The following is a 56,849-nucleotide window of genomic DNA, read 5'->3' as shown; positions in this document are numbered from 1 at the left end:
GACGCCTCCGCTGCGGGCGCGCCGAGCCCGGATGCCCTGCTGCCGACGCTCAGTGAGCGAGACCTGAAGGTCCTGCGCCACGTCGGACGCGAGTGGGGTCAGGTGCTGGAGGGTCCCGAAGTGTGGCGGTCCGCGCTGCCGGTGGATCCCAACCTCGGCGGCTACCCGGACGCCGTGCGCCCGAAGCGTTTCGGTCGCTTCGTACCCCTCACCGGCCTGCCCGCCGTCGAGGCAGAAGAGGATGCCGAGGCCCCGCCGTCGCCGCTCGGACGCGTCGGCCACCACGTCCGGCGGGTGCTGCTGGGCCCTCCGCTCGCGGGCACCGCGATCGCCGTCGAGCGGATGCGCAAACTGGTGGCCCTGCCGGTGCTGTCGGCGGACGCCCTCTCCTCGGTCGCCTACGGCCCCGAGGCAATGCTGGCAGTGCTGGTACTCGGCGGCGCCGCCGGACTGCGCTACTTGCTGCCGGTCGCCGCGGTCATCGCCTTCATGATGCTCGCCGTCGGCGTCTCCTACCGCCAGACGATCCGCGCTTATCCGCACGGCGGCGGCTCGTACATCGTGGCCGGCGACAATCTGGGACGGGTGCCAGGTGTGATCGCCGCCGCCGGCCTGATGATCGACTACATCATGACCGTCGCCGTCTCGATCGCCTCGGGGGCCGAGGCGATCACCTCGGCCCTGCCCGCACTCGCCCCGAGCACGGTGGTGATCGGTGTGGCGGTGATCGTCGTCCTGCTGGTGGCGAACCTGCGTGGAGTACGCGAGGCGGGTGCCGTCTTCGCGGCACCCACGTACGCGTTCATCATCGCGGTCTTCACGCTTGTGGCCGTGGGGCTGGCCGACGCGGCCGGCCGCGGATTCCAGTCCATGCCGACGCCCCGGCTTCCGGTCACGGAAGGAGTCACCCTGCTGCTGGTCCTGCGGGCCTTCACCTCGGGATCCACGGCCATGACCGGTATCGAGGCGATCTCCAACGCCGTACCGGCATTCCGCCCGCCGGAGTGGCGCAATGCCCGTACGACGCTGACCTGGATGGTCACCCTGCTGATCATCCTGTTCGTCGGCACGGTCGCACTGGTCCACCTCGACGGGGTGGTGCCGCACGGCAACGAGACCGTCCTCTCCCAACTCGCTCGCCGTACCTTCGGCCCCGGAGTCATGTACGGCTATGTACAGGCGGCGACGGCCGCCATCCTGCTGCTGGCCGCCAACACCGCCTTCAACGACTTTCCCCGCGTGCTGTTCCTGCTGGCACGCAGCGGCCACGCGCCGCGCCTGTTCCTGCGCGTCGGCGACCGGCTCGCCTTCAGCAACGGAATCCTGGCCCTGGCACTGGCCGCGATCGCCATCTTCGTCGGGTTCGCCGGCAACACGCAGTCCCTGATCCCGCTGTACGCCGTCGGGGTGTTCCTCGCGTTCACCCTGTCGCAGGCCGGCATGGTGGTGCACTGGCTGCGCCACCGCGATCAGGCCCACTGGCGCAAGAGCCTGGTCTTCAACGCCATCGGCGGCCTGCTGTCCGCCATCGTCTTCGTCACCGCGGGCATCACCAAGTTCACCGAGGGCGCATGGGTCGCCGTCCTCGTGATCGGACTCCTCGTCCTGCTTGCCCTGCGCATCCGCCGCCACTACGACCTCTGCGCCCAGGCCCTCGCCCTGCGTCCCCACGTCATCGAACTGCCCCGGCAGTCGGCACCGGCGTCCGGACCGCGAGTGCGGCCGACCGCCATGCCCCCGAGGGCAGCGGACCCCGAGACGGAGGAACTGGAGGAAGTCGAGAGCGAGGAAGGCCCGGAGGAGGTCAGCCACCTGATCATCGTGCCCGTCGCCCGGCTCGACCTCGCCGGCATGCGGGCCCTGGCATACGCGGCCTCCCTCGGACAACCTCTCCTGGCCCTGCATCTCAGCCCGACCGAGACCGAGGCGGAACGCTTCCGCGGCTACTGGGCGACCTGGGGCGACCACCTCCCGCTCGAGGTGGTCGTCTCACCCCACCGCGCGATCGTCGCCCCGCTGGTCCACTACATCGAGACCCTGCACCACCAGCGACCCGATCTCACGCTGACCGTGATCCTCCCCGAGATCGTCGTGCGTCACTGGTGGCAACGCGTCCTCCACAACCGGACCGCCCCCCGACTGCGACGGGCTCTGCGACCACTGCCGAAGATCGTCATCACGACCATCCCGTTCCACCTGCCCAGATAGGCGAGCCGCCAGAAGGACGGGAACCGCCGTAACGGCAGCCTGGCCACAGGAAGCAGGCCGGCCGGCCAGGTAGTGGGCGCCCGCGGCTGCGCGAAGGGAAGCCCGGGCCCCGGACCGTTGGGTCAGGGCTGGTTCAGGAGGCAGTCCCGGACTCCGCCGGGAAGAAAGTGATCAAGGTTGCGGTGTCCTCCGGGTCCACCACTCGGACTGCTGCCTCGGCGACGTCCGGCGTGGAGAGGGCGACATCCTTGGGGTGCGGGATCATATGGCGGAGGACGACCGGGTAACGCGGTGACTGACCCCCGACGGCGACGACCACCACGTCGTCCTTCGGATCATAGGTGAGGTAGGAGAACGGCAGCCGCTCCACTTCGTGCTGGTCTCCGATCGAGGGATCCACCACTTCAATGGTGACCAGGTCACCCGTGTGCGCATTGGTGACCTCGTCGAGCTTGGACTGCCATTCCGCGCGGTCGGGCATTGAGGTGTCGGCCATTGCGTGTTCCTTCCTCCGTGCACCTTGGACAGCTTCTGCCGTCAATCGTCCCCGATGCTGTTCGACCCGGCCACCGCCCGTTCCGAGTGCTCTGCCGGTGCGGCGGCGTCTGCTTCCCTCAGGGCGAAGAGCCGTTCGACGGACAAAGTCCGTCCTGCTTTCCGATCCCGGCCGCCGGGGGCCGGGTGAGGGCGCACTTTTCCCGGCGTGGTCACCGGTTCCCGGCCCGCCTGCCGTCCAGCAGTCCGTGCAGGTGCGCGGCGGCGTTCTCGATGTCCGCGTATTTCTGCTGTCCGGCGCGTACCTCGGCGGAGAGCACACCGCAGCGGTGGACGCGCTCGAAATCCCCGTAGGGGAACTTGTACCGGCCCTTGGTCTCCTCTTCCATCTCGTCATCGATGCCCAGGTACCACCTGGCGTACTCGTTGAACCCGTGCTCCTCGAGGTAGGCATTCTCGTCCGCTGCCGAAGGCCGGTGCTCGCTCCACTCGTCCCGGTCGTCCCGGACGATCCGGCCCTCTTCGATCAGTTTCTTTGCATGGTTGAACGCCCTCGCATTCAGTTTCACCGTCATGTCGTGTACCGCCCCATCGACAGTCGTGTTCAGATGTCGGCTGCTGCCGCCCGGATATCCTGTCGAGCCTGCCCCATCAGCTCGTTCAGGTCGCCGACCTCAGGATTGAGTTCCCGCGCGCGCGGCGCGATCTGCTGCAGCCATGCCGCAGTGGCCAGGGCCAGTTCGACGGCCTCCCGGGTCCGCTCCTCGCCGAGCAGTTTCTCGACCTTGAAAGCGATGCCGGCGAGCGTGTCGTCATCGGTGGCAGGCACCAAGTAGGGCTCCAGGCCCGGCGGATACGGTGTCCGCTCCCGGTACTCACGCATCGCGGTCACGACCGCGGGCACCGCGCTGTACCTGTCGAGGAGGCCCATGAAGACGTACAGGCGGGCCACCAGCCGTGGCAGGCCCGGGTGCCGGTCCAGCCAGGCCATCAGCTCGCGCTGATCACCGACGTGGTCCATGATCTGCGACATCCCCTCCGCGACCCGGCTGGGCCAGGTCCAGTGGAAGGGCAGCAGTCGCGCCACCTGATGGGCGAGCGCCGCCTCGCCCTCCGCGTCCAGCGTGCCGGCGGCGAATTCGGCGACCTGCCTGTGGTCCAGTCCGTAGTCGGCCGGCGCCGTCCGGTCCTGTGAGCTCTGTGCCGAGTCGTGGCGCAGACGCAACAGCTGTGTGCCGATCTTGCTCAGTGTCCCGTTCCGCATTGTTCCTCCCAGCTCGCGATGTGTTCTTCAGCGTCGGAGCGGCCCAACGACCAAGTCCTGCCCGGATCCACGCGACCGCCCCGTCACCCCGCAGTTCGCCGGACCGCAGCGAACGCAGAGGATCAACCGGGTGCCGGGTTCCGGGCGTCCCCGCGGATTCGAGCGCAGGCTCTCCTCGGCCGTGGCCAGGGCCCCGTCCACATCGGGCGCCGTCAGCGGGGCAGCCCCGCCAGGATCGTCGTGTGGGAGCACAACTCCCACCTCGGGGATGCCCGGGGCACGGAAGCCGCGCTCCGCGGCGAGCTCAACGTCGGCCAGTTGGTGCGGCAGGCGCACCCCGATGGCTGCTGCCTGCTGGGCTTCACCACCTACACCGGCACGGTGACAGCCGCGGACGACTGGGGAGGACCGGTCATGCGCAAGGCGGTGCGCCCGGCACTCGTCGACAGCGTCGAGGACATGTTCCACCAGGTCGGCGAGGAGGAGTTCCTGCTGTCGTCATCTCCGTAAGCGACGTCCCGGATGGTGCGGTTGGTGCAGCCGTCGGGATCACCCACCTCTACGAGCTCAATGAGGACGGACATACTGACCATATGCGCGAAACCCTCGATCGCGCCCGCTGGGCACGCGGCCGGTTCCCACCGCCGTGCGTACCGCGAAGGCCGCCGCCCCGCCGCACCCCGACAGCCGGCAGCGTCACCCATCTGTCCCGTCAGCACACCTCGTCTCAGCCCGCTGGGTCGATTCCGACCGTGCGATTTGGTCACCGTGCACCGATGCGGATCGCCTGCCCGGCGCGCAGCATGGCAGTCGTCGACCGCCGAGCCGGCGCCGCGTACTCGGCTGCTTCGGGGTGGTGTCCGGTGCGGCGCCGCGCTCCCTGACTGAATTCGACGAACTGCTCAATCGGATGAGCGGATTGCTCGAGTCCACGGTGGGCGGCGCCGCGCCCGAGCCGCGTGGACCTCCCTCGGGGGCGTCACGGAGACCGATGGCGCCTTCGACGCCGAGAGAGATGTGCTGCCGGCGACGTCGAAGCATTCCGGGGAATCCTGTGCCCGACGACCGAATCCAGGGGAGATCACGTGCCCGGCAATGTCGAACGTGCCGCCCTGCGCGCCGCGGCTCAGGCCGCCGAAGATGTCCTGACGAACGTCGCCGAGCGGGCCGAGCAGGCCGAGCGGCAGTACCCGCAGGACCTCTACGCCCAGCGCGTGGCCGAGGTCGGGATGCTCACCGGTGCGTTGAGGGTCCTGCTGGACGCGGTGCGCCCCTTTACCGAGGAACGGGAAGAGGACGGGAGGTGACCGGCGCTTTCGGCGCCGGCCACGAGGTTCGCGCCGGCATTTCGATCACCGTTTGGGGCAGTGCACGCGCGGTACCTGGGATGGGTCGCAGGATTGGAGGCGCCATGGACAGCGACGAATTCGTCCTGCTCGTCAGCCGGCGGGCCCACGTGCCCGAGGAGCAGGCCAGGGAGCTGACCCGGGCCACGATGCTGACGCTGGCCGAGCGGATCACCGGCGGCGAGGCCAAGCACTTGGCCGGCGTCCTGCCCGCCGAGATCGCCCCGCCGCTGGTCCCACCGGAGGATGTCGCCCAGAAATTCGGCGTTGCCGAGTTCGTCCGGCGAGTGAGTGAGCGTGCGGGCGTTGATGAGACCGTGGCGCGCAGGGGAGTCGCGGCGGTTTTCATGACTCTGGGAGAGGCCGTCCCCGGCACGGAGTTCCGGGATGTGATGTCGCAACTGCCGAACGAGTTCCAGAACATCTAGCGTCGGACATCCCGGCACCCGGAGTAACGGCTGCGCGCACGCCATGAGAATGATGAGCCGCTGTTCGCGGCGATCGTCCAGGTGCTGGGGCAGCGGTTGTGTCCGGCGGGCGCTGCCGCCGTGCGGGCGCCTCATCCTCCGACACCGGCGAGGGCGGCACGGACCGCGACAAGGATGGTCCGGGGGTTGGCCGGCACCGGGACCCCCTGGACCGCCACGGTCGGCGTGCCGCCCACGCCCCGCTGGACGGCCATCGCCGTCACGTAGGAACTCCAGTCCAGGTAGACGCCCTGCCGGACGCACGCGGCGAACGAGCTGTCCCCAAGTCCCACCGCGCGGCCGAGTTCGACCAGTTCGTCATCGGACAGGCCCGGCCCGTTCTCGGGGGGCTGGTTGGCGAACAGCGCGTAGAGGTACTCCATGAAGTGGCCGCCATCGGACGCGCAGCCCGAGGCCGCCGAGGCGCGGGAGGAGTACCGGGTCGTGGACAAGCCGTCGAGAAAGCCCATCGGATGGTAGACGAGACTGATCGCCGCCTCGGCCGCCAACTCGTCAAGGATCGGCCCGCTCTTCCCTTCGAACTGCTTGCAGAACGGGCACAGAAAGTCGATGAAGGCATCCACTTGCACCGGGCCGTCTCCGACAATGATGCCGTCCCCGGTCGGCGAGGCACTGGCCGGAACGCGGGAGGGCAAGCTGATGCGGGGCGTCCGAGTACTCACGCCAGTTCCCCTGTCGTAAAGTCGATGGAATTCGCGTCAACACGCGGCAGGCATGGCCGGCCGGCCACTCCGCCGGGTCCTCGAATGCGGCACCGGTGAGGCGAGATGCCGCGCAACCGCTTTTTCCAGCCTCCCACCGGCCAGGTGAATGTCAAACAAGCGCTTGCGAGCGGTTCTCATGGCGTGCGCGCAGCCGTGCTCCGGGTGCCGGGATGTCCGACGCTGGATGTTCTGGAACTCGTTCGGCAGTTGCGACATCACATCCTGGAACTCCGTGCCGGGGACGGCCTCTCCCGGAGTCATGAAAACCGCCGCGACTCACCTGCGCGCCAGGGTCTCAGCGACGCGGTGCCGCCGTCCTCATCCGTCTCCGGATGCCGGACCGCCCGGGCACGGACGTCTCGCGCTCAGACGCCGTGCGCGTCCCGCACGCCGAGTTCGTCGATGTGCCGCAGCAGGTCGAGGGGGTCGGCGTACACCCGGAACGCCTGGGCCCGCTCCAGTTCGTCCTGCCCGTATCCTCCCGACAGCAGCCCCACTCCGAGTGCCTCCGCCCGCCGCGCAGCCAGCAGGTCCCACACACTGTCTCCGACGACGACACAGTCCCGGGCGGGGATGCCGAGCCGCGCCGCGCCCGCCAGGAACAGATCGGGGTCGGGTTTGGCGAGGCCGACTTCCTCGCGGGTGACCGTCGGCACGTCAGGCGGCACGGCGAGTCTGGTGAACATGGGTGTGGCGTCGTCCCGGCGGGCGCTGGTGGCGATCGTCCAGGGCACGCCGCAACCCGTCAGCGTCCGGAGAAGCTCGGCGGCTCCGGGCAGCGGCCGGATGGCGTTCGTCCAGCCTTCGAAGTGGCGGTGATGGGCGTTCTGCAGTTCATCGGCCTCCTTCGGCGTCAGCCGTACGCCGGTCTCACGCATCATGGCCTGCACGAGCAGGCCACCGCTCATCCCGATCCTCCGGTGGATCCGCCAGATCGCCAGACCGATGCCCATCTCGCTCAAAGCCTGCTGCCAGGCGATGACGTGCTGGTAGACGCTGTCGACGAGTGTCCCGTCCAGGTCGAAGACGAACGCCGCGGGCCGGGTGGCCGTACCACCGGACATCTTCCACATCCCTCCCGTCAGCCGCCGGCCCGGGCCGGCGGGTACAGGCGCCGAAGGACAGCCGCTGCGCCCGGCTTTCGATCGGGAAGACCTCGCTGACCGTCAAGTGGGCCGAGCTCGCACCGGCGGAGGCGATGAGGAACACCACGGCCACCAGGACGGAGAACTGCCACGCGGACAGGGCCGAGGTCATGGTCACCCACGTCCGGCACGATCGCGATGACCGCCGAGCCGAAGTACGTCGCCGTGATCATCGACTTGGGCACGACCGGGCCGGACAATCGCCCGAGCGGCACCGGACCGAGGAGTCGCTGATCGCCAAGAGCAGCATGAGGCACCCGCTCCGTTGTTCACGAAGAGTCGCGAGCACTCCCCAGGATGACGGACCGGGCGGCTCCACGTCTGCGCCTGGCGAGTCAGGAATGCACGGGTCCGGTCGCCCCACGAGTACGAGAGAAAAGGATCCACAGGAGGCGCAGCGCGCCCTGGAGGTGCGCCGCCACTCCCGCGAGCGCTACGCCCTCGCGATCCACCGCAGCACGCTGCGCTACCGGCTCCAGCGCATCCGCGACATCAGCGGCAACGACCTCGCGAACGTCGAGGACCGGCTGAACCTCCAGGTGGCGCCCCGAGTGTGGAAGATCGTGATGGGCGGACACGGCTGACACACCACGGGAACTCATTGGAGTGGTGCCGGCAGCGCCGCAAGTCCGGGACGTTTCGGCGAACCGGATGACGGCGTTGACGACGCCCCGGATCGTGCTGGGGCCGTGTCCACTCCCCAGCCGCTTGAAGCGCCCGGCTCGCAGGTCAGCCCAGCACTTCGTCGATCGGGGCGTCGGCGTCCACGTAGCGCACCAGCTTGCGGTTCGCGAATTCCACGATGCCCACGTCGCCGAGTTCGCGCCCGTAGCCGGAGCGCTTGATACCGCCGAAGGGCAGCTCCGGTCGGGACGCGGTCGGGTGGTTGATCCATACCATGCCCGCCTCCAGCCGGTCCGCGACTTCGCGAGCACGTTCCGGGGCGTGGGCGAAGACCGCGCCTCCCAGGCCGTAGGGGGAGGTGTTGGCCAGTGCCACGGCCTCGTCCTCGTCGGCGACCCGGTAGACCGTGGCGACGGGGCCGAAGAGCTCTTCCTGGTAGGCCCGCATGTCCGGTGTGACGTCGGTGAGAAGGGTCGGCTCGACGAAGGCGCCCGGCAGGTCGGGCCGCCCGCCGCCCAGCACCACCGTGGCCCCCTTGTCCACCGCGTCCCGAACCTGCTCCATCAGGAGTTCGGCCGCGGCCTCGGAGGACAAGGGGCCGAGCGTGGTGGCGGGGTCGACCGGATCTCCCGGTCGCACCTCGCTCATCCGGTCACGCAGCCCGGTGACGAAGGCGTCGTAGACGTCGGCAAGGGCGATGAAGCGCTTGGCCGCCACGCAGCACTGCCCGGTGTTGCCCATCCGGCCGAGGAACGCGGCGTACACGGTGCGCTCGAGGTTGTGACCGTCCAGCACGATGAAGGGATCACTGCCACCCAGCTCGAGGACGGACTTTTTGACATTGCGGCCGGCGATCTCGCCCAGGCTCACGCCCGCCCGCTCGCTTCCGGTCAGCGACGCTCCCTGCACTCGAGAGTCATCGATGATCTTCCCGACGTCCCTGCCCCGTACGAAGAGATTGGTATAGACCCCGGTGGGCGCACCCGCGTCCGCGAACAGCTGCTCCAGTGCCAGTGCGGACTGGGGGCAGCTGCTCGCGTGCTTGAGCAGGATCGTGTTGCCCAGGACGAGGTTCGGACCCGCGAACCGGACGACCTGGTACAGCGGGAAGTTCCACGGCATCACACCGAGAAGGACGCCGAGCGGCTCGTTCACCAGCACGGCCGTGCCCTCGGGCACCGGCAGGGGTCGTTCTTCCAGCAACTCGGGGCCGTGCTCGCCGTAGTAGGTGAGGATGTCGGACGCCAGGTCGACCTCTGCACGGCTCGAGTTGATCAGCTTGCCGACCTCAAGGGTCAGGAGGTGCGCCAGTTCCTCCTTGCGCTCCCTCATGAGCCGGCCGGCGCGTTGCACGAGGGACCCCCGGTCGGCCGTCGACCGGGCACGCCAGTGTGGAAAGCTACGGTGCGCCCCGTCGATCGCGCGCCCTACGTCCTCCGCGCTCAGCGCCGGGAAATCACGAACCCTCTCACCGGTGTACGGGTTGACCGTGGCGATCGGGCTTCCCTGGGCAGTGACATGGGCGTCCATGACGCCTCCCTGGAGTCGGGGCACGTCGGGTTTCCACGCCCGGACCCGCTCACACCTGCTGATTCGTCCCATGCCACGGCAAGCTGTGGCACCCGGGTCCTCTGCCTTCTTCATGGCCTTGAACTCGGCCCAGGGCCCGCAGTTGGGGCTGCCCCACCGGTCGCGGCCCGGGTTCGGCTACGCCGGCGCGCGCACGGTGTGGCTCTTGGCCTCGGTGCGATACGACGAGCTCAACCTGACCGGCGAGGCCCCGCACACCACGGTGCACGCAGGCGCCAAGCTGTGGGTGGCCGTGGTCGCCGCCGTCCGTGCGCGGGCGCGGGCCGGGCCGGCGTGGCAGGCTGGCAGGGGGTCCGCGCCGTTCGTCGCACCACAGCAGCGAAGGAGGACGACGCATGGATGAGCAGGAATTCGTCCGTACCGTCGCCGAGCGCACCGGACTGAGCCGGCAGGAGGCGGCGGACCTGACCTGGGCCACGCTCGAGACGCTGGCCCACAGGCTGAGCCCCGGGGAGGCCAGGGACCTGATCATCGAGCTCCCCGAGGGCCTCGTGGAGGCGGTGCGCCGGGGAACCACGGACCGCATCGAGCACTTCGGCCACCACGACAGCGTGCGGCGCGTGGCCGAACGCACCATGCTCAAGGAGGAGGAAGCCGACCGGGGTGTGCGGACCGTACTGGCCGTGCTCCGGGAGGCGATCAGCGAGAAGGAGTTCAACGACCTGATGTCGCAGCTCGGAACGGACTTCTCCCAGGCCCTCGAATCCGCCGGGTGACCCCGGATCCTCCGGCACGGCGCCGGCGTCACGGCGCCGGCGGTCAGGACGCCGCGTGTGCGCCGGGGCGCGGTGCGTGACCCCCGCGGACCGCCGGCCCTTCGCGGCCGCCATGGCGTGAGTCCGACGCCGCCGGCAGACGGGAGGCACGACATGTCTGCGGAACCGGCCCGAGGGATCGCACTCCCCTCCGGTGAGGTGATCGGCGCGCTCGGGCAGGGCACCTGGTACCTGGGCGAGGACCCGGCCCGGCGTGCACAGGAGATCGCCGCCCTGCGGCTGGGCCTGGACCTGGGCATGACCGTCGTGGACACGGCGGAGATGTACGGCGACGGCGCGGCCGAGGAGCTCGTCGCGGAGGCCGTCCGGGGACGCCGGGAGGAGGTCTTCCTCGTCAGCAAGGTGCTGCCGGACCACGCCGACCGGAAAGGCACCGTCGCCGCCTGCGAGGGCAGCCTGCGGCGGCTCCGTGCGGAACGGCTGGACCTCTACCTTCTGCACTGGCGGGGACGGTGGCCACTCCAGGAGACCCTTGCGGGATTCACCGACCTGATGGAGGCGGGGAAGATCCGTTACTGGGGCGTGAGCAATCTGAACGTCGCCGGCATGGTCGAATTGACCACCCTCCCCGGCGGCGACGCCGTCGCCGTCGACCAGGTGCTGTACAACCTCTCCCGGCGCGGCATCGAGTGGAATCTGCTCCCCTGGTGCCGCGAGGCCGGGGTGACGGTCATGGCCTACTCCCCGATCGAGCAGGGGCGGCTGCTGAACGTCGAGGCTCTGGGTGCCGTGGCCCGGGCCCTCGGAGCCACGCCGGCCCAGGTGGCACTCGCCTGGGTGCTGGAACAGGGGGTGGCCGCGATCCCGCGTTCCGGATCACCCGACCACGTTCGGGAGAACCGCGGCGCAGTGGACCTCCACCTTCCCGCCGAGGCGCTCGACGCCCTCGACGAGGCGTTCCCGCCGCCCAGCGGGCCCGCGGCCCTGGAGATGCTCTGAAGGAGGCATAGGAGGCACAGGAGGCATGCGCCCGGAGTGTGGTTCAGGGTGCGGGGCCCTGGCACGGCGCGGGCGGCTCCGGTGCCACGTAGGGCGGCGGCAGCTGTCATACGGCGAACGGGTAGGTCTCGGGGACCTCGCCTTCCTGCCACTCGGCCGTGCGCTCCAGGGGTTCGACCGCCCGGGTCCCGTCGATGTGGATGACACCGTCGAACTGGTCCGACAGGCGCGCGCGGAAGTAGTGGCTCTGCCGCTCGGTCTGCGGCCGGTAGATGACGCCGATCGCCCGCTCGAGGCGCGCCTTGCGCAGCGTGTCGGCGGCCAGGGGCGTCCGGTGGAACGACAGCAGGAACTCCTCTTCGCCGACCTGGTGGAACATGTCCTCGACGCTGTCGACCAGTGCCGGGCGCACCGCCTTGCGCATGACCGGTCCTCCCCAGTCGTCCGCGGCTGTCACCGTGCCGGTGTAGGTGGTGAAGCCCAGCAGGCAGCAGTCACCAGGGTGCGCCTGCCGCACCAACTGGCCGACGTTGAGCTCGCCGCGGAGCGCGGCTTCCGTGCCCCGGGCATCCCCGAGGTGGGAGTTGTGCTCCCACACGACGATCCTGGCGGGGCTGCTCCGCTGGTGGCCGAGATGCTCGGCGAGCGCCTCCAGGGTCTCGGCCATGTGGCGGTCACGCAGATTCCAGGACGACACCTGCCCGCCGAACATCGTCCGGTAGTACTCGGCCGCGTTCTTCACCGTGAGCGCGTTCTGTTCGGCATGGAACTGGTCGTCCTCGGCGAGCAGTCCGTCCCGTCGTGCGTAGCGCACCGCATGGAGCTTCAGCTCGATGAGCTGGTCCATCACCTGCTGCTCGCAGGTCTCACCCGCTCCGAAGGCGGCCTCGAACCCCCAGGCCTGGGCGTCGCCGTCGGTGTTGTAGTGATCGAAGCAGGCGTAGCGCTCGCGGGCCCGCTTCGCCGCGTCCGGATCGACGCGGTCCAGGTAGCTGATGACTTCCTCGATCGAGCGGTACAGGCTGTACAGGTCGAGACCGTAGAAGCCCGCTTTCGCGCTCTCGCCGCCGGAGACCCGGTCGTTGTGGTCCCGCAGCCATCCGACGAAGTCCAGTACGGCAGTGTTCCGCCACATCCACGTGGGGAACCGCTGAAAGCCGCGCAGTGACTCCTCGGCCGTGACGTCGTCGCCGCGGTCCCGGACGTAGCGGTTGACCCGGTAGGCGTCGGGCCAGTCGGCCTCGGCCGCGACCGCGCAGAAGCCCTTCTCCTCGATCAGCCGCCGCGTCATGCGGGCGCGCGCCTGGTAGAAGTCGTGCGTGCCGTGTGAGGCCTCGCCGATCAGGACGAAGTGCGCGTTGCCCACGAGGTCGAACAGTGCCTCGTCGCTGGGTACGCCGTCCTCGACGGGGATCGCCTCGGCGCTGATGAGAGCGACCTCGCTCACGCCCTCCTCGGCCGGTTCCACGGGCCTGCCCGCCGCCCGGCGCAGCAGCTCCCGCACCTCCTCGTCCGTGATCTGGCGGAAGTCCCAGTAGGACTCGCCGACGGCGAAGAACGGCGCCGGGGTGGTGGCGCAGACCACGTCGTCGGCCATGTCGGCCAGCTCGCGGCAGGTCGACTCGGGGGCGGCGGGCACCGCGACGACGATCCGCGCCGGCCGGTGGCGGCGCAGGGCCTGGATCGCGGCGCGCATACTGGCCCCGGTGGCAAGGCCGTCGTCGACCAGGATCACCGTACGGCCCTCCAGCTCGGGCGCGGGCCGCCCCTCCCGATAGGTCTGCTCCTGGCGCAGCAGCTTCCGGGCCTCCCGTTCGACCGCGCCGCGCAGCATGCCCGGCAGGAGGCCCAGGCCGCGGACGACGTCCTCGTTGAGCACCACCACTCCGCCGTCCGCGAGGGCTCCCATCGCCACCTCCTCCTGACCGGGCACGCCGAGCTTGCGGACCAGGAAGACATCGAGTGGGGCACCCAGGGCCGTGGCGACCTCGTACGCCACCGGAACGCCGCCGCGCGGCAGGCCCAGCACGATCACATCGGGATCGCCGCGGTAGCGTTCCAGGAGCTTGGCGAGGACCCGGCCGGCATCTGCGCGATCACTGAACAGGCGGTTCGACACGAGCAGGCTCCTCGCGGTGTGCGGTGCGTGATCGAGGCCGGCTTCCGATGCGCGGCTCCCGGGACCACGGCGAGGGATGCACGGCTTTCGTCGTCATCGTTGTCGAGGCCATGCCTGTGTGCCCGGCAGGTCGCACGAACCGGCCTCAGCCGATGGGAGAGAATCAACCTTTTTTCACTGTTTCACCGGCAGCGGTTCGTGTGCGACGAATCTCTGCCAATCCTACGTCCGGCGCTCCAGGCCCGTCCGGCGCTCCAGGCCGGGCCGGTTGCGCAGCACCCGCCGTGGCCGGATGCGCGGGTGACCACGTCCCGGCCGGTGGTGTGTGCCACGAGCGGCCGGGTACCCGGGTGCACCCACCGCGAGGGGCGCCCCGCAGGAGCCCAGGCCGTCTCACGGCTCGACGGCTGCGGGGCACCCGTCGTCCCCGCCCCTCCTGCGAGGCCTCCGATGAGCCGTCTCTTCACGCCGATCACCCTCCGCGGCACGACCTTTCCGAACCGCGCCTGGGTGGCCCCCATGTGCCAGTACAGCTCGGTCGACGGCTATCCGCAGGACTGGCATCTGGTCCATCTCGGCTCCCTGGCACGCGGCGGCTCCGGCCTGGTCATGCAGGAGGCCACGGCAGTGGAACCCGAAGGCCGGATCACCCCTTCCGACGCCGGCATCTGGGACGACGGGCAGGCCGCCGCGTACAAGCGGATCACCGACTTCGTCCACGGGCAGGGAGCCATTTCCGGCATCCAGATCTCCCATGCCGGCCGCAAGGCGTCGACGGCACCGCCCTGGGAGGGCGACATGTACGTCGAACCGGAGGCCGGTGGATGGCAGACGGTGGCACCCTCACCGCTGCCGTTCGGCGACTGGCCGGACCCACGGGAGCTCGGCACGGACGACATCCGCGCTCTCGTCCGGGCCTTCGGCGAGGCCGCCGCGCGGGCGCTGTCCGCCGGCTTCGAGGTCCTGGAGATCCACGCCGCGCACGGCTATCTGCTGCACCAGTTCCTGTCACCGCTGTCCAACCACCGCAGCGACGAGTACGGAGGCGACCTCGACGGGCGCAGCCGTTTCCTCGTCCAGGTCACCGACGCCGTACGGGCGCAGTGGCCGGAGGACCGCCCGCTGTTCGTACGCTTCTCGGCCACGGACTGGGCCGACGGCGGCTGGACCCCGGAGGAGACGGTCGAGCTGTCGCGCCACCTGGTGACCCACGGCGTCGATCTGGTGGACGTCACCAGCGGCGGGCTCGTCCCCAACGCCCGCATCGAAGTGGAGCCCGGCTACCAGGTGCCCTTCGCCCGAGCCGTCCGCGAAGGCGCGGCCCTGCCCGTCTCCGCGGTCGGCCTGATCACCGCACCGGAGCAGGCCGACCAGATCCTCGTGGACCGCTCGGCCGACGCGATCATGCTCGCGCGCGAACTGCTGCGTAACCCGACCTGGCCGCTCCGCGCGGCCCACGTGCTCGGTGACGACGTCCCGTGGCCGAAGCAGTACCAGCGTGGCCGCCCACGTCATCGCTGAGGCTGTCGCGCCCGGACACCCGGGAATTCGGCACAAGAAGGAGGTTTCCTGCGATATGAGCGATCCATGCGGTAATGCCGCCTTTCCGGCACGCCAGAGCGAGTCGACGCGTGCGCTGCTCGCGGCCGACCGTGCCGGCACGCTGCAGCAGATATCCGCCCTGAGCCGCGAGTTCGAAGGGATCGTCGAGGCGAACGCACTGGTGGCCATTGACGACGAGCACGACCCGGAGGGGGCGAGCACGGCCTTCGAACGGGCGCACGTCGCCGCCCTGCTGTCCCAGGCGCGCGAGCATCTGAACGACCTCGATCACGCCCTGGAGCGGTTGGAGAGAGGCGACTACGGGCGCTGCGAGCATTGCGGTGAGCCGATTCCGGCGGAGCGCCTCGAAGTTCGCCCGGCAGCGAAAACCTGCGTGCGCTGCGCGTCCGCGGCTCATTGAGGCGTGCACAGTTGTTGAGAGCGCGACATGTCGTCCTGCCCTACTCGGCGTGCGCACACGGAGACGCTGTCAAGTGGAGTCCGGGCGTTCCACCGCCTCCTGTCCTCGCAGACCGACCGCCGATGCCACCTTTTGACCCGCTGGGCGCAGGCGGGGTGACCGGGCGAACAGCCACTCTGGGTCGTGTCGGGACCACTCGGCGGTCCTCCGGCGGAAGGAAGTGGCCATGACCGAGCAGGCCCGCAGGACCGTTGCCTCGTACTCGACGTACCAGGAAGCGGAACGTGCCGTTGATCACCTCGCCGACCAGGGCTTTCCCGTTCAGAAGGTGGCGATCATCGGTCAGGACGTGCGCCTGGTCGAACGGGTGATCGGCCGAATGGGGTACGGCGAGGCCGCCCTCCACGGGGCGGCCACCGGAGCACTGCCCGGCGCGCTCGTCGGCTGGATCTTCGGCCTGCTGGACTGGCTGAACCCGGTCGTCTCCGGTCTGCTCCTCGCCCTGTACGGGCTGATTTTCGGAGCGGTCGTCGGTGCGCTGCTCGGCATGCTGCTGCACGCGGCCCAGGGCGGCCGCCGGGACTTCGCCTCCATCCGCTCGATGGAGCCCAGCCGGTACGACGTCGTGGCGGACGAGGACGTCGCCGACGAGGCCGTCCGGCTGGTCGCCGGGCTGGACAGCGGGGCCGGCACGGACACGGAGGGCGCCTCCCCGAAGGGCGACCGCCCGCGCAGCGACTCCGCCCCCGGCTGAACGAATTTCGAAGCCGGGCGGACGGGGCGCCGTACCGTCCGGACCGTCCGAGTGACGGTGATCACGGACGTCCTCCGGGGGGTGCTGCGTAGGCTTGGGCCGTCGTCACGGTGGGTCCGCCAGAGTGGATGAGGCCTCCTCCACGGGCCTGACGATACGTCAGAAAAGTCGGCAAGTGGTCAGCGCGAGTCATGGAAAACCTGGGGAGAGCTGCCCGGACGTGCGACTCGTTGTAGAGTGTGGAAACAGCCCTTGACCTGCAAAAACGCAGGCAGGGAGCCTAGTTGTGGGAGTGTCCCGATGCTGCGTACCATGTTCAAGTCCAAGATCCACCGCGCCACCGTCACCCAGGCCGACCTGCACTACGTGGGATCGGTGACCATCGACGCCGATCTGCTGGACGCGGCGGATCTGCTGCCCGGTGAGCTCGTCCACATCGTGGACATCACCAACGGGGCGCGGCTGGAGACGTACGTCATCGAGGGGGAGCGCGGCTCCGGTGTGATCGGGATCAACGGCGCCGCCGCCCACCTCGTCCACCCCGGCGACCTGGTGATCCTCATCAGTTACGCCCAGGTCACCGACGCCGAGGCGCGGGCCCTGAAGCCGCGTGTGGTGCACGTGGACGCCGACAACCGGATCGTCGAGCTCGGCGCCGACCCCTCCGCGCCGGTGCCGGGCACCGACCAGCAGCGCAGCCCGCAGGCCGTCGTCCCGGCCTGAGCGGGGCACCCGGCGGCGGAACGCGGCCGGCGCATCGAGCAGGGAGCGTGCCATGAGTGACCTCGACATCCGCGACGACCGGGCGGCCGGCCGGCTCGAGGCGGTCGGCGCGGACGGCGAAGTGGTGGGCCACGTCGAGTACTTCGTCCTGGACGCGCCCGAACGCGCCCTGGTGCCCGTGCACACGATCGTGGAACCGGCCCACGAGGGCAAGGGCATCGCGGGCTCACTCGCCCGCGAGCTGTACGCCGTCGCAGGGCGCGAAGGGGTCCCCGTGGCGCCGCTGTGCCCCTACGTCGTCAAGTGGGCCGAACGCCACCGCGACGAGGTCCCGGCCGCCGACCCCGCGCTGCTCCGGGCCGCCCGCGACTGGCTGGCGGCCCACCCGGAGCGGTTCTGAGCGCGGCGCCCGGGCCCCCGGTGCTCGCCCTCCTGCACACCTCGCCCGTGCACGTCCCGGTCTTCGACGCCCTGCGCGACGAGGCCCATCCCGGCCTGGAGCTACGGCACTTCGTCGACGAGCGGCTGCTGCTGCGGGCCCGCCGCGAGGGTCCGGAGGCGGTGCGGGACGAGTTGCGGGCGGTGCTGGACGAGGCCGTCGCCCAGGGCGCCCGCGCGGTGCTGTGCACCTGCTCGACGATCGGCGGTGAAGCGGAGCGCGCCGGGGCCGGGGTTCCCGTGCTGCGGGTGGACCGGCCGATGGCGGCGCGGGCCGTGGCGGCGGGCCGGCGGATCGTCGTCCTGGCCGCCCTCGAGAGCACCGTGGCCCCGACGGTCGCGCTCCTGGAGGAGGAGGCCCGGCGCGCCGGGCGTCCCGTCGGCGTCCGCACCCTGCTCGCCGACGGGGCCTGGGCGCACTTCGAGGCCGGTGACACCGGGGCGTACGTCCGCGCGGTGGCGGCCGCCGCCGACACGGTGACGCGGGCCGACGCGATCGTCCTCGCCCAGGCGTCCATGGCCCCGGCCCGGCAGCTGACGACGACGTCCGTGCCGGTCCTGTCCAGCCCGGGCCCGGGTCTGGCGGCGGCGGTACGGGCGCTGGGGGCGGCCTCGGCCTGATCCGCGGCGGCTTCCATCCGATCCGCGGCGGCTTCGGTCCGATCCGTGGCGGGCGCGGCCGGCCGCGGTCGGCGATCCCGCACCTCCGCTCCCGTGGGAGCCGGGCAGCCGGGGCGCGTGGCTGCGCTGCCGGGTTGTGCGCGCCGTGTGGGCCCGACTGTGCCTGTGGCGCGGGCCCGGCCGCGCGCTCGCTGTGGGTACGCCGGGCGCGTCGCGGCGCCGGTGCGCCCTGGGGCCACCCGGGTCCTCGCCGTGGCGCCGCCGGGTGACTGGCCGGTCGGGGCACGGGTAGGCGGGGAGTAGTCCAGAGCCGACCTCGATCGACTGGCCGGAGGACGCCATGACGAACCCGTACCCCGACCCCGTGCCGCCCGGGCCCACGCCGGGTCCGGACCCGCGGCATCCGGATCCCCGGCCGGACCCGGTCCCCGGCCCCGAGCCGTCCCCGGCGCCGGAGCCCCCGGCACCCGGTCCCCCTCCGGGCCCGGCTCCCACGCCGCCTCCCCCCGGCCCCGGTCCGACCCCGCCGCCTCCCGGTCCTCCCGGGCCCGGCCCCGATCCCGTGCCCGGGCCGCCGCCGGGGCCCGTGCCGACCCCGCCCCCGAGCCCGGTTCCCGAGCCTCCTCCCTCGCCGGTCCCGCCCGGTCCGGAACCGGTGCCGAACCCCGAGCCGGGACCGCCCCTGACCTGAGACGACGACGGGTGGGCGGCCCCGCGGCCGCCCACCCGTCGTCACTCCGTACCGCGGGCGCACCCGGCCACGGCCGTACCGCGGGCGCACCCGGCCACGGCTCCACCGCCCGTGCACCCGGCCAGGGCTCCACCGCCGGCGCACCCGGCCACGGCCGTACCGCCGGCTACGCCGTCACCTCCGAGCGGTCACCGCCCCACAGCGTGTGGAAGGAGCCGTCGCGGTCCACGCGCCGGTAGGTGTGCGCGCCGAAGAAGTCGCGCTGGCCCTGGGTGAGGGCGGCGGGCAGGCGCTCGGCGCGCAGGGCGTCGTAGTAGGCGAGCGCCGCCGAGAAGCCCGGGGCGGGCACGCCCTGGCGGGTCGCGGCGACCAGCACCTCCCGCCAGTCGTCCTGGGCCTGCGCGATCTCCCGTGCGAAGGTCTCGTCGGACAGCAGGCTCGGCAGGTCCGGCCGGGCGTCGTAGGCGGAGCGGATGCGGTCCAGGAAGGCCGCCCGGATGATGCAGCCGCCGCGCCAGATCGAGGCGACCGCGCCGAGGTCGATGTCCCAGCCGTACTCCTCGCTGCCGGCAGCGATCTCGTGGAAGCCCTGCGTGTACGACACGATCTTCGAGGCGTACAGCGCCTGCTCCACCCGGTCGGCGAACGCCGCCGCCTCCGACTCCGGCAGCGGGGACGCCTTGGGGCCGGCCAGCCCGCGCGAGGCCTCCCGCAGCGCCGCGTGCCCCGACAGGGAGCGCGCGAACACCGCCTCCGCGATGCCCGACACGGGCACCCCGAGGTCGAGCGCGATCTGGACCGTCCAGCGGCCCGTGCCCTTCTGCTCGGCCTGGTCCACCACCACGTCCACGAACGGCTTCCCGGTGGCCGCGTCCACGTGGGACAGCACCTCCGCCGTGATCTCGATCAGGTACGAGTCGAGCCGGCCGGTGTTCCAGGTGCGGAAGATCTCCGCGATCTGCTCGGGGGAGTACCCCGCCACGTCGCGCAGCAGCTGATACGCCTCACCGATCAGCTGCATGTCCGCGTACTCGATGCCGTTGTGCACCATCTTCACGAAGTGACCCGCGCCGTCCGGGCCGATGTGCGTGACGCACGGCGCGCCGTCCGCCGCCTTGGCGGAGATCTTCTCCAGCATCGGGCCCAGCGACTCGTACGACTCCTTCGAGCCGCCCGGCATGATGCTCGGCCCGTGCAGCGCGCCCTCCTCGCCGCCGGAGATGCCCGTGCCCACGAAGTGGATGCCCTGCTCGCGCAGCTCCCGCTCCCGGCGCCGGGTGTCCGCGAAGTGCGCGTTGCCACCGTCGATGATCATGTCGCCGGGCTCGAGGAGCGGGGCGAACTCCCGGATCACCGCGTCCGTCGGATCGCCCGCCTTCACCATGATGACCAGGCGGCGCGGCCGCTCCAGCGCCGCGACGAACTCCTTGGCGGTCTCGGCGGGGACGAACTCGCCCTCGTGCCCGAACTCCTCGACCAGGGCGTGCGTACGGGACGGCGTCCGGTTGTGCAGGGCGACCGTGTAGCCGTTGCGCGCGAAGTTGCGGGCGAGGTTGCGGCCCATGACCGCGAGTCCCGTGACGCCGATCTGGGCTGTAGTGCTCATACCGCCTGCTCCTCAAAAAATCCGGTGGATCATCAGGTGGACCCTCGGGGGACCTCTGGGGACCTCGGAGGACCTCGGAGGACCTCGGGGGACCTCGGGGGACCTCGGGGGACCTCGGGTGGAACTTCCGGTGGAACGTGCCGTCAGTATTGCTCTTGATGGCCCTCGGACCATCCTGACGTGCCGGTACGGCGACCGCATGTTCGCCGTACCGGCACGCTTCATTACGCACGGCAGGTGCCCGGCGGCTCAGTACGGACGCGGTTCATTCGGCCAATGCGGGTCCGGTACCGGCCACTTGGGGCGGCGAAGCGGCCGATAGCCGTCTTGTCATGGCCTGTTCGCCGCGCTTACTTTTGCCCCTCCTGACGCATGCCGAGGGGGATCGGACATGGCCGTACGCGGCCGGCACCGCCGGTACCAGCCGAACAGGATCAACCGCGCCTCGCTCACCATCACCGCGGGCGGCGCGGGAATGGCGATCCCGCTGATCGGCGCCGGCGCGGCGCACGCGGCCGACTCGGCCACCTGGAACAAGGTCGCCGCCTGCGAGTCGAGCGGCGACTGGAGCGTCAACACCGGCAACGGCTACTACGGCGGGCTGCAGTTCACCCGGTCCACGTGGGAGGCGTACGGCGGGACGCGGTACGCACCGCGCGCGGACCTGGCCACCAGGGCGCAGCAGATCGCCGTCGCGGAGAAGGTACTGGACGGGCAGGGACCCGGGGCCTGGCCGGTGTGCTCGGTACGGGCCGGCCTGACCCGCGACGACGCGGCGCCGGGCGCGCACGGCGACGCGGCGCCCGCGCGGACCACGGCGAAGAAGGCACGCACAGCGGGCTCCGCCGGGTCCGCCGCCCGCGACGGCGCCGACGTACGGCCGCAGACCACGCCGCAGTCCCGGGCCGGTACTGCCGAGATGTACACCGTGGTCCGGGGCGACACCCTCTCCGGTATCGCGGAGGAACGTCATGTCCGGGGTGGCTGGCGGCAGTTGTACGACACCAACCGCGCGGTCGTGGGCGACGACCCGGACCTGATCCTGCCGGGGCAGCGCCTGGCGCTGCGGCCGGGTTCCCGCACGGCGCCCGCGCCGCACGAGCGGACCTCCACGGCGACCCGGCCCGCCGCACCGGGGAAGGCGGCGAAGCCCGCCCGGTCCGGAAAGGCCGCCAAGCCCGCCAAGCCCGCCAAGACCGCCGGGCGCGCCTCGGGGACCGGGGCCGCGGGCAGGACGGAGACGCACAGGTCGCGCGGCCACTCCGCCGCGCACGGTCTGGTCGCCCCGGTGAGCGGCCACGTCGGCACGGGCTACCACGTCGGCGGCGTCCACTGGTCGAAGGGCTACCACACCGGCGTCGACTTCGTGGTGCCCACGGGCACCTCGGTGCGGGCCGCCGGGGCCGGGCGGGTCGTCGCCGCGGGCTGGGGCGGATCGTACGGCTACCAGGTCGTCGTCCATCACGCCGACGGCCGCTACACCCAGTACGGCCACCTGTCGGCGATCTCCGTGCGCGAGGGGCAGAGCGTCTCCGCCGGCCAGCGCATCGGCCGCTCGGGCGCCACGGGCAATGTCACCGGGCCGCATCTGCACTTCGAGGTGCGGACGGGCCCCGGGTTCGGCACGGACGTCGACCCGGTCGCCTACCTCCGGGCCGGCGGGGTCCGCCTCTGACCGCCGGCTGAGGGCCGGAGCGGAGTCGTGCACGGGGGTGCGCCCGCGCGGCGCGGTGCGGCCCGCCCGCGCGCCTGGTGGGCGTGGGCCCCCGCCCCTCGCATGGGCCCCCGCCCCTCGCATGGGCCCCCGCGCCTCGCGTGGGGCCCCTTCGCGCGCCGGGCCTCGCGGTCCGTGGCGGCGGCGTCGCGTACGCGTCAGGATCGGACGCGGGTGCGGTGCCGGTCGAGGGCGGGCACCGGGACGTACGGCTCGGCGCGGTAGGCGCCGCCGCAGAACGGGACCAGGAGCACGGGCGGTCCGTTCTCCCCGGACGGCTCCCGCTCCGCGGTCACCGGCACGGTGGCCACCCGTACGCGGGCCGGAACGGCGCCCGGACCCCGCCCGGACGGGGCGGCGGAGAAGACCGGTACCTCCGGTGCCGTCCGCGCGGGCACGCGCCCGGCCTCCGGCACCACCGGGGAGGTGCGCTCGATGCGCTCCGTGGTCAGCAGGATCAGGCCGCCGGCGGCCACCACGCCGCAGCCGAGCGCGAGGACGGTGCCCGCCGTGCCGTGGCGGAAGGTTTCGCCGAACATCGTGATGCCGACCGCGGCGGCCACCACAGGGTTGACCACCGTCAGCGTGGCCAGCGGCGCGGCGAGGCCACCGCCGCGGTACGACGCCTGCGAGAGCAGGATGCCGGCCGTGGCCAGGACGCCGATCACCGCCAGGGACGGCAGGTCGGCGGCCGAGACGCCGTCGCTCCAGTCCACCGCCACGGTCTTGGTGAACACCGAGGACATGCCGAAGGCGATACCGGAACCGGTGGCGAGCAGTACGCTGCGCACCGCGGGATGCCGGTGCGCGGCCCGCCCGGCGGCCGTGAGGGCCGTCACCACCCCGCCGGTGACCACGGCCAGGCCCACCCGCTGGGCGGCGCCGAGGGAGTGCTCGCCGGAGGCGCCCACCAGGGCGAGCAGGCCCGCGAGTCCGGCCGTCGCCATGACGGCGCCCCGCCAGGCGGCCGCGCCCGCCCTGCGGCCGACGAAGACCGCCGCCATGGGCAGCGCGAAGACGATGGTGAGGGCGCCCAGCGGCTGCACCAGGCTGAGCGGGCCGCAGGCGAGCGCCACCACGTGCAGCAGTGCGCCGAGGCCGTTCAGCGCGATCGCCGCCCACCAGGCCGGCCGGCGCAGCGGCGCGTACTGTTCGCCGGGGGAGGAGACCGCGACCTGCTCCTGCACGATCGCCCCGCCGGCGTAGGCCACGGCGGACACGAACGACAGGAGCACGGACAACGCGAGGGCGCTCATGAGCCGCTCCTCTGCGTGAGACGGGGGCGGTCACCCCGGATCGGCGAACAATCGGCTTCCATGCTGAACACCCTGTCGCGCCGATCTCTTCCCGTCGTCGTCCCTGAGCACGCAATGGGTCCTACTGCCGATGGAGTACGACTGCCCGGCCGTCCTCCCCTGGGTGGGCGACAGGAGGGGGACACCCCCTGCGGGGAACCCCTAGGAGCCTTGGTACTACTGCTGTTCGTGGACCTCGACCCAGCCCTCGCGGCGCTGCGCCCGCTCGGCGGCTTCTTCGTCCTGCGCACCGGCGCCCCGCCCCGCGGACCGCTCCCCACCCTCGCCCGGGCCTACGGCACTTCGCCGCCCGCGCAGGCCGCGGCACCGTCCAGCCCGGCACCGTCCAGTGCGGCACCGCCGTCCGGCGCGGCGCGGGCCGGCAGTGACGACGACCCCCTGGCCGTACGGGTCCGGCGGGTGGCCGCCGCGCTCCGCGTCCCCGAGACGCGGGTGGCGGCCTCCGTGGCGCACCAGGCGCTCGCGGCCCGCCTGTGGTCGGCCGCGCTCGGCTGCGCCGTGCGGTACGGCCGGATCCCCGACCTCGATCCGTGCCTGCTGCACTGGGACCCGGCCGGCAGCGCGCCGGACGACCTGTGGCTCACCGAGGTGCGCCCGCTGCCCGGGGACGCGGCCACGCTCGCGGACGTGGTGCTGCGCGGCCACCTGGAACCCCTGGCGGCGGCCCTGCGGGCCCGCCACCGGCTCGCGCCGGGACTGCTGTGGGGCAACGCGGCCTCCGCGCTGGCCGGTGCGGCGCGACAGGTGGAGGGGTGGGCACGCGCCGGCGGCGACGGCGGGGCGGGCGACCGCGCCCGGGAACTGACCGCACGCCTCCTCGCCCACCCCCTGCTCACCGGCACCCTCACCGCCACCGGTCCCCTCACCGGACCGGGCGCCCACACCGGCACTTCCGTCGCCGGGACCCGCACCCTCACCGGACCGGGCGCCCACACCGGCACTTCGGTCGCCGGAACCGGCACCCCGAGCCCCCTCCCCGGCACCCCGAGCCCCCTCCCCGGCACCCCCGGCACCGTCTTCCGGCGGCGCAGCTGCTGCCTCTACTACCGTGTCCCCGGCGGCGGGATCTGCGGCGACTGTTGCTTCACACGAGCGCCGCGCTCTTCCCCGCGCGCCGCATCTGGGTGACCATGAAGGCGACCGGCCGCTGAGCGTCAGGGGGTAGCGGGTGCGAGTGGGACTGCTGACCCGGGAGTACCCCCCGGACGTGTACGGCGGCGCGGGCGTCCACGTCGAGTTCCTGGCGCGGGAACTGAGGCCGCTGGTCGACCTGGAGGTGCACTGCTGGGGCGAGGGCCGCGCCGACGGCGTGGTGCGCCACCGCCCCTGGTCCGCGCTGGACGGCTCCAACGACGCCCTGCGCACCTTCTCGGTGGACCTCGCCATGGCCGCCGGGCTCGAGGGCCGCGAGCTCGTGCACTCCCACACCTGGTACGCCAACCTGGCCGGCCACCTCGGCAAACTGCTGTACGGGGTGCCGCATGTGATGACCGCGCACTCCCTGGAGCCGCTGCGCCCCTGGAAGGCCGAGCAGCTCGGCGGCGGCTACGCCCTGTCGAGCTGGGCGGAGCGCACCGCGATCGAGTCCGCCGACGCGGTGGTCGCCGTCTCCGGCGCGATGCGCGAGGACATCCTCGGCTGCTACCCGGCGCTCGACCCGGCCCGGGTGCACGTGATCCACAACGGCATCGACACCGGCCTCTACCAGCCCGACCACGGCACCGACGCCCTGGAGCGGATCGGCCTGGACCCGGACCGCCCGTACGTGCTGTTCGTCGGCCGCATCACCCGTCAGAAGGGCGTCCCGCAGCTGTTGCGGGCGGTGCGCGGCATCGACCCGGCCGCCCAGGTCGTGCTGTGCGCGGGCGCGCCCGACACACCGGAGATCGACCGCGAGTTCCGCGATCTGTACGAGGAGCTCAGCCGCGCCCGCGCGGGCGTGCACTGGATCCCGCGGATGCTGCCGCGCCCGGACGTGATCCAGCTGCTGACGCACGCCGCCGTGTTCGTCTGCCCCTCGGTCTACGAGCCGCTCGGCATCGTCAACCTGGAGGCCATGGCCTGCGGCACGGCCGTCGTCGCGTCCCGGGTCGGCGGCATCCCCGAGGTGGTCGAGGACGGCGGCACCGGCCTGCTGGTCGACACCGGCGACGGTTTCGAGGCGGGGCTCGCGCGCGCCCTCGACCGCCTGCTCGGCGACCCGGAGGAGGCGCGCCGGATGGGCGAGGCGGGCCGGCGGCGGGCGGTGGAGGAGTTCGGCTGGGACACGGTCGCGCGGCGCACGGTGCGGCTGTACGAGGAGATCCTCAAACAGGCTTAGTCCTCGCTGCTCAGGGGCAGTAGTGGTGTCAATCGGGTGAGGGGAGCGGCCATGCGTCGTGGTGGACCTTCGGTCCTCGGCATCGTCCTCGCGGGCGGGGAGGGCAAGCGTCTGATGCCGCTGACCGCCGACCGCGCCAAACCGGCGGTGACCTTCGGCGGCACGTACCGGCTCGTCGACTTCGTGCTCTCCAACCTCGTCAACGGCGACATCCTGCGGGTCTGCGTGCTGACGCAGTACAAGTCGCACTCGCTGGACCGGCACATCACCACCACCTGGCGCATGTCGAGCCTGCTCGGCAACTACGTCACCCCGGTCCCCGCCCAGCAGCGCCTGGGCCCGCGCTGGTACCTGGGCAGCGCCGACGCGATCCTGCAGTCGCTCAACCTGATCCACGACGAACAGCCCGACTACGTCGCGGTGTTCGGCGCCGACCACGTCTACCGCATGGACCCGCGGCAGATGCTCCAGCAGCACATCGAGGGCGGCGCCGGGGTCACGGTCGCCGGCATCAGGGTGCCGCGCGCGGAGTCCTCGTCGTTCGGGGTGATCACTCCGGGCTCCGACGGGCAGACCGTCGAGCGGTTCCTGGAGAAGCCCGCCGACCCGCCGGGGCTGGCCGACGACCCCGAGTGCGTGTTCGCCTCCATGGGCAACTACGTCTTCACCACCAAGGCGCTGATCGAGGCGCTGCAGCGGGACGCCGAGGACGAGCGGTCGGTGCACGACATGGGCGGCTCGATCCTGCCCCAGCTCACCGACCGGGGCGAGGCGCAGCTGTACGACTTCAGCGCCAACCACGTGCCCGGAGAGACCACCCGCGACCAGGGCTACTGGCGCGACGTCGGCACGCTCGACGCCTACTACGACGCCCACATGGACCTGATCGCCGAGCGCCCGGCCTTCAACCTCTACAACCGCGACTGGCCCATCTACACGCACTCGTCCCAGCTCTCCCCGGCCCGGTTCAACGCCGGGGGCATCGCGAGCGAGTCGATCATCAGCGCGGGCTGCCTGATCCGCGGCCAGGTCACGCGCTCGGTGCTCTCCCCGGGGGTCCGGGTCGACCCGGGCGCGGTCGTCCAGGGCTCGGTGCTGCACGACAACGTGCACATCGGCCGGGGCGCGATCGTGCGCGGCGCGATCCTGGACAAGAACGTCGAGGTGCCGCCCGGGGCGACGATCGGCGTGAACCCGGAGCGGGACGCGGAGCTGTACACCGTCTCCAAGGGCGGTGTGATCGCCCTGGGCAAGGGCCAGCGGGTGCCGTAGCCGACGCGGCCGGGAAGAACAGCCCGGACCGGCAGCGGGCAAGGCGAGCGCGCCTTCCCTGCCCTTCGGCCGGGCGGCATGGGTGCTTCGCCGGGCGGCTCCCGGGTCTTCGGCCGGGCGGCATGGGTGCTTCGCCGGGCGGCTCCCGGGCCTTCCGTCGGGCGGCATGGGTGCTTCGCCGGGCGGCTCCCGGGCCTTCCGTCGGGCGGCATGGGTGCTTCGCCGGGCGGCTCCCGGGCCTTCCGTCGGGCCGCACGGGCCTTTCCGCCCGCCCTCCCCGGCCCTTCCACCCGCCGCACCGGCTCTTCCGCCCGGCCGCCGTGCGCCGCTTCTCAGCGCGGCGCGCCCCGCTTGGCGACGCGTCGTGCGCGACACCCCCGGGTTGCCCGGCTGACGGGCCCTCAGACGTGATCATGCAGGCAACGACGTCTCCTCCCGGAGGTCTTCCTGCATGAGATGGACCCGGCGCCTGCGCCTGTGCATGGCGGGCGCGGTGGCAGCCTCCGCGCTGTCCGCCGCCCCCGAAGCCGCACGGGCCGCCGAACCGCGCGACGCCCGGCTCACCGACCTGGTCAACCCGTTCATCGGCACCGCGAACGAGGGCAACACCTTCCCCGGTGCCGCCGTCCCCTTCGGCATGGTGCAGCTCTCCCCGGACACCGGCCACAACACCGGTTACGACTACGCCCAGAACCGGATCCGCGGCTTCTCCCTGGTCCACCTCTCCGGCGTCGGCTGCCGGCTCGGCGGCGATCTGCCGGTGCTGCCGACCACGGGCGAGGTGACGCGGACGGACTACGCCAAGTACGCCGCAGGCTTCCGCCACGACACCGAGGAGGCGAGCCCCGGCTACTACCGCGTCGACCTCGACTCCGGCATCCGGGCGGAGCTCACGGCCAGTGCCCGTACGGGCGTGCAGCGCTACACCTTCCCCGCCACCGACAAGGCCAACGTCCTGCTCAACGCGGCCCAGTCGCTGCACCGGACGGTGTCCACCGAGGTCGAGGTGCTGGACGACCGGACGGTGCGCACCGCGATCACCGGCCGCGGCTTCTGCAAGGACACCGTGCCGTACACCGTCTACACGGTCACCCGTTTCGACCGGCCGTTCACCGCGTACGGCACCTGGGACGGCGCCACCGTGACGCCCGGTTCGCGCACCGGGCACGGCGGCGCCTACCTCCGCTTCGACACCCGCGAGGACCCCACCGTCGAGGCGACCACCGCCTTGTCCTACGTCGACGCGGACGGCGCGGCGGGCAATCTGCGCGCGGAGGGCGGGCGCACCTTCGGCGCGGTGCGCCTGGCGGCCCGGCGGGCCTGGGAGGACAGGCTCTCCGACGTCCGCGTGAGCGGCGGCGACCCCGCCCGGCGCCGCACCTTCTACTCGGCGCTGTACCGGGCCTTCCTCGCGCCGAACGCAGGCAGCGACGCCGACGGCCGCTACACCGGCTGGGACCAGCGGATCCACCGGGCGCGCGGCTTCACGTACTACCAGAACTGGTCGCTGTGGGACACCTACCGAACCCAGGCCCAGCTCCTCGCCCTGCTCGCGCCGGCCGAGTCCCGGGACATGGCGATCTCCGTGATCCGCGTCGCCGAGGAGGGCGGCTGGCTGCCCAAGTGGGGCTACGGCACGGTCGAGACGAACGTCATGACCGGCGACCCGGTCACCCCCTTCCTGACCAACGCCTTCCAGCAGGGCCTGCTCAAGGGCTACGAGAAGCGCGCCTACCGGGCGCTCAGGCGCAACGCCGACGAGGTGCCGCCGGCCGGCTCGCCCTCGGTGGGCCGCGACGCCAACCCGGACTACATCGCCCGCGGCTTCGCCCCGTACGTCAAGGGTCACGAACCGGTCGTGTCGGGCCACTCCGACTACGCCTTCGGAGCCTCGGCGACCCTGGAGTACGCGCTGTCGGACGCCATGCTCGCCCAGATGGCGCGGGCGCTCGGGCACCACGGCGACGCCGCGCGCTATGCCGCCCGTTCCCGCAACTACCGCAACCTGTTCGACCCGGCCACGGGCTTCTTCCGCGCCCGCGACGGCTCCGGCGCCTTCACCGGGCCGTGGAGCCCCGCGCAGAGCGTGGGCTTCCACGAGGGCACCGCCTGGCAGTACCAGTGGCTGGTGCCGCAGGACGTGCCGGGCCTGGTGGGCCTCCTGGGCGGCAGACGGCTCGCCAACGACCGCCTCGACGAGTTCTTCGCCTACCAGCAGTTACTGAAGGACCCGGAGGGCACCGCCCGCGACGTGTGGGTCGACGGGCCGTACGCCTACTACGGCACCGACAAGTACAACCCGCAGAACGAGCCCGACCTGATCGCCCCGTACACCTATCTGTCCACCGGCCAGCCGTGGAAGACCACCGACGTGGTGCACGCGGCGCTGACCCTGTTCACCGACACCCCGGCCGGCCTGACCGGCAACGACGACCTGGGCACCATGTCCGCCTGGAACGTGCTGTCGTCCATCGGCCTGTTCCCGGTGCAGCCCGGCTACGCCACCTGGGGCCTGTCCACACCCGTCTTCGACCGGGTCGACCTGCGCCTGGACCGCCGCTACTACCCCGAGGGCGCCCTCACCATCACCGCGCCCGGCACCTCCCGCGACGACCGCTACACCCAGGCCGTGCTCGCCGACGGGGTGCCGCACGAGCGCACCTATCTGACGACCGGCGCGCTGCGCTCGCTGCGCACCCTGCGCTACACGGTCGGCCCGCGCCCCTCGGCGTGGGGCACCTCGGACGGCGCGGCGCCGCCCGTGCTGAGGTGACACTGCCGCAGACCCCTTGTGTCCCGCCCCCCTTCACCGGGAGGCGGGACTTAATCTGGTGTTAACTGTGCGTAGCTTGATCGTACTTGACCGTAATCGGCCGAGGGCGGTTGACTGCAGACTCACCCACCGTCGACGCGAGGCAAGCCATTGATGTCCGATCTGCTCGCTCCCCTCGACCTGGCGTTCTGGAACATCGAGTCCGCCGACCACCCCATGCACCTGGGTGCGCTCGGAGTCTTCTCGGCGCACTCGCCCACCGCCGGCGCCCACGCGGCCGACCTGCTCGCCGCCCGCGCCGCCGCCGTGCCCGGACTGCGCATGCGCATCCGCGACGTGTGGCGCCCCCTCGACCTGCGCCGCCCGCTGGCGGACGCGCTGCGGCGGCCGCTCGGCTTCGGCGGCGCCACCCGCGAGCCGGACCCGTACTTCGACCCGCTCAACCACGTCCGGCTGCACGCCCCGGCCACCGACTTCCACGCCCAGGCCGGCCGTCTGATGCAGCGCCCGCTGGGACGCAACCGCCCGCCCTGGGAGGCCCATGTGCTGCCCGGCGAGGACGGCGTCTCCTTCGCCGTGCTGTTCAAGTTCCACCACGCCCTCGCCGACGGCCTGCGCGCGCTCACCCTCGCCGCCGCCGTGCTCGACCCGATGGACTGGCCCGCGCCCCGGCCCCGCCCCGCCGAACCCGAGCGCGGCCTGCTGCCCGACGTGCGCCGGCTGCCCGGGATGGTCCGCGGGGCGCTGTCCGACGTGGGCCGGGCCCTGGACATCGGCGCGTGCGTCGCCCGCTCCACCCTCACCATCCGCTCCACCCCGGCGCTGACCGCCGAACCCACGGGCACCCGCCGCACCGCCGGAGTGGTCGTCGACATCGACGACGTGCACCTGGTCCGCAAGGCGGTGGGCGGCACCGTCAACGACGTACTGATCGCGGTCGTCGCGGGCGCCCTGCGCCGCTGGCTCGACGAGCGCGGGGACGGCAGCAAGGGCGTCACGCCCCGCGCGCTGATCCCGGTCTCCCGGCGCCGCCCGCGCACCGCCCACCCGCAGGGCAACCGGCTCTCCGGCTATCTGATGGAACTGCCCGTCGACGAGCCGTACCCGCTGCGCCGCCTGGCCGCCGTCCGCGCCGCCATGGACCGCAACAAGGACGCCGGCCCCAACCGGGGCGCGGGCGCCGTCGCCCTGCTCGCCGACCATGTGCCGGCGCTCGGCCACCGGCTCGGCGGACCGCTCGTCGGCCAGGCCGCCCGGCTGTGGTTCGACATCCTCGTCACCAGCGTGCCGCTGCCCGGCGTCGGACTGCGGCTCGGCGGCCACCCGCTCGAGGCGGTCTACCCCTTCGCACCCCTGGCACGCGGCCAGTCCCTGGCGATCGCGATCTCCACCTACCGGGGCCGGGTGCACTACGGGCTCGTCGCCGACGCCAAGGCGGTGCCCGACCTGAACCGGCTGGCCCGCGCCGTGTCCGAGGAGGTCGAGACACTGATCACCGTCTGCGCGCCCTGACCGCCGGCCACCGTCTGCGCGCCCTGCCCGCGGGTCGCTGTCCGCGCGCCCGGCCGTCGGCCGGCCGAGCGCGCCGCCGCCCCGCCCGGCGCGGCGCGGGGGGCCCGGCGCGGCGGCCCCGGCCGTGACCGGTTTGGCCCGGCGCCCCGGCGCTGCCGTAAAATCCGGCGTTCGAAAGCGGGCGCGAGTCGGCGCGCCGCGCGGGTGACCAGGAACGGCAGCACGATGACGGTGACAGACGACGGCCCCACGGCCACGGACGGCGTGGCGTACGGGCCGGACGGCGAGACGGCGTACGGGCCGGGCATCGACCCCGAGCGCCTCGCCGTGTGCCTCAGCGTGCTCGCGGAACTCGACCGGATCGACGTGGACCACCCGGACGCCATCGCGGTGCGCCGGGCCACCTCGCACATCTACCGCACGGTCAAGCAGCGCCGCCGCCAGGAGCGCCGCGCCGCCAAGACCGCCCACGACCGCGCGGTCACCGAGGCCACCGCCACCGGGTCCGCCCAGCGCGTCGACGACGAGACCGAGGGCATCCTGCCCTCCTCGCGCACGGCCGAGGGGCAGATCGCGGGCATACTCCAGCGCCCGCGCTCCTGCTACATCTGCAAGAGCCGCTATGTCGAGGTCGACTACTTCTACCACCAGCTCTGCCCCGCCTGCGCCGCCGGGAACCGCGCCCGCCGCGACGCCCGCGCCGACCTCACCGGCCGGCGCGCCCTGCTCACCGGGGGCCGCGCCAAGATCGGCATGTACATCGCGCTGCGGCTGCTGCGCGACGGCGCGCACACCACGATCACCACGCGGTTCCCCAACGACGCCGTCCGCCGCTTCAAGGCCCAGCCCGACAGCGACGAGTGGATCCACCGGCTGAAGATCGTCGGCATCGACCTGCGCGACCCCGCCCAGGTCGTCGCCCTCGCCGACTCCGTGGCCGCCGAGGGCCCGCTGGACATCCTGATCAACAACGCGGCGCAGACCGTACGGCGCTCCCCGCAGGCCTACAGCGAACTGCTCGCCGCCGAGTCGGCCCCGCTGCCCGCCGGCGAACTGCCCGCGGCCGAGGTGATCGGCACCTTCGGCTCCGGCGCCGTGGCCGCGCTGCCGGTCGCGGGCGGGGGCGCGCTCACCGCCCAGGACGTCACCGACCTGGCGCTGGTCTCCGGCTCGGCCTCCCTGGAGCGGATCGCCGCCGGCACGGCCATCGACGCCGGCGGCCTGGTCCCCGACCTGCACGACACCAACAGCTGGATCCAGACCGTGGAGGAGGTCACGCCGGTCGAGCTGCTGGAGGTCCAGCTGTGCAACTCCACGGCGCCCTTCATCCTGATCAGCAGGCTGCGCCCGGCCATGGCGGCCTCCTCGGCCCGGCGCACGTACATCGTGAACGTCTCCGCCATGGAGGGCGTCTTCAGCCGCGGCTACAAGGGTGCGGGCCACCCGCACACCAACATGGCCAAGGCCGCCCTGAACATGCTCACCCGCACCAGCGCCCAGGAGATGTTCGAGAAGGACCGCATCCTGATGACGGCCGTGGACACCGGCTGGATCACCGACGAGCGTCCGCACCCGGACAAGGTCCGCCTCGCCGAGGCCGGCTTCCACGCCCCGCTCGACCTCGTGGACGGCGCCGCCCGGGTATACGATCCAATTGTTCGCGGTGAACAGGGTGAAGACCTCTACGGCGTCTTCCTGAAGGACTACGCGCCCGGGAAGTGGTAGGAGTCCGTCCCCGATGAACGGCTCCGGCGCCTCCCGCGGTCCCACGCCCTGATGAGAGCGCGTACGGGAGTTGCCATGAGCAGTGCAGACTTCATCGATCCTCGGTGCGCCGAGGATCCGCGCAACGTCTACCGGTCCGACGAGGAGTTCTACGCCGCCGACCGCCCCGAGCACGCCAGCCTGCCCGAGGACCGGCCGCGCGGCGGGGAGCCCGGCACCTTCTCGCTGCGGCACAGCGGCACGTGGGGGACGGTGGGGTTCATCGTCATGATCGTGCTGGTGGTCATGATGGGGATCGCGCTGTTCCCCTGAGCGCCGCCCTTCCCTTGCCGGCACCCAGGCCCCGCACGTCGCCCCGTCCGCGACCGTGCGGGGCCGCCTTCGTGTGCCGTCGCGCGTGAGGTGCGTCCGTCCGAGAGCCCGAACGGGTGAATCCGGCGCCCTTCTTCTTCGGGCAAATCCCCCTTATGTGGCCCAATCAACACGGCCGACTTCGGAAAGTTACCTGCTCTTTGCAGCCCCATCGAGCGGGGGGCCGCTCATTTGGTTAATCTGAGGTGGACGGACAGCACCAAGGGGTTCCATCCACACCCACCCGTCGTCCGTCCCGGGGCAAGCCGGCGTACAGCGGCCTGCTCGCACCTCAGTTGCCGGCGCCACCGCGTCCGACCTGCTTCGACCCATGCCCGAGCGGGTGTCAGGAGCCGGACCGCCAACCGGCCGGGGCGCCCCGAGGGTGACCGACACATAAGGAGTGCGCGGTGACACCGGAGAAGACGAATCGCGAGCAGCGCCCCAAGGAACGCGCGGAGCGCGCGGGCCGGCGGCACGGAGACCTCGGCAGCCTCGACGTGTGGGCGCGGTCGGCGCCCATCCGCCTGGCGGGCTACGAGGAGGACCTCGCCGAGCCGCACATCCTGCCCAGCGTGGACTGACCCGGCAGGAAGCCGTCGCGATCGCCACCGTCCCGGCCGCCCGGCCGGGACACCGGTCCGGCCACCGCGTCGGGCCGGCCACCGCGCCAGTACGGCACCGCGCCGGCCCGTCCGGCAGCACCGGCCGGGCCACCGCGCCGGTGGCAGCCGCTACGCCGTCCCCGCCGCTACGCCGTCCCCGCCGTCCGCCGCCACGGGTGCAGGCGCTCGATCTGCTCCGCCAGGTCCAGCAGGACCGCCTCCGAACCCGGGCGGCCGACGAGCTGGACCGCGCACGGGGCCCCGGAGGGCAGCGTGCCGAACGGCACGGCCATGGCCGGCCAGCCGGTCAGGTTCCACGGCGGCGTCATGGGCGAGTAGGACGTGTTGGCCAGCACATTGCGCAGCCAGCCGCGCTCGTGCCACGGGCCCGCCTGGGGCGAGCGGCGGGCCAGCGCGGGGGTCAGGAGCACTTCGTACTCGGCGAAGAAGGGCTCCAGCCTCCGGCGCAGCTGTTCCCGCCGGGTGCCCGTGCGCACCCCGTTCAGGAACCGCCGTCCGATCGCGGCGTGGACGCGGGTACGCCGGGTCAGCCGGCGCGTGTCCAGTCCCGCCGCGTCCACGGCCGTGCCGGCCGTCCAGTGCCGCAGGGCCGTGACCCCGAGCGTGGCCGGGTAGGGCGGGTTCGCCCGCCGGAGGCGGTGCCCGGCCCCGGCGAGCAGCCTGGCCGCCTCCCGCGCCGCCTCCGCGTACGGCCTGCTCACGGCGACGCCGGCCAGCGGGCTGCGCAGGGAGACGGCGATCGTGCGGGTTCCGGGCTCCGCCGGCCGCACGGCCCCGGGGTCCGCCAGCACGGACAGCATGAGCCGGGTGTCCTCGACGGTCGTCGCCAGCGGGCCGTTCTCCGCCATCCCGAACCAGTCGCCCTCGCCGATGCCCGCGGGCACCACCCCGGAGCCCGGCTTGATGGTGACCAGGCCGCAGTTGGCGGCCGGAATGCGCAGCGAGCCCATGCCGTCGTTGCCGAGCGCCACGGGCACCATCCCGGCGGCGACCGCGGCCGCGCTGCCGCCCGACGATCCGCCCGCGCTGCGGCTGGTGTCCCACGGGTTGCGCGCGGTGCCGTGCACGCCCTCGGTGGTGCCGAAGACGCACAGCTCGGGCACGTTCGTCAGCCCCACGACCACCGCGCCCGCCGCGCGCAGCCGGGCCACGGTGACATGGTCCCCGGCGGCCGGCTCCGCCGGCGTGGCGGCCGAGCCGACCCGGCTGGACTCGCCGCGCACGGCCAGGTTGTCCTTCACCGCCACCGGCACGCCCGCCAGGGGCAGTTCGTCCAGGTCCGGCCGGGCGGCGACCTCGTCGGCCTCGGCCAGGGCCGCCTCGGCGCGGACGGTGCGGAAGGCGCCGATCCGGCCGTCCAGCCGCTCGATCCGGGCCAGGTGCTCGGCCACCACCTCCCGGGGCGTGGCCCGCTTCTCGCGTACGGCGGCGGCGATCTCGGCGGCGCTGAGGCCGACCCAGCTGGTCACGGGCACTCCTCGGGACGGGACGACGGACGGCGTGCGTACTCGGGCGTACTCGGGCGTACTCGCGAGTACGTCAGGGAGAACTGTGCCCCGCCACCGTCACCGCGTCGAGAGGGCACACGCCACCGCCCAGGGGACGGGGGCGGCCGGCCTGGCAGCTCCGGCAGGTCCGGCATGGGCCGGCGTCGGCCCGGGGGCGCGTGCCCGTCGCGTGCCGGCGTGCGCGGTCGGGCGCCCAGTACTGCGCCGCCGGCCTCTCGCCCGCGCCCGGCGGGCGCGCCGTACGGTTCGAAGTGCGCGTGGTGGGGGAGCTCTACACCGCGTCGGCCCCCGCGACCGTCCGCCGCCCTGGTAACCGTCCGCCCGTACAGCCCGCCGATCCGTCCGCCGTCGTACGACCCTCGGAGCGTCCCGTATGCATGACGACCGCAACCTGGTCGAGGGCCGCCTCAGGCGCGTCCTGGACGAGCGCATCCGTCCCGCCGTGTACCCCGAGTCCGTCCCCCTCGACGTGGCGGTGTGGCACGCGCCCGGCGAGCCCGTACCGGTCGCCGAGGGGCTGGCCGCCGAGCCGCAGCCGATCCAGGTGGGCGCCCGGTGGGGCGCCCCGTGGGGCACCAGCTGGTTCCGGGTGCGCGGGAGCGTGCCCCGCGCGTGGGCCGGCCGGACCGTCGAGGCGCTGCTCGACCTGGGCTTCGACGAGAACATGCCCGGCTTCCAGTGCGAGGGCCTCGTCTACGCGCCGGACGGCACCCCCGTGAAGGGCCTCAACCCGCGCAACCAGTGGGTGCGCGTCGGCGCGCCGGTCGCGGGCGGCGAGGAGGTGGTCCTGCACATCGAGGCGGCCTCCAACCCGGTCCTCCTCGGCTACCGCCCCTTCCGGCCCACCCGCCTCGGTGACCGGGAGACCGCCGGCGCCGAGCCGCAGTACACCCTGACCCGTATGGATCTCGCCGTGTTCGACGAGACCGTGTGGCACCTGGTCGCCGACCTGGAGGTGCTCGGCGAGCTGATGGCCGAGCTGCCGGTGGACTCCCCGCGCCGCTGGGACATCCTGCGCGCGGTCGACCGGGCCCTGGACGCCGTCGACCTCCAGGACGTCAACGGCACCGCGGCCCGCGCCCGGGAGCGGCTCGCCGGTGTCCTCGCGGCCCCCGCGGCGCCCTCCGCGCACCGGATCAGCGCGGTGGGCCACGCGCACATCGACTCGGCGTGGCTGTGGCCGCTGCGCGAGACCGTGCGCAAGGTGGCCCGTACGGCCTCCAACATGACCGCGCTGCTGGAGGACGAGCCGGAGTTCGTGTTCGCCATGTCCCAGGCGCAGCAGTGGGCGTGGATCAAGGAGCACCGGCCCGAGGTGTGGACCCGGGTGAAGAAGGCGGTCGCGGACGGGCGGTTCGTGCCGGCTGGCGGCATGTGGGTGGAGTCCGACACCAACATGCCCGGCTCGGAGGCGATGGCCCGGCAGTTCGTGCACGGCAAGCGGTTCTTCCTCGACGAGTTCGGCATCGAGAACGACGAGGCGTGGCTGCCGGACACCTTCGGCTTCGCCGCGGGGCTGCCGCAGATCATCCGCGCGGCCGGCTCCACCCGGCTGCTCACCCAGAAAATCTCCTGGTCGCAGACGAACAAGTTCCCCCACCACACCTTCTGGTGGGAGGGCATCGACGGCACCCGGATCTTCACCCACTTCCCGCCCGTGGACACCTACAACTGCTCCATGAAGGGCGGCGAGATCGCCCACGCGGTCCGCAACTTCAGGGACAAGGGCGTCGCCCGGCACTCCCTCGCGCCCACCGGCTGGGGCGACGGCGGCGGCGGCACGACCCGGGAGATGGTCGCCAAGGCCGCCCGGCTGCGGGACCTGGAGGGCTCCGCGCGGGTGGTCTGGGAGACTCCGCGGGCCTTCTTCGACAAGGCCGAGGCCGAGTACCCCGAGCCGCCCGTCTGGGTGGGCGAGCTGTACCTGGAGCTGCACCGCGCCACCCTCACCAGCCAGGCGAGGACCAAGCAGGGCAACCGGCGCAGCGAGCACCTGCTGCGAGAGGCCGAACTGTGGGCGGCCACCGCCGCCGTGCGCACCGGCTTCCCCTACCCCTACGAGGACCTGGACCGGATCTGGAAGACGGTCCTGCTGCACCAGTTCCACGACATCCTGCCCGGCTCCTCCATCGCCTGGGTGCACCGGGAGGCGCGGGCGACGTACGACCGGGTCGCCGCGGAGCTCGGCGCGATCGTCGAGGCCGCCCAGCGCGCCCTGGCCGGTGACGGCGGCACCGAACTGGTCTTCAACTCCGCGCCGCACGCCCGGGCCGGCGTCCCGGCGGGCGGCGCGGCCACCGCGCGGGCCGAGGGCGCCACGGCGCTCACCGAGCGTGAGGGCGGCGGCTTCGTGCTGGACAACGGGCTGCTGCGGATCGGGATCGACGCGCGGGGCCTGGTGGTCTCGGCGTACGACATCCGGGCCGGCCGCGAGACGGTCGCGCCGGACCGGGCCGCGAACCTGCTCCAGCTGCACCCCGACCTCCCCAACATGTGGGACGCCTGGGACGTGGACGCGTTCTACCGCCACACGGTCACCGACCTCACGGACGCGGAGACGGTCGAGGCCGGCGAGGACGGCGGTTCGGTGCGGATCGTACGGTCCTTCGGCTCCTCCCGGGTCACCCAGGTGCTGTCGCTGCCGGCGGGGGAGCGGCGGCTGGTGCTGGACACCGAGGTGGACTGGCACGAGACGGAGAAGTTCCTCAAGCTCGCCTTCCCGCTGGACGTGCACGCCGAACGGTACGCGTCCGAGACCCAGTTCGGGCACGTCCACCGGCCCACGCACACCAACACCTCCTGGGAGGCCGCCCGGTTCGAGGCCTGCAACCACCGCTTCGTGCACGTCGCCGAGCCCGGCTGGGGCGTGGCCGTCGTCAACGACTCGACCTACGGGCACGACGTGACCCGCACCGTCCGCCGCGACGGCGACCCGGGCACCACCACCACGGTCCGGGTGTCGCTGCTGCGCGCCCCGCGCTTCCCCGACCCCGAGACCGACCAGGGCGTGCACCGCTTCCGGCACGCCCTGGTGCCGGGCGCGGACATCGCCGACGCCGTCCGCGAGGGCTGGCGGATCAACCTGCCCGAACGCCGCCTGACGGGGGCGGGCGAGGTGGCGCCGCTGGTCACCGTGGACGAGGACGCGGTGGTCGTGACCGCCGTGAAGCTGGCCGACGACGGCGGCGGGGACGTGGTGGTCCGCTTCCACGAGGCCCACGGAGGACGCGCCCGGGCCACGCTGACCGCGGGTTTCGACCTGGCCGGGGCAGAGGTCACGGACCTGCTCGAGCGGCCCCTGCCCGACGTGCCCGCACCCGCCCACGAGGGCGGGCGGATCACCGTGCGGCTGCGCCCGTTCGAGCTGATGACCCTGCGACTGCGGCGCGCCTGAGACCCGCGCGCACCCCGTCCGCGGACCGGGGGCGGTACGGCCGCGTGCGCCGTACCGCCCCCGGTCCAGGGGGATTCGGCCCGGACCGACCGGCTCAGTCCAGCTCGTAGTCGAACCAGATGCGGTGCGTGCCGTCGGGGTCGACGGCGAGGCCGCCCGAGCCGCGTATCCCGGCCAGCTCCCCCGTGCCGCTCGACGGGACGACGGTGAAGAACTCCGCGGTGCGGTCGGTGCCGGTGGTGGTCGCGGAGTGGACGAAGTTGAAGGCGCCCCGCCGGCCGTGCAGGGCGCCCTCGAAGGACTCCATGGCCACATAGGTGCCCACGCCGGCCTCCTGGTCGTACGCGGCGGTGAACAGGGTCGCCGCGCGCCCGGTGATCTCGCCCTCGAAGTGCTTCTCCAGGGTGGAGACGCCCACGGGGAGGGCCGTTTCGACGGCGGGGTCCGGCTTCAGGCCGGTCGGCGTGAACGACTTCACGGTGAAGGTGCCCGTAGCTCTCATGCCCGAGACCGTAGCGGGTGGGTCTGACAACGGGCTGTCGGCCGGCCGGCGGTCGGGAGCGTGAGTGGGTGGCCCGCCGGGGCGGGGCGCGAGGGGCTCGGACGCGGCGCGCGAGGGGCCGGGAGGCCGGAGCGGGCGTCCGGCGGGGTCAGGTCTCGTGCGCGGGCTCCGCCAGCCGGGTCGGCGGCAGGTATTCCCGCACGTATGTGCGGTCCCAGCAGGCGCCCGTCGCGCGCAGCTGCCGCGGGCTCGTGTAGCGGTACCGGAAGAGCCGGGCGCGGACGAAGCGCGGCGGCCGGTCCGGCGGGAAGGGCGAGCGGCGCAGCAGCCTGAGCGTGTCGCGGTCGTTCTCCAGCAGCCGTTCCACCATGGCGCCGAACCACGCGCCGGCGTACGCCGGGGACAGCGCGGCGAACCACATCATCCAGTCCAGCCGCAGATGGTAGGGGGCGAACTGACGCGGCCAGCGCCGCGGGTCCCCCGGTTTGCCCTTGAACTCGTACTCCCGCCAGTCGGCGTCCTCGCGCGGGGTGTCGTCCAGCGTGCCCTCCACCACCACCTCGTAGCGGATCCGGCTGATGCTGCCGAACGCGCCGTAGGTGTTCACCAGGTGCAGCGGGTCGAAGGAGCGGTTCATGACCTGGCGGCGGGAGATCATGTTCACCACGGGGCGGTAGCTGAGGAACACCACCAGCGCGGCCACGGCGAGGACGACGACCTCGTACCACAGCGGGGGCGCGGGCACGGACGGCGGGTGCGCCGGGAACCGCACGGCCGACAGGGCCAGCACGATCGTGATCCAGTTCAGCCAGGCGAAATTGCCCGACAGCACCAGCCACAGCTGGGTGACGATCATCAGGGCGGCGGCGGCCGAGGCGATGGGCTGCGGGGTGAACAGCAGGAACGGCACCACCAGTTGGGTGACGTGGTTGGCCGCCACCTCCGCCTTGTGCAGCGGGCCGGGCAGATGGTGGAAGAACCAGCTCAGCGGCCCGGGCATCGGCTGGGTCTCGTGGTGGTAGTGCAGACAGGTCAGGGTGCGCCAGCACGCGTCGCCGCGCATCTTGATCAGCCCCGCGCCGAACTCGACGCGGAACAGGAGCCAGCGCAGCAGGAACAGCACGACGACCGGCGGGGCCACCTCCTCGTTGCCCAGGAACACGGCGAGGAAGCCGGTCTCCAGCAGCAGCGACTCCCAACCGAAGCCGTACCAGGTCTGCCCGACGTTGACGATCGACAGGTACAGCGCCCAGGGCACGGCCCACAGGAGCATGGCGCCCCACAGCGGCAGTCGCGCGTCCAGCCCCGCCAGCAGCGCCGCGGACACGGCGCACCCGGTCCACGCCACCGCCGCGAAGAGCCGGTCGGAGTAGCGCCAGTGGAACAGGCTCGGCGCCCGCCGGAACGGCACCCGCTCGACGAAGCGGGGGACCGGCAGCATGCCGCGCTCGCCCAGCAGGGCGCGGAACTGCAGGGCCGCCGTGAGGAACGCGACGACATACACGGCGGCCAGCGCCCGCTGGAAGACCAGCCGGCTCAGCCAGTACTCGGGTGCGGTGAACCATCCCACGGCCGTTCGCGCTCCTTTCCCCGCCGGTGACGCGGGTCCCGGGCCCCTCCCGGTGACGCGGGTCCCGGGCGCCCCGAGCGGCTCGCGGGGACCGCGGCAGCGGGCCGCCGCCACCCGACTCCGGCTACCCTGCCCCCGGCTCGAAGAATCAGACAAATACTGGCAAGGTGGCCCCATGGCTGAACGGGGAGCGAAGTCCCTGTCACTCCCGGACGACTGGCCCGCCCACCCGGATCCGATCCTGGCGCTCAACCGAATGGGCAGCTTCGACTGGGACCTGGACACCGGTCTGCTGCACATGGACGCCCAGGCACACCAGATCTTCGACATCGCCCCCGAGGAGTACGACGGCCACCCCGAGAGCCTGGCGCCCCGCATCCCGGGCGGCGAGGGACAGCGGCTGGACGGCCTGGTGGCGCAGGCGATGAAGGACGGCAGCGAGAACTACGGCACCTACGTCCGGCTGCGCCGCCGCGACGGCACCCTGCACTGGGCCTACACGCAGGGCTACATCCGGCGCGACGACACCGGCCGTCCGCGCCGCATCATCGGGATCGTCCGGGACGCCACCGACGAGCTCAACGACACCACCGGGCTCCAGGAGCGGATGGCCCGCGACACCGCCCGGCGCGAGCAGACCAACGTCGTCGAGACCGTCACGGCCGCCCTCGCCCACGCGCGCACCGTGCAGGACGTCATCGACGTCGTCAAGGACGCCCAGGGCCTCGCCCTCCTCGGCTCCACCAGCCTGGTCCTCGGGCTCTTCGAGTCCGGCCGCCTCAGACTCGTCGCCGAGGGCCCGGAGGGCACCTCGGTGCCCGGCACCCGCATCACCCGGCTCGACGAGCCGTACCCGATGAGCGAGGCGGTCCGCACCCTCAGCCCGCGCTTCATCGAGTCCCCGGAGGACTTCGCCGAGCGCTACCCCATCCTGTGGCCGCACATCACCGGACTGCACATCACCTCGGCCGCCTATCTGCCGCTGATCGCCCAGGCTCGCCCGATCGGCGGAATGGGCCTGCTCTACAGCGGCCGGCACGGCTTCTCCCAGGAGGAGCGCAACGTCCTCGTCGCCCTCGGCAGCAGCATCGCCCAGAGCCTGCAGCGGGCCATGCTCTACGAGCAGGAGAAGGACCTCGCGCAGGGCCTGCAGCAGGCCATGCTCCCCCGCACCATCCCCAGCGTGCCCGGCGCCGACGTGGCCGTGCGCTACCGCTCCGGCTACGCCGGCGGCTCCCTGGGCCGGGACATCGGCGGCGACTGGTACGACCTGATCCCGCTGCCCGGCGGGCGGGTCGGCGCCGTCATCGGCGACGTCCAGGGCCACGACACGCACGCCGCCGCCGTCATGGGGCAGCTGCGCATCGTGCTGCGCGCCTACGCCGCCGAGGGCCACACCCCGGCCACCGTGATGGCCCGCGCCTCGGTGTTCCTGCACGAGCTGGACACCGACCGCTTCGCGACCTGCCTGTACGCGGAGGCCGACCTGTCCACCGGCGTCGTCCAGGTGGTCCGCGCCGGCCACATCGACCCGCTGCTGCGCATGGGGAACGGCACCTGCCGCCGGATCACGGTCGACGGGGGACTGCCGCTCGGGCTGTCCGCCGAGTTCGGCAGCCTGGAGTACCCGGTGAGCGCCATGGAGCTCGACCCCGGGCAGGCCCTGGTGCTGTGCACCGACGGCCTCGTCGAACAGCCGGGCGCCGACCTCGACGACGGCATGAGCGCCCTCGCCGCGGTCGTCGCCCAGGGGCCCCAGGACGTACGGGACCTGGCCGACCGGCTGATCGAGCTGGCCGAGGTGCGCGGCGGCGACGACGACGTGGCCCTGCTGGTGCTGCGCCGCCGCGCCCTGGCCGAGCGCCAGCCCGTGGGCCGCCTCCAGCAGCACGTCGCCCCCGGCGACCCCGAGGCGCTGACCCAGGCCCGGCACATGATCCGTAGCGCCGTCCGCGCCTGGGGCGCCCGGGAGCGCTCCTACGAGATCGAGCTCGTGGCCGACGAGCTGATCACGAACGCGCTGATGCACACCGAGGGCGCCGCGATCGTCACCCTGAGGGTGCTCAGCGGCACCGAGCGGCGGCTGCGGGTCGAGGTCGAGGACTCCTCCAGCGCCCTGCCGCGCCGCCGTGAGCCCGGCGAGCAGGGCGTCTCCGGCAGGGGGCTGCTGCTCGTCGACCGGCTCGCCGACGTGTGGGGCGTGGAGGCGCGCGGCGGCGGCAAGTGCATGTGGTGCGAGTTCGTGGTGGAGGAGCGCGACTGAACGGCCCCGGGGCCCCTGTCCTCCGCCGCCGCGGGTGGCACTCTGGAACCATGCCGGAACTGCCCGAGGTCGAAGCGCTCAAGGACTTCCTCAACGAGAACCTGGCCGGCCGCGCCATCGTACGGGTACTGCCCGTAGCGGTCAGCGTCCTGAAGACGTACGACCCGCCCGTCTCCGCCCTCGAGGGCCACCGGGTCACCGGGGTGCGCCGGCTCGGCAAGTTCCTGGACGTGGAGACCGGGGACGGCCCCCACCTCGTGACCCATCTGGCCCGCGCCGGCTGGCTGCAGTGGAAGGACCCGCTGCCCGACGGCGCGCCCCGGCCCGGCAAGGGGCCCCTCGCCCTGCGGGTCGCCCTGGACACCGGAGCCGGCTTCGACCTCACCGAGGCCGGCACCCAGAAGCGGCTCGCCGTGTACGTCGTACGGGACCCGCGGCAGGTGCCGGGCGTGGCGCGCCTGGGCCCCGATCCGCTGGCCCCCGGCTTCGACGAGGAGCGCCTGGCGGCCCTGCTCGCCGGGGAGCGGCGCCGGATCAAGACGGTCCTGCGCGACCAGAGTGTCGTCGCGGGCGTGGGCAACGCCTACAGCGACGAGATCCTTCACGCCGCCGGGATGTCCCCGTTCAAGCTCGCGGACTCGCTGACCGCGCAGGAGGTCACCCGGCTGTACGAGGCGCTGCGCACGACGCTGACCGAGGCGGTCGAGCGTTCCCGCGGACTGGCGGCGGGGCGGCTGAAGGCGGAGAAGAAGAGCGGCCTGCGGGTGCACGGCCGCACCGGCGAGCCCTGCCCGGTGTGCGGCGACACCATCCGCGAGGTCTCCTTCAGCGACTCCTCGCTGCAGTACTGCCCCACCTGCCAGACCGGCGGCCGGCCGCTCGCGGACCGCAGGCTGTCCCGGCTGCTGAAGTGAGGCGCGGCGGCTCGGCCGCTGGAGCGGTGTGCGGCGGCCCGGCTGCCGGCGTCAGGTGCTCGGACGCCGTGCGGACGCTCAGGAGGAGCCGAGGGTCACCACGTGGGCGCCGTCCCGCGTGCGGACCTCGAAGTGGTCGATGTCCTCGGTGTGCATGGCCGCGCCGCCCGCCATCGTCCTGGCGCCGGCGTCGTGGGCGGGCACGCTCCAGGTGGTCACCGTCTCCTCCGAGCCGTCGCGGCCGATCACGACCAGCCGGCAGGACCGGGGTCCCGCCCCGTCCTTGATCCGCAGCTCCACCGAGCTGCCCCAGTCGGCGTCCTCGGCCTTCACCTCGGCCCACACGCCCGTCCTCGCGTCGGTCGCCGTGATGTCCACCGGGCCGTTCTCGTGCCCGGCCATGGCGACCAGGGCCGGCCCGCCCACCGCGAGCACCACCGAGGCGGCCAGCCCGTACAGCAGGCGCCGGCGGCCGGCCCGGTGCCGCCGCGCCACCTCGCCGATCAGCCGGTCCAGGAGCCGGGGGCCCGGCTGGGTCATGGGGTGCACGAAACGCGGCGTGGCCCGGCGGTACAGCAGCAGCTGCCGTGCGGTGGGACCGAACTCGGTGACCTGCGCCGCGCACCGAGGGCACTCCATGAGGTGGTCCTCGAAGCGGAAGGCCTCCGCCTCGTCCAGCACGCCGAGCGCGTACGCGCCGACGTCGCGATGCCTTTCCAGGGACCTCATGCCGAATCCTCGTGACCGTGGGGTGAGTGTGGGTTACTCCTTGCTCCCACCGGTACGCACCGGACCGCCGAATCACTCAAGCCACACACCGAATCGTAATCAAGAGGTTCGGAGCGGCCGGTCCCGCGGATTGGTCGGAATCTAGAAAAGGTGGATGGCGAGGTGTCCCAGGGGCAGTCCGAGCTGCCAGGCGGGCGTCCAGACCTTGGGCCCGTCGTCCTCCGCGGCCGCTCCCGTGCGCCCCGGCACCGCGTCCAGGTCCGGTGCGAGCAGCTCGGTCTCCTCCAGCCACCGCCAGGCGGCCTCGGCCAGCGCCAGGTCCGGCGAGGCCACGCCCGCGTCGTACGCCCGCGCCGCGAGGTCGGCCATCCGCTCGCACACCCAGTCCTGCCACGGCTGGTCGTACGCCGTCAGCGACAGCCAGGTCTCCAGCTGCGAGACCACCCGGATGCCGGAGAGCTCGCCGCCGGTGTCGGACAGGAAGATCGTCAGCGCCAGCGCGTCCCGCCCGGCGCGGAACTCGAACGACGTCGGCGGCATCAGGTCGCCGGTGCGCAGCAGCTCGTCGGCGATGTACTCGGCGTACAACCAGGCCATGGGGACGGCCAGTTCACTGCCGCCTTGGCCGTCCGTGCTCTCTTGACCTCTGTGCTGCATCCCTTCCTGCCTTCCTCCGGTGCGTGACTTCGGCCCGACCCCGGGTCCCAGTCCGGAACACGGATGAGGACAGCCGATTACTCAACGGTGGTCCACAGCAAGGCGCTTTACGGAGGTTTGACTCGGCAGTCGGTTTCACCGCAGGTCGGCCGCGTATCCCGGGAGCACCCGGCGCAGGGCGCGCAGCGCGTAGTACGCGCGGGACTTCACGGTACCGGGTGGGATCCCGAGGATCTCGGCGGCCTCCGCCACACTCGCCCCGCGGAAGTACACCAGCACCAGGACTTCACGGTGCTCCGGCGTGAGTGTCTTCACAGCCTCGCGGACGTCGAGCGTCGCGGCGGAACGCTCGGCGTGGTCGGCGATCACCCGGTGGTGCTCCAGCACCGCGTCCCCGACCTCCGGCGGCCGGGCCTGCCGGGCCCGGCGCGCGTCGATGGCGAGCCGGCGCGCCACGGTCAGCAGCCAGGGCCGGACGGAGTCGAAGGAGTCGGCCCGCAGTGCCTCGGGGTGCTGCCAGGCGCGGACGAGGGTCTCCTGGAGCAGGTCCTCGGCGCGCTGCCGGTCGCCGTCGCTCAGCCGCAGCAGCAGGGCGAAGAGCGGCCGGCCGTGCTCGCGTTGCAGGGCGGCGAGTTCGTGTTCGGCGGTCGTCGGTGCGCCCGTCAGGGTGGTGGTTCCGGCCGTCATGGCCGTATGGCACCGCAGGGCGCGGCGTGTGCACAGGGCGCGCACCCGGCTGTGCGGCGGACGGTCGATCGCGTCGGTGAACGGTTCGACGAACGGTCCGTCAGGCCCCGACGAACGGCCCGTCAGGCCCCGACGAACGGTCCGTCAGGCCCTGCCGGACACACCCGAGGGGCGTACGTGCACGCCGATGCCGTTTGCGGCAACGGTGAGATTCGTACCCATTCATGTGTCTTTATGACAGTCCTTTCCGTACGACCGTAGTGGGGTGAACCGGTGATCGCACGCAGACGGCAGGCAGCCCTGGCCTTGACGGCACTGCTCGCGGCGGGCGCCGCCTGCCAGGCACAGCACCGCCAGGAGCGGCACGCCGCCGCGGGGCACGCGGGTCCCTCGGCCACCGCGGCCCGGCCGGCGGCCGGCGGATTCACGCTCGTGGCCTCGGGCGACATCCTCCCGGACGGCCCGGTCGCCGACCGGGCCGGCTTCGACGCGGGCGGGGCGGGCCACGACTTCCGCCCGATGCTGGAGGGCGTCAAACCCCTGGTGTCGGCAGCCGACGTGGCGCTGTGCCAGACCGGCACCCCCTACGGCGCGCCCGGCGTCGCAGCCGCCGGCGCGCCCCGCTACAGCTCCCCGCCCGAACTGGCCGAGGCCCTCGCCGCCACCGGCTACGACAGCTGCTCGACCGCCTCGGAGCACACCCTGGACGGCGGCACGGACGGCGTGCGGCGCACCCTCGACGCCCTGGACCGCGCCGGTGTGCGGCACGCCGGATCGGCGCGCACCGACGCCGAGGCGCGCGGCGTCACGCTGCTGCGCGCCGGGCACGCGGTCGTCGCCCACCTCGCCTACACCTATGGCACGAACGGCCCCTTGCCGGCCGGTCAGCCGTGGGCGCTCGCCCTGCTCGACGAGAACCGGGTTCTCGCCGACGCCCGCGCCGCCCGCCGGGCCGGCGCCGACGTGGTGGTCGTGTCCCTGCACTGGGGCTGGGAGTGGCAGGAGGTCCCCGACGCGCGGCAGGTGGCCCTGGTGCGGCGGCTGACCGCCGCGCGCGACGGCGACCGCCCCGCGGTCGACCTGATCCTCGGCACCCACGCCCATGTGCCGCAGGCGTACGAGAAGGTCAACGGCACCTGGGTCGTCTACGGCCTCGGTGACCAGATCACCGGTGGGACGGGCGGCCCGGGCGGCCTGTGGGACCCGCGCGCCAACCAGAGCACCCTGGCCCGCTTCACCTTCCGGCCGCCCGCGCGTCCGGGCGGCCGCTGGGAGGTGGCCAGGGCGGAGTTCTTCCCCGAGATGTTCGACCTCGACGCCGGACGGGTGGTGGACCTCGGCGAGGCGGTCGCCCAGGGCGCCGACCTCGAGGGCGTCCGTGACCGGATCCGCGGCGTGGTGCTCGCCCGGGGCGCGGCCAAGGACGGCCTGGTGATGGGACAGTGACGGCGGCGGGCGGCGGGCGGCGGCGGGCCGTGGGCGGCGGTGACGGCGGCGGGCGGTGCGGCGGTGAGAGCGGTGCGGCGGTGACAGCGGTGCGGCGGGCGGCGGTGACCGAGGTGACGGCGGCGGGGTGCGCCGGCTCGCGTCCGGGCGGCCGGCGGCCCCGCGCGCCGCCCGTCAGCGCTTGGCCAGTTCCGACCGCCGGTAGGAGTAGCCGAAGTAGACCACGCAGCCGATCAGGAACCACACCGCGAACCGGACCCAGGTCTGCCACTGCAGGAACGTGATCAGCCAGATGGAGAAGACCACCCCCAGCGCCGGCACGAACGGCATCCAGGGCGTGCGGAAGGAGCGCGGCAGCTCCGGCTGCCGGTAGCGCAGCACGATCACCGCCGTGCACACCACCACGAACGCCAGCAGGATGCCGATGTTGGTCAGCTCGGCCGCCTCCCCGATCGGCAGGAACCCGGCGATCAGCGCCGACGCCACCCCGACGATCCAGGTCACCCGCGTCGGCACGTGGCGCGTGGGGTGCGTCTTGGCGAACCAGCGGGGCAGCAGCCCGTCCCGGGACATGGAGAACCACACCCGGGTCACGCCCAGCATGAAGGTGAACATCACGGTCAGGATGCCGATGATCGCGCCCACCGCGATCACGTCCGCCAGCCGGTTCAGCCCCACCGACTTGAACGCGGTGGAGAAGCCGCTCTCCTTGTCGATGTCCTTGTAGTTCTGCATGCCGGTCAGCACCAGACAGGCCGCCACGTACAGCACCATCGCGATCACCAGCGAATAGATGATCGCCTTCGGCATGTGCCGCTGGGCGTCCTTGGACTCCTCGGCCGCCGTCGACATCGCGTCGTAGCCGAAGACCGCGAAGAACACGGTCGCCGCGCCGGTGAACGCGCCGCCGACCCCGTAGGGGAAGAAGGGGTGGTAGTTGGCGGTGTTGATGTGGAAGAGGCCCACCGCGATCACCACCAGCACCACCAGTACCTTCAGCACCACCACGACCGTCTCGAAGCGGGCCGCGCTGCGGATGCCCAGGGTCAGCAGCCAGGCGATCAGCAGGCACAGGATGGCCGCGAACAGGTCGATCCGGTGCCCCGACCCGGTCCCGGGCGCGCCGAGCATCCACGCGGGCAGGTTGGCGCCCATGTCCTCGATCAGGAAGCTGAAGTAGCCCGAGATGCCGATCGCCACCACCGCCACGATCGCGGTGTACTCCAGCAGCAGGTCCCAGCCGATGAACCAGCCGGCGAACTCGCCGAGCACCGCGTAGCCGTAGGTGTAGGCCGAGCCCGCCTTCGGGATCAGGCCCGCGAACTCGGCGTACGACAGCGCGGCGGCGGCGCTGGCCACACCGGCGATGAGGAAGGACACCACCACGGCGGGACCGGCCGTGCCGTTGGCCACCGTGCCGGCCAGGGTGAAGATGCCCGCTCCGATGATGCCGCCCACGCCGATCGCGGTGAGCTGCAACAGCCCGAGCGACCTCTCCAGCCGGGGGCCCTCGCGGACTTCCGTGTCCTCGATGTGTTCGATGGGTTTGCGACGGAGAATGCCCTCGCCCATCCGGAGCCCGGCCATGTGCCTCACCTCTTCCCAGACGGCAAACGGCTGACGGCGGATCGGATCATGATGACCCAGCACCGCCGGGTACGGAAGACGCCACGCACGCCCGGGGCGACGGCGCGCACACAGCGGCACGCCGCGACGGTTCGCACGGCCCGCGCTCCCGGGCCCTGAGAAGCGGGTTCCCGGCTCCACCGGCCGGCACGCGCCGGCGCTACGGCACCACCGTCACCGGCCACCGGCCCGCCTTGACCAGCCGGACCGCGACCGAGCCGATGATCCGGTGGCCGGCCTGCTCGGAGGCGCCCACGACCACGGCGTCGGCCTTCAGCTCGTCGGCGGCCTTCACCAGGCCGTTGAACGGATCCCCCGGAAAGGTGTGGAACTCCCAGCGGACCTCGAATATCCCCTTCAGCCGCTCGGTGGCCTCCCGGATCTGCTGCACCAGGTCCTCGGCGATCTCGTCGGTCGTCCCGGCCACCGGCGCGCCCAGCGCGGCGCCCGCCGTCATGACCGGCTGCACGTAGACCAGGGCGAGCAGCGCCCTCTGCCGGCGGGCGAGGCCGGCGGCGTAGGCCGCGGCCCGCATCGAGGAGTCGGAGCCGTCCACTCCGGCGACGATCACCTTGGGCCCGTCCGTGCCCCGCTCGAACTCCTGCTTGCGGCGCTCGTGCTGCCCGTGCTGTTCCGTCACTCTGCGAGGCTATCGGAAAGACCCCCGGCCGTCCCCGGCCGGTACGGTCATGTGCCCAGGCCCGGGCCGGGCCGGTACGGTCATGTGCCCGGGTCCGGGCGGAGCTCGGGGACATCGGCCGGGTGGTACTGGGCCGGGCGGGTGTATTCGGCCGGGGGGTACGGTGCCGGACGGGTGGACCGGTCACTGATGAGGCATGCGAAAGGATCAGTTGCTCACACGGCGCCGGCTGCTGTTCGCCGGGGCCGCCCTCGGTGCGGCGGGTACGGCGGGCACGGCCGGCCTGTTGCTGACCGGTGCCCCGGGCTCCTCCCGCCCCGTCCGCGGGGCCGCACCCGCCGCGGGCCCCCAGGCGCACAGCGCCTCCAGGCCCTCCGCGTTCCGGCTGCACCCGCTCACCGGCGACCTCCCGCAGCGCGCCCAGCCCCTGCCCACCCGGGTGCGCCGGGCGCCCATCCTGCGCATGTCCGGCCGCGGCAGGACCATGCTGCTGACCTTCGACGACGGGCCCGACCCCCGCTACACCCCGCAGATCCTGGACACCCTGGCCAAGTACGACGTGCGGGCGACGTTCTTCGTGTGCGGGGAGATGGCCGACTGGAACCGCGACCTGCTCGCCCGGATGGCCGACGAGGGGCACGTCGTGGGCAACCACACCTGGACCCACCCGCTGCTCACCGAACTCACCCGCCGGGAGATCCGCTCCGAGATCGAGCGCACCTGCCACGTCATCGACAAGGCCTACGGCGCACCGCCCCAGTGGTTCCGCGCCCCCTACGGCGCCTGGAACAAGGCCACGTTCCAGCTCGGCGCCGAGCTGGGCATGGAGCCCCTGGCCTGGACGGTGGACAGCTTCGACTGGACCACCCCCGGCACCCGCGCCATCGTCCGCCAGGTCGAGCATGGCGCCGCCCCCGGCGTCGTCGTGCTCTCCCACGACGCCGGGGGCGACCGCTCCGAGACCGTCCGGGCCCTGCGCAAGTACCTGCCGCACCTGCTGGACGACGGCTACCGTTTCACCGTGCCGCGCCGGACCTACGGCTGACGTACCGGCGCGCGGGCGGCTCACTTGACGTCGACCAGCCGGGCGAAGACGACCACGTTCCCCTTGTATCCGGTCTGCTTCGTGTAACCGCCGCCGCAGGTGATGACCCGCAGTTCCGGAGTGCCCTTCGAGCCGTACACCCGGTCGCCGGGGAAGTCGTTCTTCTCGAACACCTCGACCCCGTACACCTCGAAGACCGCCGTCCTTCCGTCCTTGCGGTGGACCTCGACGTGGTTGCCCTTCTTCAGCGCGCCGAGCCCGTAGAACACGGCCGGGCCCATGCTGTTGTCCACATGGCCCACGACGACCGCGGTGCCCTTCTCCCCGGGGGTCACCGCACCGTTGAACCAGCCGGCCAGGTTCGGGTCGTCCGGCGGAGGCGCCGCGACCCAGCCGTCGGAGTCCACGCCGACCGCGGTGACCGGCGCGTCCACCTGGATGACGGGGATCTTCACCCGGTCGGGCAGCGAGCGGGGGAGCGTGGCCGGGGTCCCGGGCGGGAGGTCCGGCGCGCGGCTGGTGTCCGGCGCCGCCGCCGTCGCGGGCTGCGGCGGACCCACGTCGAACTCGCCCGAACCGTTGCGGATGAGGGCCAGTCCGGTGAGCAGCACCAGCGCTATCACGCCCCACGGCGCGCGCTTCTTCCGCCGCCGCAGCTCCTCCTCCTCTTCGGCGATCCTGGCCAGCTCGCTCGCAGACATGGACCATCCCCTCTCGACGCGGCCGTCGCCGCGTCATTCGCGCATACGAAAACGCTAGATCCGGTACGCGCAACCGGCGCGGGGGCAGTGGCGAACGGGGGACGGCCGTTTTCGGTGCGCCATCCGAGTCGTTCCCGGGGGCTGAATTCTGACGGTGTGTGACCTGCGGTGATCGCCGGGCGGGTGAATCGGGCCGGTGCGCCGGTCACCGATACGGACCAGCCTCGAAATGCGCCTGCGAACAGGGCATCCGAGGGTTTTTCCGGGAGGTGCTTTCTCGCCGATCGACCGGGTACGGGTCCCCGGGGCGCCTTCCGCGGAGGAATCAGATGCGTAGTGCTCGTACCCCATTGGCGGTGCTGTTCGCGGTGATCGCCACCGCGGGGCTCGCCGCCCCCGCGGCCGCCGCGAAGGGCGGCGACGCGCCGGGCGCCAACTGGGACGTCGGTCCCGGCAACGGCCAGATCGGTGTCTTCGGCAACGGCCAGTTCGGCGGCCCCGGTCCGGTGGGCGGCGGTCCCGGCAACGGCCAGTTCGGCGGCCCCGGCAACGGACTCGGCGGCTTCTTCGGCAACGGCCCGGGCAACGGGACCGGCCCCTTCTTCGGCAACGGCCCGGGCAACGGGGCCGGCCCCTTCTTCGGCAACGGCCACGGCAACGGCCTGGGCAACGGGGCCGGCCCCTTCTTCGGCAACGGCAACGGACAGTTCGGCCCCGGTGGCGGGGGTCCCGGCGGTCCCGGGATCGGAGGGGCCGGTGGCCTCAACCGGGGCCGCGGTCACGGCCACCACCACTTCGGCGGTCCCGGCGGGCCCGGGAACGGTCCGGGCGGCGGGATCGGCATCGGTCCCGGTGGCGGCATCGGCGGGGTGGGCGGTATCGGCGGTGTCGGTGGTGTGCCCGGCAAGGGCAATGAGGGTGTCGGGGGCGTCGGGGGTATCGGGGGCGTCGGCGGGGTGGGCGGCATCGGTGGTGTCGGTGGTGTGCCCGGCAAGGGCAATGAGGGTGTCGGGGGCGTCGGCGGTATCGGGGGCGTCGGCGGGGTGGGCGGCATCGGCGGCGTCGGTGGTGTGCCCGGCAAGGGCAATGAGGGTGTCGGAGGCATCGGCGGCATCGGGGGCATCGGCGGCATCGGAGGAGTGGGCGGAGTCGGCGGCATCGGGGGCGACCGCAACGTCCTGATCGAGCCCAACGCCATCGGCCGGGGCGGGCAGTTGGCGGTCACGGTCAACGGCTGCCGCAACGGCGGCACCATGTCCTCGCGGGTCTTCCCGTCGACCCCGCTGCGCCCGGTCACCGGTTCCGGCGAGCGGGCGCGGGGCGTGGTGGTGATCCGGCCGGACGCGCTCCCGGGGACCTACCAGATCGTCATCATCTGCAACGGCGGCTCGGTCGTCCGGCCCGGGAGCTTCACGGTCGTCGGCGGTGTCCGGGGCGGCGTCGGCGGCGGCACCACCACCGGCGCCACCCCCGCCGACATCGCCATCGGCGGCACCCTGGTGGGCTCGGGCGTCCTCGGGGCGGGCGTGTTCTGGATGCGCCGCCGGTCGGAGCGGCGGACCTGAGACCGCGCCCGGCGCCGAGCGCCACACACCGGCGGCCCGCCCGAGCGGGAAGATCCGGCCTCCCTCGCCCCAGGAGGCCGGATCCCGTCGTTTCCGCGGGCGCCCGCACGCGGTGCCGTGCACGTCGTCGCACCGGGGTGCCGTGCGTCTCGTCGCACGCGCCGTCACACCTGGCCCGCGACTGGCCCGCAACCACCTGGCCCGCACCCGGCCTTGCACATGGCTTCGCCCCGGACCCGGGAGAGTCCGGGGCGAAGCCGTGCGGGGCGACGGCGGCGCGCTCAGGCGGCGCCTTCCTCGCCGGAGCGGCGGCGCGCGAGGAAGTACGCCGCGCCCACCGATCCGGCGATCAGCGCGGTGCCCATGCCGATCTGCTCGAGGTCGAAGCCGGCGACGGTGCCGCCGCCGCCCGCGTGGACGCCGTGCCGGAAGTGCTCCGGCCTGCCCGAGTCGTAGCCGCCCGAGCGGCCCTCGTCGTCCCCGTCGTCCTCGGAGCGGCCCTCGCCGCCTCCGCCGCCGTAGGAGTGGCCTCCTCCGCCTCCACCGCCGCCGGAGCGGCCCTCGCCGCCCCCTCCGCCGTAGGAGGAGTGGCTTCCGCCGCCTCCGCCGTAGGAGCCGTCACCGCCGCTGGCGAAGGCCGCGGGCGCGGAGAGGGTGAGGGCGCCGACGCCGAGAAGTGCGGCCGAGACAACGCCTATTACGCGCATGATGAGTCCTCCGGTCCCCGAGGAGCAGCGGCGGACCTCTTCCGCCTGTACCGGACGTGCACCTCGATGATCGAAACGCTAGGAAGAAGCGCACTCCGGCGCGATCGCACCCGGGCGAACGGGGCAATGGTGTGGGCCGCCCAGGGGACGCGGCTCCGGCGGCCGGGGGAGAGGGACCCGGCCGCCGGAGCAGTATCGGCCGCGAACGGTCGGGGACCGTCGGCGGGTGAGTGACCGTCAACCGAGGGCGCGTCAACCGAGGGCGCGTCAACCGAGGGCGCGTCAACCGAGGGCGCGTCAACCGAGGGCGCGTCGGCCGAGGACGGTTGGGTCGGTGAGGGGCCGTCAGGGGGACAGGTGCGGGAACAGGTCCAGGAAGGGGCCGGCCGCCGCCTGCACGCCCCGGCTGTAGGGGGCGTCGAAGTCCCAGATGAGGAAGAGCAGGAAGGCGATGAGGGCGGAGAACAACCCCGCCAGCACCAGTTCCCGCGCCGTGCGCCGGATCTGCAGCGCGAACACCATGCCGATGGTGACGACGGCCCCCGAGAGCAGGCCGAACCACACCACCGGGGGCATCGTCGCGCCCGTGGAGCCGGCGCGCGCGGTGCGGGCCTGGTCGGCGGCGGCCACCTGGTCCACGAGCGGCTGGTAGGCCTGCGCCTCGTAGTCCGAGGCCGGGCGGTAGTCGGTGACGTCCGCGCGGACCCGGTCCAGCAGCCGGTCGCCGAGCGGGGTGACCCGCCCGTGCTCGGCCATTTCCTTCCACTCGGCGCCGACGACGTGCCCGACGTAGACGTCGATGTCGGAGCGGATGCGGTCGCGGACCGCGGGAGGGTAGACCCGCACGCGCTCGGACACCTCGTGCAGCGCCTGGGCCTCGGCCTGGACCTGGTCCTGGGCGGCGACGCGTGCCTCCCAGACCCCGGCGATGGCCAGGCCCAGCACGATGGCGTACACCACGCCGATCCACATCGTCATGTACTCGATGACGTCGGGGGTCTCGCTGGGGTCGTCGTCCTCGGCGGCCGTGCGGTGCCGTACGAGGGTGATCGCGACCACCACGGCGCAGGCGGCCAGCATCGCGAGGGCGAGAACAAGCCATTCCGACAACGGATCCCTCCTAGGGTCAGCGCGGGCGGAGCGCGGCCACCGCGGCCAGCGCGGGCACGGCGATGAGCAGGACGTAGGTCAGTGGCGACGGACCGTGCCGGGGCGGGCGCCGGTGCGGCTTCGGGTGGTGCGCGGGATAGTTCACCGCCACCGGGGACGCCGGGGGCCGGGGGCGCGGCCCGGGGGCCGGCGGGGGCTTCGGGGCGGCCTCGCGGACCGGGGGCGGGGCAGGTGCGGGCGGTGCGGGGCGCGGCGGAGGGGCCGGCCGGGTGGGCGGTGCGGGCGGCGGGACCGGCCGCGGCCGCGGGGGCGGTTCCGGCACGGGGGTGGGCCTCGGCGGGGGCGGCGGCGGACTGGGGGTCGGTGTGGGTGTGGGTGTCGGCGTCGGTGCGGGGGTCGGGCTCGGACAGGGCGGTTCCGGCTCGGGCGTGGGGGCGGGGCACGGTGGCGGCGGCGAGGGCCAGGAGCCGCCGGCCGCCGACACGGCCACGCTGCCGTCCGGGCCCGTGGAGGCGTAGGCGCAGGCATCGGCCGCGGCGGGCGGGGCCGGCGCGCCCAGACACGTCCAGGCCAGGGCCACCGGGGCCAGCAGCCGCAGCACCAGGGCCGGTCGGTTCGGTTCGGGTCGGTGCACGAGCGAGATCATGGGCGTTCGCGGACCAGGGCACGCCGCGATGCGGCGCGAATGCCACGAAGGTGGGACGCACGCGGCTCGGCGTTTCGGCCCGCCGGTTCACCCCCGCGGGTGTCGATGTGCGCGCGCGTGCGGGTGCGGCGCGAAACCGGTCACCGGGTTCCGAAACTTTTTCCTGTCACGTTGAACACAACCGCCACCCCCATGCGTACCCAGTGTCGTGCGGCGGCGCAGCAGGGCGCTGCAACACCCTTGTGATTATGGGGAGTTTGAGATGAACACCTCCTGGCGGAGCGCCTCGCTCGTGGCGACGGCCGCGGCCGTACTGGCGTTGACGACGGCGTGCGGTCAGGACAGCAGCCCGGCGGCGGGCAGCCAGAACGTCGGTGCGACCGCCCCGGTGGGCGGAGTGGGCGGGGTCGGCACGGGCGTCGGCGCCGGAGCGGGCACCGGCGCCGGCAACGGCTACGGCGCCGACGGCCAGCAGGGCGCCGGTGCGTCGAAGACCGCCGGACAGCTCGCCGTCTCCACCAACGCGGAGCTGGGCAAGTTGCTGACGGACAGCGCCGGCATGACCCTGTACCGCTTCGACCAGGACACGGCCGAGCCCCCCAAGTCCAACTGCGACGGCGACTGCGCCAAGGCCTGGCCGCCCGTCCCCGCCGACGACGCCACGGCCGGCGCCGGCATCGACAAGGCCCTGCTGGGCGAGGTCACCCGCGCCGACGGCACCAAGCAGCTGACGATCGCCGGCTGGCCCGCCTACCGCTACGCCAAGGACACCAAGGCCGGTGACGTCACCGGCCAGGGCGTGGGCGGCAAGTGGTACGCCATGGCCCCCAACGGCAAGAAGGCGTCCCTGGCGAGCCTGCCGGGCCTGTCGGTGAAGAAGACCGAGCTGGGCGAGATCGTGGTCGACCGCAACGGCATGACGGTCTACCGCTTCATGAAGGACAAGGCGTGGCCGAAGCCGGTGTCCGCCTGCACCGGCGCCTGCCTGGAGAAGTGGCCGGCCGTCGCGCCCGTCAAGGCCGCCGACACCAAGGGC

The 56,849-nt window shown here is 72.9% G+C and carries 50 protein-coding genes and 1 pseudogene (2 of these 51 running past the window's edge); 30 read left to right on the top strand and 21 right to left on the bottom strand.

Annotated features, from left to right (window positions below):
* Positions 1-2,208 carry the 3' portion of an APC family permease gene (locus tag ACI2LW_RS05215; RefSeq protein ID WP_404729960.1) on the top strand. The gene continues 60 nt to the left of window position 1, outside the view, so the window shows 2,208 of its 2,268 coding nt (coding positions 61-2,268); its start codon lies off the left edge, out of view; it ends in the stop codon at positions 2,206-2,208.
* 133 nt (positions 2,209-2,341) lie between these two features.
* Here ACI2LW_RS05215 and ACI2LW_RS05210 read toward each other — a convergent pair whose 3' ends face one another.
* From ACI2LW_RS05210 to ACI2LW_RS05200, 3 genes are all read right to left on the bottom strand, one after another.
* The gene (locus ACI2LW_RS05210; RefSeq protein WP_404729768.1) at positions 2,342-2,704 is read right to left on the bottom strand and encodes a DUF5335 family protein; all 363 of its coding nucleotides are present in this window, start codon (positions 2,702-2,704) and stop codon (positions 2,342-2,344) included.
* Positions 2,705-2,915: 211 nt separating this feature from the next.
* Positions 2,916-3,278 carry a hypothetical protein gene (locus ACI2LW_RS05205; protein WP_404729767.1) on the bottom strand — a complete coding sequence of 121 codons (363 nt, stop codon included), beginning with the start codon at positions 3,276-3,278 and terminating at the stop codon, positions 2,916-2,918.
* A gap of 29 nt (positions 3,279-3,307) precedes the next feature.
* On the bottom strand, positions 3,308-3,967 hold the full coding sequence (locus tag ACI2LW_RS05200) for a hypothetical protein (protein ID WP_404729766.1): 660 nt from the start codon (positions 3,965-3,967) through the stop codon (positions 3,308-3,310).
* 18 nt (positions 3,968-3,985) lie between these two features.
* Here ACI2LW_RS05200 and ACI2LW_RS05195 point away from each other — a divergent pair, with 18 nt between their 5' ends.
* From ACI2LW_RS05195 to ACI2LW_RS05185, 3 genes are all read left to right on the top strand, one after another.
* Positions 3,986-4,477 (top strand): erythromycin esterase family protein, encoded by a 492-nt coding sequence (locus tag ACI2LW_RS05195; protein ID WP_404729765.1) that lies wholly within the window; start codon positions 3,986-3,988, stop codon positions 4,475-4,477.
* Positions 4,478-5,052: 575 nt separating this feature from the next.
* Positions 5,053-5,274, top strand: coding sequence for a hypothetical protein (locus tag ACI2LW_RS05190; RefSeq protein ID WP_404729764.1), 222 nt, complete (start codon positions 5,053-5,055; stop codon positions 5,272-5,274).
* Positions 5,275-5,378: 104 nt separating this feature from the next.
* Entirely contained in the window at positions 5,379-5,741 is a 363-nt protein-coding gene (locus ACI2LW_RS05185; RefSeq protein ID WP_404729763.1) for a DUF2267 domain-containing protein, read from the top strand.
* A gap of 131 nt (positions 5,742-5,872) precedes the next feature.
* Here the strand turns inward: ACI2LW_RS05185 and ACI2LW_RS05180 are convergent, their stop codons facing one another.
* Together ACI2LW_RS05180 and ACI2LW_RS05175 are read right to left on the bottom strand one after the other, a co-directional pair.
* Entirely contained in the window at positions 5,873-6,370 is a 498-nt protein-coding gene (locus tag ACI2LW_RS05180) for a DsbA family protein (protein ID WP_404729762.1), read from the bottom strand.
* A gap of 500 nt (positions 6,371-6,870) precedes the next feature.
* The gene (locus ACI2LW_RS05175; protein ID WP_404729761.1) at positions 6,871-7,569 is read right to left on the bottom strand and encodes an HAD family hydrolase; all 699 of its coding nucleotides are present in this window, start codon (positions 7,567-7,569) and stop codon (positions 6,871-6,873) included.
* A gap of 518 nt (positions 7,570-8,087) precedes the next feature.
* On the opposite strand from ACI2LW_RS05175, the pseudogene ACI2LW_RS05170 reads away from it, so the two are divergent.
* Positions 8,088-8,234, top strand: a pseudogene (locus tag ACI2LW_RS05170) (helix-turn-helix domain-containing protein); the annotation flags it as partial.
* A gap of 145 nt (positions 8,235-8,379) precedes the next feature.
* Here the strand turns inward: ACI2LW_RS05170 and ACI2LW_RS05165 are convergent.
* Entirely contained in the window at positions 8,380-9,804 is a 1,425-nt protein-coding gene (locus ACI2LW_RS05165) for an NAD-dependent succinate-semialdehyde dehydrogenase (RefSeq protein WP_404729760.1), read from the bottom strand.
* Between the two features lie 112 nt (positions 9,805-9,916).
* Between ACI2LW_RS05165 and ACI2LW_RS05160 the strand changes: the two genes are divergently transcribed.
* The 3 genes from ACI2LW_RS05160 to ACI2LW_RS05150 all read left to right on the top strand — a co-directional run bounded on the left by ACI2LW_RS05160 (position 9,917) and on the right by ACI2LW_RS05150 (position 11,579).
* Positions 9,917-10,207 (top strand): hypothetical protein, encoded by a 291-nt coding sequence (locus ACI2LW_RS05160; protein WP_404729759.1) that lies wholly within the window; start codon positions 9,917-9,919, stop codon positions 10,205-10,207.
* Entirely contained in the window at positions 10,200-10,580 is a 381-nt protein-coding gene (locus ACI2LW_RS05155; protein WP_404729758.1) for a DUF2267 domain-containing protein, read from the top strand. Before ACI2LW_RS05160 ends, ACI2LW_RS05155 begins: the two co-directional genes overlap by 8 nt.
* A 153-nt stretch (positions 10,581-10,733) precedes the next feature.
* Positions 10,734-11,579 carry an aldo/keto reductase gene (locus ACI2LW_RS05150; protein ID WP_404729757.1) on the top strand — a complete coding sequence of 282 codons (846 nt, stop codon included), beginning with the start codon at positions 10,734-10,736 and terminating at the stop codon, positions 11,577-11,579.
* Between the two features lie 106 nt (positions 11,580-11,685).
* On the opposite strand, the gene ACI2LW_RS05145 is transcribed toward ACI2LW_RS05150, so the two are convergent.
* The gene (locus ACI2LW_RS05145) at positions 11,686-13,698 is read right to left on the bottom strand and encodes an erythromycin esterase family protein (RefSeq protein ID WP_404729756.1); all 2,013 of its coding nucleotides are present in this window, start codon (positions 13,696-13,698) and stop codon (positions 11,686-11,688) included.
* A gap of 450 nt (positions 13,699-14,148) precedes the next feature.
* On the opposite strand from ACI2LW_RS05145, the gene ACI2LW_RS05140 reads away from it, so the two are divergent.
* The 6 genes from ACI2LW_RS05140 to ACI2LW_RS05115 all read left to right on the top strand — a co-directional run bounded on the left by ACI2LW_RS05140 (position 14,149) and on the right by ACI2LW_RS05115 (position 18,197).
* Entirely contained in the window at positions 14,149-15,219 is a 1,071-nt protein-coding gene (locus ACI2LW_RS05140) for an NADH:flavin oxidoreductase/NADH oxidase (protein ID WP_404729755.1), read from the top strand.
* A 55-nt stretch (positions 15,220-15,274) separates the two neighbouring features.
* Positions 15,275-15,661: a TraR/DksA family transcriptional regulator gene (locus tag ACI2LW_RS05135; protein WP_404729959.1), complete on the top strand. Its 387-nt coding sequence runs from the start codon at positions 15,275-15,277 to the stop codon at positions 15,659-15,661.
* Positions 15,662-15,887: 226 nt separating this feature from the next.
* On the top strand, positions 15,888-16,415 hold the full coding sequence (locus tag ACI2LW_RS05130) for a general stress protein (RefSeq protein WP_404729754.1): 528 nt from the start codon (positions 15,888-15,890) through the stop codon (positions 16,413-16,415).
* A 300-nt stretch (positions 16,416-16,715) separates the two neighbouring features.
* Positions 16,716-17,138: an aspartate 1-decarboxylase gene (gene panD / locus ACI2LW_RS05125; RefSeq protein WP_404729753.1), complete on the top strand. Its 423-nt coding sequence runs from the start codon at positions 16,716-16,718 to the stop codon at positions 17,136-17,138.
* A gap of 52 nt (positions 17,139-17,190) precedes the next feature.
* Positions 17,191-17,538 carry a GNAT family N-acetyltransferase gene (locus ACI2LW_RS05120; protein WP_404729752.1) on the top strand — a complete coding sequence of 116 codons (348 nt, stop codon included), beginning with the start codon at positions 17,191-17,193 and terminating at the stop codon, positions 17,536-17,538.
* A 20-nt stretch (positions 17,539-17,558) separates the two neighbouring features.
* Positions 17,559-18,197 carry an aspartate/glutamate racemase family protein gene (locus ACI2LW_RS05115; RefSeq protein WP_404729751.1) on the top strand — a complete coding sequence of 213 codons (639 nt, stop codon included), beginning with the start codon at positions 17,559-17,561 and terminating at the stop codon, positions 18,195-18,197.
* A gap of 857 nt (positions 18,198-19,054) precedes the next feature.
* Here ACI2LW_RS05115 and gndA read toward each other — a convergent pair.
* Positions 19,055-20,494 carry an NADP-dependent phosphogluconate dehydrogenase gene (gndA, locus tag ACI2LW_RS05110; protein ID WP_404729750.1) on the bottom strand — a complete coding sequence of 480 codons (1,440 nt, stop codon included), beginning with the start codon at positions 20,492-20,494 and terminating at the stop codon, positions 19,055-19,057.
* 391 nt (positions 20,495-20,885) lie between these two features.
* Here gndA and ACI2LW_RS05105 point away from each other — a divergent pair, with 391 nt between their 5' ends.
* Positions 20,886-22,169: a transglycosylase family protein gene (locus tag ACI2LW_RS05105; RefSeq protein ID WP_404729749.1), complete on the top strand. Its 1,284-nt coding sequence runs from the start codon at positions 20,886-20,888 to the stop codon at positions 22,167-22,169.
* A 197-nt stretch (positions 22,170-22,366) separates the two neighbouring features.
* Here the strand turns inward: ACI2LW_RS05105 and ACI2LW_RS05100 are convergent, their stop codons facing one another.
* Positions 22,367-23,464, bottom strand: coding sequence for a DMT family transporter (locus ACI2LW_RS05100; RefSeq protein ID WP_404729748.1), 1,098 nt, complete (start codon positions 23,462-23,464; stop codon positions 22,367-22,369).
* Between the two features lie 210 nt (positions 23,465-23,674).
* Between ACI2LW_RS05100 and ACI2LW_RS05095 the strand changes: the two genes are divergently transcribed.
* The 8 genes from ACI2LW_RS05095 to ACI2LW_RS05060 all read left to right on the top strand — a co-directional run bounded on the left by ACI2LW_RS05095 (position 23,675) and on the right by ACI2LW_RS05060 (position 34,061).
* Positions 23,675-24,652 (top strand): (2Fe-2S)-binding protein, encoded by a 978-nt coding sequence (locus ACI2LW_RS05095; RefSeq protein ID WP_404729747.1) that lies wholly within the window; start codon positions 23,675-23,677, stop codon positions 24,650-24,652.
* Positions 24,653-24,692: 40 nt separating this feature from the next.
* Positions 24,693-25,844, top strand: a complete 1,152-nt coding sequence (gene glgA / locus ACI2LW_RS05090) for a glycogen synthase (protein ID WP_404729746.1) — start codon at positions 24,693-24,695, stop codon at positions 25,842-25,844.
* 51 nt (positions 25,845-25,895) lie between these two features.
* Entirely contained in the window at positions 25,896-27,116 is a 1,221-nt protein-coding gene (glgC, locus tag ACI2LW_RS05085) for a glucose-1-phosphate adenylyltransferase (RefSeq protein ID WP_404729745.1), read from the top strand.
* A gap of 451 nt (positions 27,117-27,567) precedes the next feature.
* Entirely contained in the window at positions 27,568-29,889 is a 2,322-nt protein-coding gene (locus ACI2LW_RS05080) for a GH92 family glycosyl hydrolase (protein WP_404729744.1), read from the top strand.
* A gap of 150 nt (positions 29,890-30,039) precedes the next feature.
* Positions 30,040-31,401: a wax ester/triacylglycerol synthase family O-acyltransferase gene (locus tag ACI2LW_RS05075; RefSeq protein ID WP_404729743.1), complete on the top strand. Its 1,362-nt coding sequence runs from the start codon at positions 30,040-30,042 to the stop codon at positions 31,399-31,401.
* A gap of 225 nt (positions 31,402-31,626) precedes the next feature.
* Positions 31,627-33,126 (top strand): SDR family NAD(P)-dependent oxidoreductase, encoded by a 1,500-nt coding sequence (locus tag ACI2LW_RS05070; protein ID WP_404729742.1) that lies wholly within the window; start codon positions 31,627-31,629, stop codon positions 33,124-33,126.
* 75 nt (positions 33,127-33,201) lie between these two features.
* Positions 33,202-33,438: a hypothetical protein gene (locus tag ACI2LW_RS05065; protein WP_404729741.1), complete on the top strand. Its 237-nt coding sequence runs from the start codon at positions 33,202-33,204 to the stop codon at positions 33,436-33,438.
* A 449-nt stretch (positions 33,439-33,887) separates the two neighbouring features.
* The gene (locus ACI2LW_RS05060) at positions 33,888-34,061 is read left to right on the top strand and encodes a hypothetical protein (protein ID WP_404729740.1); all 174 of its coding nucleotides are present in this window, start codon (positions 33,888-33,890) and stop codon (positions 34,059-34,061) included.
* A 167-nt stretch (positions 34,062-34,228) separates the two neighbouring features.
* Here the strand turns inward: ACI2LW_RS05060 and ACI2LW_RS05055 are convergent, their stop codons facing one another.
* Positions 34,229-35,572 carry an amidase gene (locus ACI2LW_RS05055; protein ID WP_404729739.1) on the bottom strand — a complete coding sequence of 448 codons (1,344 nt, stop codon included), beginning with the start codon at positions 35,570-35,572 and terminating at the stop codon, positions 34,229-34,231.
* A 412-nt stretch (positions 35,573-35,984) separates the two neighbouring features.
* Between ACI2LW_RS05055 and ACI2LW_RS05050 the strand changes: the two genes are divergently transcribed.
* Positions 35,985-39,005, top strand: a complete 3,021-nt coding sequence (locus tag ACI2LW_RS05050; RefSeq protein ID WP_404729738.1) for an alpha-mannosidase — start codon at positions 35,985-35,987, stop codon at positions 39,003-39,005.
* Between the two features lie 94 nt (positions 39,006-39,099).
* Here ACI2LW_RS05050 and ACI2LW_RS05045 read toward each other — a convergent pair whose 3' ends face one another.
* Entirely contained in the window at positions 39,100-39,507 is a 408-nt protein-coding gene (locus ACI2LW_RS05045; RefSeq protein WP_404729737.1) for a DUF3224 domain-containing protein, read from the bottom strand.
* A gap of 148 nt (positions 39,508-39,655) precedes the next feature.
* A complete protein-coding gene (locus ACI2LW_RS05040; protein WP_404729736.1) occupies positions 39,656-41,077 on the bottom strand; it encodes a lipase maturation factor family protein in 1,422 nt (473 codons plus the stop codon).
* A 175-nt stretch (positions 41,078-41,252) separates the two neighbouring features.
* Between ACI2LW_RS05040 and ACI2LW_RS05035 the strand changes: the two genes are divergently transcribed.
* Positions 41,253-43,340 (top strand): SpoIIE family protein phosphatase, encoded by a 2,088-nt coding sequence (locus ACI2LW_RS05035; RefSeq protein ID WP_404729735.1) that lies wholly within the window; start codon positions 41,253-41,255, stop codon positions 43,338-43,340.
* Positions 43,341-43,390: 50 nt separating this feature from the next.
* Complete coding sequence (locus tag ACI2LW_RS05030) at positions 43,391-44,254, top strand: Fpg/Nei family DNA glycosylase (RefSeq protein WP_404729734.1); 864 nt, start codon at positions 43,391-43,393, stop codon at positions 44,252-44,254.
* A gap of 78 nt (positions 44,255-44,332) precedes the next feature.
* Here ACI2LW_RS05030 and ACI2LW_RS05025 read toward each other — a convergent pair whose 3' ends face one another.
* From ACI2LW_RS05025 to ACI2LW_RS05015, 3 genes are all read right to left on the bottom strand, one after another.
* Positions 44,333-44,983: a zf-HC2 domain-containing protein gene (locus ACI2LW_RS05025; protein ID WP_404729733.1), complete on the bottom strand. Its 651-nt coding sequence runs from the start codon at positions 44,981-44,983 to the stop codon at positions 44,333-44,335.
* 141 nt (positions 44,984-45,124) lie between these two features.
* Positions 45,125-45,640 (bottom strand): hypothetical protein, encoded by a 516-nt coding sequence (locus ACI2LW_RS05020; RefSeq protein WP_404729732.1) that lies wholly within the window; start codon positions 45,638-45,640, stop codon positions 45,125-45,127.
* A gap of 135 nt (positions 45,641-45,775) precedes the next feature.
* Positions 45,776-46,327, bottom strand: coding sequence for a sigma-70 family RNA polymerase sigma factor (locus tag ACI2LW_RS05015; protein ID WP_404729731.1), 552 nt, complete (start codon positions 46,325-46,327; stop codon positions 45,776-45,778).
* Positions 46,328-46,600: 273 nt separating this feature from the next.
* Here ACI2LW_RS05015 and ACI2LW_RS05010 point away from each other — a divergent pair, with 273 nt between their 5' ends.
* Positions 46,601-47,773, top strand: a complete 1,173-nt coding sequence (locus tag ACI2LW_RS05010; protein WP_404729730.1) for a CapA family protein — start codon at positions 46,601-46,603, stop codon at positions 47,771-47,773.
* A gap of 174 nt (positions 47,774-47,947) precedes the next feature.
* On the opposite strand, the gene ACI2LW_RS05005 is transcribed toward ACI2LW_RS05010, so the two are convergent.
* Together ACI2LW_RS05005 and ACI2LW_RS05000 are read right to left on the bottom strand one after the other, a co-directional pair.
* Positions 47,948-49,360 carry an amino acid permease gene (locus tag ACI2LW_RS05005; protein ID WP_404729729.1) on the bottom strand — a complete coding sequence of 471 codons (1,413 nt, stop codon included), beginning with the start codon at positions 49,358-49,360 and terminating at the stop codon, positions 47,948-47,950.
* Between the two features lie 199 nt (positions 49,361-49,559).
* On the bottom strand, positions 49,560-50,039 hold the full coding sequence (locus ACI2LW_RS05000; RefSeq protein WP_404729728.1) for a universal stress protein: 480 nt from the start codon (positions 50,037-50,039) through the stop codon (positions 49,560-49,562).
* A 196-nt stretch (positions 50,040-50,235) separates the two neighbouring features.
* On the opposite strand from ACI2LW_RS05000, the gene ACI2LW_RS04995 reads away from it, so the two are divergent.
* Positions 50,236-51,084 (top strand): polysaccharide deacetylase family protein, encoded by an 849-nt coding sequence (locus tag ACI2LW_RS04995; RefSeq protein WP_404729727.1) that lies wholly within the window; start codon positions 50,236-50,238, stop codon positions 51,082-51,084.
* A gap of 20 nt (positions 51,085-51,104) precedes the next feature.
* On the opposite strand, the gene ACI2LW_RS04990 is transcribed toward ACI2LW_RS04995, so the two are convergent.
* Positions 51,105-51,785, bottom strand: a complete 681-nt coding sequence (locus tag ACI2LW_RS04990; RefSeq protein ID WP_404729726.1) for a class F sortase — start codon at positions 51,783-51,785, stop codon at positions 51,105-51,107.
* Between the two features lie 329 nt (positions 51,786-52,114).
* Here ACI2LW_RS04990 and ACI2LW_RS04985 point away from each other — a divergent pair, with 329 nt between their 5' ends.
* On the top strand, positions 52,115-53,350 hold the full coding sequence (locus ACI2LW_RS04985) for a hypothetical protein (RefSeq protein ID WP_404729725.1): 1,236 nt from the start codon (positions 52,115-52,117) through the stop codon (positions 53,348-53,350).
* A gap of 281 nt (positions 53,351-53,631) precedes the next feature.
* Here the strand turns inward: ACI2LW_RS04985 and ACI2LW_RS04980 are convergent, their stop codons facing one another.
* The 3 genes from ACI2LW_RS04980 to ACI2LW_RS04970 form a co-directional block, all read right to left on the bottom strand.
* Positions 53,632-54,057: a hypothetical protein gene (locus ACI2LW_RS04980; RefSeq protein ID WP_404729724.1), complete on the bottom strand. Its 426-nt coding sequence runs from the start codon at positions 54,055-54,057 to the stop codon at positions 53,632-53,634.
* Between the two features lie 345 nt (positions 54,058-54,402).
* Positions 54,403-55,167, bottom strand: coding sequence for a hypothetical protein (locus tag ACI2LW_RS04975; protein WP_404729723.1), 765 nt, complete (start codon positions 55,165-55,167; stop codon positions 54,403-54,405).
* A 16-nt stretch (positions 55,168-55,183) separates the two neighbouring features.
* Positions 55,184-55,312, bottom strand: coding sequence for a hypothetical protein (locus ACI2LW_RS04970; protein WP_404729722.1), 129 nt, complete (start codon positions 55,310-55,312; stop codon positions 55,184-55,186).
* A gap of 763 nt (positions 55,313-56,075) precedes the next feature.
* On the opposite strand from ACI2LW_RS04970, the gene ACI2LW_RS04965 reads away from it, so the two are divergent.
* Positions 56,076-56,849: the 5' portion of an SCO0930 family lipoprotein gene (locus ACI2LW_RS04965; protein ID WP_404729721.1), read on the top strand. It continues 183 nt past the right edge of the window; 774 of the gene's 957 nt are visible here — the first part of the coding sequence; its start codon is at positions 56,076-56,078; its stop codon lies beyond the right edge, outside the window.

Origin of the sequence: Streptomyces sp. NPDC004065 (assembly GCF_044903565.1) — a bacterium.
Lineage (GTDB): Bacteria > Actinomycetota > Actinomycetes > Streptomycetales > Streptomycetaceae > Streptomyces.
This window is presented reverse-complemented; position numbering and strand designations above follow the sequence as displayed.

Bases quoted from the DNA above. Each gene is read 5' to 3' on its own strand.
- glgC (WP_404729745.1), top strand. From the start codon at position 25,896: ATGCGTCGTGGTGGACCTTCGGTCCTCGGCATCGTCCTCGCGGGCGGG.
- ACI2LW_RS04995 (WP_404729727.1), top strand. From the start codon at position 50,236: ATGCGAAAGGATCAGTTGCTCACACGGCGCCGGCTGCTGTTCGCCGGG.
- gndA (WP_404729750.1), bottom strand. From the start codon at position 20,494: ATGAGCACTACAGCCCAGATCGGCGTCACGGGACTCGCGGTCATGGGC.
- ACI2LW_RS05005 (WP_404729729.1), bottom strand. From the start codon at position 49,360: ATGGCCGGGCTCCGGATGGGCGAGGGCATTCTCCGTCGCAAACCCATC.
- ACI2LW_RS05030 (WP_404729734.1), top strand. From the start codon at position 43,391: ATGCCGGAACTGCCCGAGGTCGAAGCGCTCAAGGACTTCCTCAACGAG.
- ACI2LW_RS05195 (WP_404729765.1), top strand. From the start codon at position 3,986: ATGTGTTCTTCAGCGTCGGAGCGGCCCAACGACCAAGTCCTGCCCGGA.
- ACI2LW_RS05045 (WP_404729737.1), bottom strand. From the start codon at position 39,507: ATGAGAGCTACGGGCACCTTCACCGTGAAGTCGTTCACGCCGACCGGC.
- ACI2LW_RS05050 (WP_404729738.1), top strand. From the start codon at position 35,985: ATGCATGACGACCGCAACCTGGTCGAGGGCCGCCTCAGGCGCGTCCTG.
- ACI2LW_RS05065 (WP_404729741.1), top strand. From the start codon at position 33,202: ATGAGCAGTGCAGACTTCATCGATCCTCGGTGCGCCGAGGATCCGCGC.
- ACI2LW_RS05185 (WP_404729763.1), top strand. From the start codon at position 5,379: ATGGACAGCGACGAATTCGTCCTGCTCGTCAGCCGGCGGGCCCACGTG.
- ACI2LW_RS05120 (WP_404729752.1), top strand. From the start codon at position 17,191: ATGAGTGACCTCGACATCCGCGACGACCGGGCGGCCGGCCGGCTCGAG.
- panD (WP_404729753.1), top strand. From the start codon at position 16,716: ATGCTGCGTACCATGTTCAAGTCCAAGATCCACCGCGCCACCGTCACC.
- ACI2LW_RS05175 (WP_404729761.1), bottom strand. From the start codon at position 7,569: ATGTCCGGTGGTACGGCCACCCGGCCCGCGGCGTTCGTCTTCGACCTG.
- ACI2LW_RS05080 (WP_404729744.1), top strand. From the start codon at position 27,568: ATGAGATGGACCCGGCGCCTGCGCCTGTGCATGGCGGGCGCGGTGGCA.
- ACI2LW_RS05070 (WP_404729742.1), top strand. From the start codon at position 31,627: ATGACGGTGACAGACGACGGCCCCACGGCCACGGACGGCGTGGCGTAC.
- ACI2LW_RS05165 (WP_404729760.1), bottom strand. From the start codon at position 9,804: ATGGACGCCCATGTCACTGCCCAGGGAAGCCCGATCGCCACGGTCAAC.
- ACI2LW_RS05015 (WP_404729731.1), bottom strand. From the start codon at position 46,327: ATGACGGCCGGAACCACCACCCTGACGGGCGCACCGACGACCGCCGAA.
- ACI2LW_RS04990 (WP_404729726.1), bottom strand. From the start codon at position 51,785: ATGTCTGCGAGCGAGCTGGCCAGGATCGCCGAAGAGGAGGAGGAGCTG.
- ACI2LW_RS05155 (WP_404729758.1), top strand. From the start codon at position 10,200: ATGGATGAGCAGGAATTCGTCCGTACCGTCGCCGAGCGCACCGGACTG.
- ACI2LW_RS05205 (WP_404729767.1), bottom strand. From the start codon at position 3,278: ATGACGGTGAAACTGAATGCGAGGGCGTTCAACCATGCAAAGAAACTG.
- ACI2LW_RS04985 (WP_404729725.1), top strand. From the start codon at position 52,115: ATGCGTAGTGCTCGTACCCCATTGGCGGTGCTGTTCGCGGTGATCGCC.
- ACI2LW_RS05130 (WP_404729754.1), top strand. From the start codon at position 15,888: ATGACCGAGCAGGCCCGCAGGACCGTTGCCTCGTACTCGACGTACCAG.
- ACI2LW_RS05135 (WP_404729959.1), top strand. From the start codon at position 15,275: ATGAGCGATCCATGCGGTAATGCCGCCTTTCCGGCACGCCAGAGCGAG.
- ACI2LW_RS05160 (WP_404729759.1), top strand. From the start codon at position 9,917: ATGGCCTTGAACTCGGCCCAGGGCCCGCAGTTGGGGCTGCCCCACCGG.
- ACI2LW_RS05200 (WP_404729766.1), bottom strand. From the start codon at position 3,967: ATGCGGAACGGGACACTGAGCAAGATCGGCACACAGCTGTTGCGTCTG.
- ACI2LW_RS05150 (WP_404729757.1), top strand. From the start codon at position 10,734: ATGTCTGCGGAACCGGCCCGAGGGATCGCACTCCCCTCCGGTGAGGTG.
- ACI2LW_RS05105 (WP_404729749.1), top strand. From the start codon at position 20,886: ATGGCCGTACGCGGCCGGCACCGCCGGTACCAGCCGAACAGGATCAAC.
- ACI2LW_RS05100 (WP_404729748.1), bottom strand. From the start codon at position 23,464: ATGAGCGCCCTCGCGTTGTCCGTGCTCCTGTCGTTCGTGTCCGCCGTG.
- ACI2LW_RS05035 (WP_404729735.1), top strand. From the start codon at position 41,253: ATGGCTGAACGGGGAGCGAAGTCCCTGTCACTCCCGGACGACTGGCCC.
- ACI2LW_RS04980 (WP_404729724.1), bottom strand. From the start codon at position 54,057: ATGCGCGTAATAGGCGTTGTCTCGGCCGCACTTCTCGGCGTCGGCGCC.
- ACI2LW_RS05020 (WP_404729732.1), bottom strand. From the start codon at position 45,640: ATGCAGCACAGAGGTCAAGAGAGCACGGACGGCCAAGGCGGCAGTGAA.
- ACI2LW_RS05025 (WP_404729733.1), bottom strand. From the start codon at position 44,983: ATGAGGTCCCTGGAAAGGCATCGCGACGTCGGCGCGTACGCGCTCGGC.
- ACI2LW_RS05210 (WP_404729768.1), bottom strand. From the start codon at position 2,704: ATGGCCGACACCTCAATGCCCGACCGCGCGGAATGGCAGTCCAAGCTC.
- ACI2LW_RS05140 (WP_404729755.1), top strand. From the start codon at position 14,149: ATGAGCCGTCTCTTCACGCCGATCACCCTCCGCGGCACGACCTTTCCG.